Here is a 57,671-nt window from a genome sequence, read left to right on the forward strand (position 1 = left end):
AAAAAGAATAAAAATTTGACAAAAAAAGTAGCCGCAAGGCTTACTTTCAAAGGATCTTATGGATTCAACTTTTCGGTTTTGCTGTCAAACTCACGCGGCAGCTGGGCTGAAAAGGGCACTCAGCTCTCAACAATCTGCATTTCGGAAAATCAGGGAGATATTCTTGTCTGTTCTATATGCAAACGGATTGCATATGTAGTATAATGGGCAACAGAAAAGATTCATCTTCATCAATCAATCTCTTGCGTAAAGGATGATGCATATGACAACCAGCACCCTGGCTGGCCGCCGTGACAGTCGCAGCCTCATTATCACTCTGGCGATTCTGGCAATGGTATTACTGATTTGGGCAATGGTGCAGTCCGGGAGTGATTCTTTTCTGGTGCAGCGTTCAACCCTTGAAAACTTCAGCACGATTTTTATCAGTATTGTACTGGAAGCTTTCCCCTTTGTTCTTTTTGGGGTGTTTGTCTCCTCGCTGATTCAAATCTTTGTCACCGAAGACATGCTGATCCGCTGGATTCCACCTCAAAAGCTGCCTGCGCTACTGGCAGCCTCCCTAATGGGCATTTTCTTCCCTATTTGCGAATGTGCCAATGTTCCTTTGACCCGCCGTCTCATTGCCAAGGGTGTCCCCCTTCATGTGGGAATCACTTTTCTCATGTCAGTGGCCATCATGAATCCGGTGGTCATGCTGTCCACTTACTATGCCTTCAACGGCCAGTGGCACATTGCCCTGTTAAGAGGTTTTCTGGGAATGCTGGGAGCCATCATCATCGGCTATGTGGTTAGCCTGATGAAACACCCTGAAAAAATGCTGCGTTTAGGCGGAGAGACCGCCTCATGTGACTGCGGCCATGATCATGGCCACCTGCATGGTCATGACACTCATGTTCACAGTGATGCCTGTACCCATATACAGAGTACAGAACACGACTGTGGTCGTACACACCACTTCGAACACGACTGTGATCATACAGATGACTCATGTTCCGGAAATCACGGTCACACCATCCCGGCCCATGCTTCTCATGACAATATTACGCTCCACGAGCATGAGCAAACCCATGAGAATCATCATACCCACGAACCGTCTCACACCCATACCTCTCACAGTGAACCCCTCTGTGGATGTGATCATTCCCACGAGGCATCTGCTGTCGGCGGCTTCTTTAAAGATCCGACACTGAACCGCTTTTTCGGACATGTGACCAACATTATTCACCACACCAGCCTGGAACTCTATGCCGTGGGACGTTTTCTCATCATGGGCGCTTTTATTTCATCTTTTGTGCAGACCTTCCTGCCACGTAATCTGCTGATGTCCATCGGAGAACGCCCGGTGGTTTCCATCCTGATTCTCATGGCCCTGGCTTATGGTCTTTCTCTCTGTTCAGAGGCGGATGCCTTTATCGCCAGAACCTTCGTGGGGCAGTTTACCTCCGGCGCGGTGGTGGCCTTTATGATCTACGGCCCCATGATTGATGTGAAGAACACGTTAATGCTGCTGGATGGTTTTCAAACCCGATTTGTGGTGCGCCTCATCGCCGTCACCACTGTTGTCTGTTTCTCGTTTGCGCTCCTCATTAACCTTGTGGGATGGTAGGTGAAAATATGAAAAAAATCAATTGGAACGAATGCTGCTGGTTTTTAATCTTGCTTGGTTTCAGTGTGTATCTGTATCATTTGCTGTATTCCGGCGAAATTCTGTACTTTGTGCACCCCAGAAGTGTTAAGTTCACCACCTTGACCATGCTGGCTTTCTTTGTCCTCACCATCTTTCAGGTGAAGCGGCTGTCAGACACTTCCCGTCGCCCTGTTAAATGGGGCTACTTGCTGTTCCTGCTGCCTCTCCTGACAGGCGCACTGGTGGCTCCCAAAGGAATCACCGAAGAAATTGCCGTGACAAGAGGCATTACCGTCGCCGCCCAGGACCGATCAGGGTTTTCGCTTTTTTCACCCGACACCAACCGACGTATCGACTATACACGGTACGAGGTGCTGGAAATCGACGATGTGTTCTTTGATGATGCCCTCAACGAAATCCGCAATGATATTCCCCGTTATATTGGTCAGAAAGTGTCCCTTTATGGGTTTGTTTTCCGCCAGGATCATTTTGATGAACAGACTCTCTTCATTTCCCGCCTCTTAATTGTCTGTTGTGCCGCCGACTCCCTCATAACAGGTATTTTGGCCGATTATGAAGGTGCAGATGCCTTTGAAGACTATACGTGGGTCCAGGTCACCGGCGTCATTGATCAAACCACGTATTATGACCCCTGGGTGGATAAAACCTACGAAGCTCCTGTGGTTCGGGTGGAAACCATTGAGCTTCGCGAAAAACCCGATGTTCCTTACGTCTATCCCCGGAACTATGCAGGCCCGGAACATTAGCGTCACAAAAAACCATCAAACAGTGAAGGGAGGGCTTAACGCCCTCCCTTCACTGTTTTTCCAACCTCAAGACCATGATGAATCGGGCTGATCTCTTCTTTTCCCATAGTCATATTTGCTGATACAGCTCCTGCAGACCGGCCATGACAATGAGCCGGTTTCATTTCATCTATCCCTGAAGCAGGGTGCCGTCGGTGCCGATGGTGACCTCTCGATAAGGCACAATGACCTGAGCTGCCAGCATGGCCTGACGAACTGCGCTCACAATGCCCCCACAGCAAGGCACCTGCATACGCGTTACGGTAATGCTTTTCGGGTTATTGAGCCGAAATATTTCCGTTAATTTTTCCTGATAATGCTGGTTATCATCCAGTTTGGGGCATCCGATGAGCGTGATCTTTCCTTTAATGAAATCCCGGTGGAAATCTCCGTAGGCGTAGGCAGTGCAGTCAGCAGCAATGAGAATATCTGCCCCCTGAAGATATGGCGCCTGGGGGTGCACCAAGTTCAACTGCACCGGCCACTGGGATAGTTCAGAGGGTGCCTGATGGTGATCAGCATGCACTTGTTCATAGCTCTCATGGGAAGATGATGCTGTTGATGTGGTATGATCTCGTTGGATAGCTTTTGCTGCCATTCCGGGACATCCACAGGGAGATCCCGCTGGTGCCGTCTCTTTCACAACAGCTGCCTCACGGGCTTCACGTTCGCTGATGCGCTGCATCACCAGTGCTTCATCATAGGGTGCCGCTTCCCTTTCGATCATCTTGATGGCACCTGTGGGGCATTCGGGCAAACAGTCGCCCAGTCCGTCACAGTACACATCACTAATCAGGCGGGCTTTTCCGTCCACCATTTCGATGGCACCTTCATGACAGGCAGTGACACACAGTTCGCAGCCATTACACAGTGCCTCATTGATCTCAATAATTTTTCGGTTCATTGGATAACCTCCGTGTTCAACGTTTTCTTTTATTGTAGTATTTCAATACCTATTTGTCAATATTAATTTGTTTTATTTTTTTGTCCTTCTGGTAAGGACGTTTGAATTATTTTATGAGACGGTTCCCTGTCTTGAGTTCTTGTATTCGTTGATATTGCTTTATCGAATAGACTTATTGCTATTTTTTATGCTGTTTGGGTGCTTTGACAAGTGGACGCAAGCTGATTATACTCAAAGTAAATCAACTTGCTAATCATAGGTTTTTCAAAACCGTCATGTAAACGTTTCCTCAATGACCTGGTGTTACTTTCAAATGATGGTGCCTGTCAAGGTATGAGCTTCATGATTTCAGTCAGGAATGAAAAACGAATGACCCCTGTGGGGGAGAAGGAAAAAGAAGGGATGATGCTATGATGAAAGCATTGGTAAAAAAACACCGGGAGCCGGGTCTCTGGCTTGAGGATGTTCCAAAACCCGAAGTTGGCAAAAATGACGTTTTGATCAAGATCAAGCGCACTTCTGTGTGCGGTACTGATGTGCATATTTACCAATGGGATGACTGGTCACAAAAAACCATTCCTGTTCCCATGACCATAGGTCATGAGTTTGTGGGAGAAGTGGTGGCCATTGGTGAAAATGTCCACGATGTTCACATAGGCGAAATGGTCTCCGGTGAAGGTCATGTTGTCTGCGGCCGCTGCCGTAACTGCCTGGCAGGCAGACGCCACCTGTGCAACAGCACCAGTGGTGTGGGGGTGAACCGTCCGGGTGCTTTTGCCGAGTACCTGGCTATTCCCGTTACCAACGTGTGGCACTGCGACCCTACCATTGACATGGATATTCTCAGCTGCTTTGACCCACTGGGAAATGCGGTGCATACTGCTCTCAGCTTTGATTTGCTGGGCGAGGATGTCCTCATCACAGGTGCCGGCCCCATTGGCATCATGGCCGCCGCTGTGGCCCGCCATGCCGGTGCCCGCCATGTGGTGATCACCGATGTGAATGATTACCGGCTTGAGCTGGCTCAAAAAATGGGAGTCAGCCGGGCAGTCAATGTGCGTACCACCCGGCTGAAGGATGTGATGGATTCTTTGGGCATGAAAGAAGGTTTTGATGTGGGCCTCGAAATGTCAGGTAACGCTTCGGCTTTTCAGGATATGATTCAAAACATGTGCCATGGCGGTAAAATCGCAGTGCTGGGAATTCAGCAGCCGGAAACTTGCATTGACTGGAACACCATTGTTTTCAACGGTCTCACACTGAAGGGCATCTATGGCCGTGAAATGTATGAAACCTGGTATAAAATGACAGCCATGATTCAGTCCGGGTTGGATATTTCTCAAGTCATCACCCATAAATTTCATTATACTGAATACGAGAAGGCTTTTGAACTGATGGCATCCGGCCATTCAGGAAAAATCGTACTCAACTGGGAAGATTAACCGGCATGGGTGCTTCTTCCCCACAGAAAGGATGAGTCTTATGTTCACACCAGCTACGCAAGAGCACTACTCCCAGCTTCTTGACGGCATTCGTCACCAGGGGCTCTGGAAAACTGAACGGGTACTTTCAGGGGCACAAAGTTCACGAATCAACACCACTTCAGAAACTGATGTGATCAATCTCTGTGCCAATAACTACCTGGGCCTCTCCAGCCATCCACGAGTGGTGGCCGCTGCCAGAGCGAGCTATGACCAGTGGGGCTACGGGCTGTCATCAGTGCGGTTTATCTGCGGTACCCAGTCGGTTCATAAAGAGCTGGAGGCGGAACTGTCCCAGTTTCTGGGAACAGATGACACCATTCTCTACTCTTCCTGCTTTGATGCCAACGGCGGCCTTTTTGAAACCCTGCTTTCCGAAAAAGATACCATCATCAGTGATGAACTGAATCATGCCAGTATCATTGATGGTATGCGGCTGTGCAAAGCCAAAAAACTCATTTACAAGAACAACAACCTTGAAGACCTTGAAAACAAGCTGAAGGAGCGACAGCCGGGAGGCATTACCCTCATCGCCACCGACGGTGTTTTTTCCATGGATGGCATCATTGCCAACCTCAAGGGAATCTGTGATTTGGCAGATGCCTATGGTGCTCTGGTGATGGTGGATGACAGCCATGCCGTCGGTTTTATGGGAAAAACCGGCAGGGGAACCCATGAGCACTGCGGTGTCATGGACCGGGTGGATCTCATTACCGGCACCCTGGGCAAGGCTCTGGGAGGTGCCAGTGGCGGCTACACCAGTGGACGCAAGGCCTTGATTGAGCTTCTGCGGCAGAGGAGCCGCCCCTATCTTTTTTCCAACACGCTGGCCCCGGCCATTGCCGCTGCATCACTGGAGGTTCTGAAAATGCTTTCAGAGTCCACCGAGTACCGGGACCGGGTGCATGAAAATACTGTCTACTTTCGTAAACAACTCACCGATATAGGTTATACCATTATTCCCGGAGAGCACCCCATTGTTCCCGTTATGCTGGGGGATGCGGTGCTGGCACAAACCATGGCTGAAGATCTTTTAAAGCGCGGCCTCTATGTGGTTGGTTTCTTTTACCCGGTGGTGCCCGAGGGGAAAGCCCGGATTCGCACCCAGGTGTCAGCAGCTCACAGCCGGGAAGATCTTGACCAGGCACTGGATGCTTTCCGCGGTGCCTATGCTCATTTTGAAGCATTAAAGCAGTGATAACACCGGTTTTACCGGTGATTAAAACAATATATCTAACATCAGAGAGGAGTTTTTTGTATCATGAAAAACATGGGTTTGATTCCCAAACTGCTGCTGGGGATTGTGGCAGGGATTATCATCGGTCTGACCATGCCTGGCCATGTGGGGCGTGTGCTCTACACCTTCACACAGATTTTTGGTCAGTTGCTGGGTTACATTGTTCCCCTCATTATCATTGGCTTTATTATTCCCGGTATTGCTGAACTGGGGGAAAAAGCCGGCAAACTGCTGGGAGCCACCGCTGGTATTGCTTATCTTTCCACCCTGGCAGCGGGGATTGTTGCTTTCTTTATTTCCAGCCTGATTATTCCCGCTATCATCACCGAAGGGGTTGCCGCCACCGATTCTGTTGGTCTGACGCCCATCATCGAGCTGAGTATCCCACCGATCATGGGTGTGATGACAGCCCTGGTGACAGCCTTTATTTTCGGTCTTGGCATCAACTTTCTTCGCCACGAAGAATCAAAAACAGCCCTTTTTAATTTTATGGAGGAATTTAGAACCATCATTGTACGGGTCATCACCAAGGTCATTATTCCCCTGCTGCCTTTTTACATTGCCGGTATATTTGCCGACATGGCTGCTGCCGGTGATGCTTTTACCACGCTGCGTGTATTTGGACAAGTCTTTGTGCTGATTATTCTGATGCATGTGGGTTACCTGCTGGTGCTTTACACCATCGCCGGCTCCCGGGCAGGTAAAAATCCCCTGGTGGCACTGAAAAATATGCTGCCTGCCTACGCCACTGCGCTGGGCACCATGTCCAGCGCCGCCACCATTCCCGTCACGCTGCGCAGCGCCAAAAGCAACCAGGTTTCTGAACAGGTGGCCGACTTCGTGATCCCCCTTTCTGCCACGATTCATCTGGCAGGCAGTACCATTACCCTGGTGGCCTGCTCCATCGCTGTGCTGGCCATGAATGGTATGGCACCTGTTTTTGGCGATTACCTGCCCTTCATCGTGTTGTTGGGCGTTACCATGGTGGCTGCTCCCGGAGTTCCCGGCGGTGCTGTTATGGCTGCCCTGGGATTACTCTCTTCCATTCTTGGTTTTTCGGAAGCCAACCTGGGACTGATGATTGCCCTTTATATGGCACAGGACAGTTTTGGAACCGCCTGCAACGTCACCGGAGACGGCGCCATTGCCCTGATCATCGATTCCTTTTACCAAAAGAAAACCGCTTAAGGCAGCCTAAGAAGCACTTTCAACATTCCATACAATCACCAACAACCCCGTTCCAGAACTTCCTGGAACGGGGTTGTTTATTTTCTTCACTTGATATGATTTAGCGCTTCCAGCACTTGTCAGGCGTCGCATCTGCCAGGGAATGGCAGCCGGTCATGATCATGGCTTCTTTCAGTTCCTGGCCTATTTTTTCGGCATAAACACGCACACCCTCCGTACCGCCGCCATAGGCGGCAACCGCAAAAGGTCTGCCAATGAGAACGGCATCTGCTCCCAGCGCCAGGGCTTTCAGGATATCTTCTCCGCTTCTGAAGCCACCGTCGATGAAGATGGTCAGCTTTCCCTTGACCGCTTCGGCAATGGCAGGCAGTACTTCAATGGTGGATGGGGCGTCATCCATGACCCTGCCGCCATGGTTGGAGACCACGATGCCTGCTGCTCCTGCTTCCAGCGCTTTCAGTGCACCTGCAGGAGTCATGATACCTTTTAGAATCATGGGGAGTGCAGTGCTGTCACACAGTTCTTTCAGTTCTTCCACCGATTTGTTGTACACCGGGGTGCCGGCCATGGCCAGCAGCACCAGACCGGCGGCATCCACATCCATGGCCAGGGCTGTGACCCCATGGGCTTCTGCCATGCGGATTTTCTGCAATGCCATGGCGTTATCCCAGGGCTTGATGGTGGGCGCTCCCACACCTTCATTATCCTGAATGATTTTCAGCGGCCCTTCATAGTACTCCATTTTGGCACCGTCTCCGGTGAAGGCCATGATCCCGGCCTCACGACATCCGGCCACCATATGCTCATTGTAGGTTAAATCATTGAGGGATGGGTGGTAGTTGATTTCCAGTGCACCAATGGGTGCAGCAAAGAATGGAAATCGAAACTTCTTGCCAAAAAGAGTCACACTGGTGTCAGTTTCTGTCGCCGGTACCAGGGTGTCCAGATTCAGACTTGTTTCACGCACCATCACCCGGTTGCGGATAAAAGAACTGCCCAGCCCCTTGCCACCCACTCCCGGCACCTGCCCCCGGCAGGCAATTCCATTGCAGTCTTCACATACTTTACATTTTTCTTTTAAAATACTGCGGGCCTGGCTTCTGATTTCCTGATACTTCATAGTTGCTTCCTCCTGTTTCATTAAATGACAGTCTGAGGCAGCCTGGCAACAGGCTGCCTCAGACTGTAGACAAAATACAATGAATATAAGGGATTTGGTAAAGGACAGCCTTGGAAATCTTGTTTTGAAATCAGCTGGCCTGGCCAAAGCCCTTTGTCTTCAACCTCAGGCAGCCTTGAAACAGGCCGCCTTCTCTGCAGTTTATATTTTAAACTGATTCACCAGATTTTCAAGGGTTTCGGTGATATGCGCCATTTCACGGGCTGCCTGGCTGGTTTCTGAAGCACCGCCTGCTGTATCTGCTGACACGCTGTTGATATCCACCACATTTTCAGCAATTTCATTGGAACCCTGGGCGATTTCTTCTGATGAACGGGCCACGTCTTCCACTTTTCGGGAAACCTGTTCCACGTTACTGGCCACCTCGTTGGAAGCAACTGCAATCTCACCGGCGGAACGTGCCAGCTCATTGACGCCCTCGGCAATTTCTGCCACACTTCGGGAAACATCTTCCGCATTACCGGCTACCTGTGTCATTTCCCGGTTCACTGCCTCCACCTCCTGGGAAGCATTGATGGCTGCCTCTGATATGTCACCGGTGGTTGCTGACTGTTGTGTCACTGCGGCGGCAATGGAATTGGTGATTTCAGTGATTTCTGTAATGACATCACCGATTTCTTTCACCGAGCCAACGGCATGGCTGGTACTCGCCTGCATGGTCTCAATTTGATTGCGAATCTCTTCAGTGGCTTCACTTGTTTGTCGGGCCAATTCTTTCACTTCATTGGCCACCACTGCAAAACCCTTGCCTGCTTCGCCGGCACCTGCAGCTTCGATGGCAGCGTTCAGCGCCAGCATGTTGGTCTGATCAGCTATATCATTGATCACATTAACAATTTTTCCCACTTCATTGGAGAGCCGGTTTAACTGGATAATGGTCTCATTGGTCTCATGGGCTTTTTCTTCAGCATTGGCAGTAATTTGAATGGAACGTTCACAGCTGCGGCTCACTTCATTCAAAGAGAGATTAATTTCTTTAATGGCAGTCACCACACTGGTCACCGCACTGGAAACATGATCGGTTGATTGGGAAGTGCTTTGAATTTTGGCTGAGATGTCATTGACCAATGCTGCCACATCTTTGACACCCACCGAACTTTGCTCGGAGGCAGAGGCCATGTTTCTCAGCGTGGCATTCATTTCTTCAATGGCTGCACTGACAACTCCCAGACTACTTTTCACTTCGTCGGAAGCCTGGGCCGTGCCTGCAATGCTGGCGGTGATTTCTTCCACCGCCGCACTGACCGTCTCCACCTTGGAGTTCAGTTCTTCACTGTTTGCGGCCATTACTTCTGCCACTTCGCCCAGATTGGCAGAAGACTTGCGCAGGGTATTGGTGGTAACCTGAATATCCTGCACTGTATGCTGGATTTTTTCCACAAACTGGTTGAAGTATCGTGCCATAAGCCCCACTTCGTCATTGGATTGAATCGCAAGACGCGTGGTCAAATCTCCTTCACCCTCGGAGATATCTTTCAGCATGGCCGTCATGCGCCCAATGGGACGTATGGCATTTCGGTTAAGAAAAACACCCACCACAAGGGCAATGACCACTGCTGCTGCGATCAGGAGCAGCGTCAGTGTCAGCAGGGTTTGCTGTGTCGTGGTGGATTGCTGCTGGAGATCACCGGAAAGCACTCCATAGGAATCGTTAATCCCTGTCATAATGGCCCTCACTTCCCCCAAATGCAGCTGCGTCACTGTGCCATAGGTATTCACAGCTGTTTCAACGTCTCCCCGGTTCATGGCAGCAATGATGGTTTCGGCACTTCTATGTAACTCAATATGAGGCTGCTCCAGATCGCGAAACTGCTGCTGAAGGTGTGAAGGCAACAACCTGAATGTTTCTGTTTCAATGAACTCGTAATACCATCGCCCAAGACCGCAGGCGGTATGGTCCAGGGAACCGTGAAAATCGTCTCCTTCAAAAACGGTGCGGCTTAAATCAGCACTCCAGTCCAAATGGTCAATTTCCCGTTCCCTGATAAAGCGGGTCATCAGCAGATTGTCTTCCACTTCACCGCCAAGGTGAGCCACATTCAGATTGCCAAAATAGGCGGTGGCACCCAGTATCACAGAGACCAGCCCCAGTATAAACAGGGATAAAATGATTTTTGCTTTAATGGAAACATTGTTCATGGCATCAAATCCTTTCTGTTGTCACGTCATTTTTGTGTTTTTTTATATTTTTCGTTCATACTGTTTTTCTATTTCAGCTCAAATCCCTGGTCTGTGAGATACCTACGCATATGGGGCCGCATTTCTCTGGTCACTTTTTCTGCCACAGTCTGAGTCCATGTTTGATTGCGTTGATTGCTGCCCCGGCTGTTTAGATACGCCTGAAAAGTGTGGTCATACTCCTTTAACAGTTCACCGTCTTCATGATAGGTTTCTTCCATTAATACCAGGGGCAATGGCAGCCTCGGCTTCACCTGAGGGTCCTGTGCCGGGTATCCAAGCGACATACCAAAGACGGGATAGACCTGCTTCGGAAGTTGGAGGAGATCCGATACTTCACGGGGGTGATTGCGGATGCCTCCCACATAGACACCTCCCAATCCCAGTGATTCTGCGGCCACCAGCACATTCTGACCGAAAATACCCGCATCCACACTGGCAATAATGAACTGTTCTGTCATGCCAGGCACCATTTTCACTCCCTGTACCTCACAGGCCATTTGCCAGCGATGCAGGTCAGCACAAAAGATCAGAAACAGAGGTGCTTCTTTCACATGCATCTGATCGCCGCACCAGGTTGCCAGTTGCTCTCGTTTTTCAGCGTCCCGCACCCGAATCACGCTGTAGGCTTGCAAAAAACTGGAAGTGGCAGCATGTTGCCCGCAACTTATGATCTTCTCCACCACGGCATCTTCCACCGGCTGATCCAGAAATTTTCGGATTGATCGGTGATTTTCCAGTAAATGGATCACTTCATTCATATCCTCAGCACCTCCATCAATTCATTCTGCCGATTCACGCTGTTCCTTCCACACCGTCTGCTTCTTTTATTTCCAACAACGGAGCCAACCAAACTGCCATTTTTTCCAGAGTTGTTTCATCGATTTCCATCTCCATAAGGGGGATATGAAGAATGCGCTGGGCAGGGAACTTCTGGCTGATTTGACTCAGGTAGCTGGATTCAATCACTTTGCGTTTCTGCCAAAATCCGGGCGGTTGATCATCAGGTAAGATGCGATTTACCACCAGGTCATTCACTGGAATTCCATGCTTTGCCAGCACACCAACCGCCTTGGCCGTTTCTTCCACTGGCAGACGTTCCGGATTCAGTACAAATACAAACCGAAGGCGCTGCCTGTCCAGCAGCACTTCCCGGGCCCTTTCCAGATTGGCTTTGCGGTTGCTGAGCAGCGTGAGCACCGGATCCTTTGCCATGATTTCTTCCGCTTCATGCCCTTTACGCATGGCCATTCCCGAAAGTTTCAGGGCATGTCGGCGTTTCTCCATCAGCCTGTCAAGCCATGCCCCCAGCAGTTCAGGGAGGGCCATCAGTCGCAGGGTGTGTCCCGTGGGAGCTGTGTCGAAAACCACCTGATCAAAATCGTTCCCGTTTTCATTGATAATTTCCACCATCTTATCAAAAAGAGCGGCTTCCTCTGACCCAGGCGATATGGAAGCTGCATCCAGCTGTTTTTCGATTTCTTCCAGGATCACCGGACTGACCACTTGAATCAGGTTGTTTTTCACCCGGTTAATGTACCGGGTGCTTTCCTCTGCCGGGTTGATTTCCATTCCAAAAAGGAAGGGTGCCAGTTCAGTCACCTCACAGCCAATACGGGCATGAAAAAGATCCGCCAGCGAATGGGCCGGATCAGTGGAAACTAATAAGGTTTTTTGCTGATTTTTGGCACACAGTAACGCGAAGGCAGCTGCGCAGCTGGTTTTTCCCACGCCGCCCTTACCACCAAAGAAGACAAATCGGGCCATTCCCATCACCTCCTTAACAACACCAGTCGTAAGTGCTCCAACGTTCTGAGAGAATACTTTTTCTTTCCATAATGCGCCGCTCCCAGCCCTCCAGGTCTTCTGCCATGTAGGGCAGCAGCTCAATGGTGTAGTAGGACAGGGGCAGGGGAATGCCCAAAAGATCAGCATAGCAGAGCAACATGAAATTATCCATTTCATCCAGGGCTTCTTTTTTCAGAAAAGCCGTTGATTTACCCTCCATATCAAATGCACTGCCGAAAAATTCTTTCAGCGCCTTTTCCAGTGACAGCCATTTTTCTTTGTCCATTGAAATCGCTTCTTTCCATTGGATTAATGAAGCCTTGTTCATCGTAACCGAAGACTGATTAATAAATGATCATCAGAGCCTGGTGCTGGTTTTTTTCCAGAAGCGTGCCAGTTGGTGATTGAAGGCAGTTTCCCGTTGCTGCTGCCATCCTTCATATCGCCCGGCCTGGCGCATCAGCTCAACATCAGCCGGATGATCCGATACCCAGCGTTTCATATGTTTCATCTCACAGTGAACATCGTGCAGATCACCCATCAGCGTCTGCAGCTTTTTCATGGTCTTGACTGTCTTTCTGGGGATGTCTGGCAATGCCGGTGAGAGGCTTTCCATCACATACCGGATTTTTTTGCCCTGTATTCGCAGGCGATGGAGCTGTTGAATATCTTCCAGCCCGGTGCAGCGCCCCTTGGTCTCAAAACGTTTCACCCAGCGGCGAAGCCTCTTTTCTCCAAAGTCGGCCAGTAGACGGTCACCCATGTCATCATCCACCGACAGTTCTTTCGTCTGGCGCCAACAGGCCAGCAGCCGGGTTGTCATTTCTCCCTTCCCGAGGGAATCATACAAAGGCCGACGTGCCAGTGCCACCTGCTGATCCACGAGCGTCTGCATCAACGGGGCCGCTTTCGGCTCATCTGCAGATTCAAACGCATGGATAAACTCCTGAAAATGAACTGCCAGCACATCAATCTCTCTCAGTGGAGACCATTGATTGCTCCACCTCTGAAGGCTTGTCTGGAGTGCTTCTGCCTGGGTCTTGTTCAATGCGGGTCGCAGAAAAGAAATAAGTGAACGAAGACGCCGCAAGCTGACCCGCAACTGATGGAGGTGTTCCGGCATTTCAGGTTCATGGTGCAGGTTCTGAAAACTGCTGATCACATCGGCAAAACCTTCTTTAAGCACTCTGGGTACGGCCTGGGCCAATGTTGATGTCTTGGCCTGCTCTTTTGTCAGCAGTGCTTTTTTTTGATAACGGGCTTCTTTTGACTGGCTGCCCGGGACCAGTTCCAGCATTTGAAGCCCCCTGTGAAACTTACTGTCATCACCGGGGGCCACCGCCATGTACTTGGATATATGTTCCCCCAGCTCCAGCAACACCAGTGATGACCCTTCTTTTAGTTCCAGCTCCAGTTCATTGATTGGCATTTTTTTGGTTTCGGTCTCAATGACCCCTTCATCCAGTGCCAGTTCAATCCGTGTACCCGACGAATGCTGCCAAAGTGCCTGAGTGCGTTGAAATCGGGTGGTCATAAGAGGCACAAGGGGTTGATCATCTGTCAGCTTCATAAGAACAGATCTAATTTTTTCGTCTTCAAGGAGTGTCAGATCCGGCTGCCCTTCCGGCAGCGGGGAGTTCCACTCCTCACGCCGATGAAGGCCCCCTTCAACGGTTCCCATCCCCTTGACGGTTGCCATCCACCCCGTTGCCTCCCTCCGAACCCGATAGGTATATCCCTTCTGCAGCAAGTCATGATCAGGGGTATCGTAATAGGTGCTCACCAACATATCGGTAACCGGTTTTGATTGGAGCCCCTGGCGAAGATGGGGAATACGCCAGAAAACAGAGTGGTCCGGTGATTGCAGCAATAACAGCTTAAGTTCAATTTCCTGTGTCTCCCGGTAGTCACCGGATTCTCTGGTCTCACTCATTCCGTTACCTCCTGTTTTGCTTTTTTCATCACTTATTCTGCAAGCCGTCCCACCACCGGCGCCCGGCTCAGTACCCGGTCTCCGTGTGGTGATGTATTGTGAAGCGCTTCAGTGAGATCCTGACCGGCTTCAAAGCTGTTGTGAGTGCCGCCCTGCCATCCGCCAAGTTCTGTAAAGTCATACACCAGGCCATCCACTGCAACGTAAGCGGGATTGCCATCCTGGCCGTTGAAGGCAGCCAGTTCTTCGAGTGTGTATACCGGCAAGTCCTCCTCTGATTCAGATTCATCAGGTGCCTCTGCCGCTGTCTCTGGAGCTTCTGTTTCTTCAGGTGCCGCCGGCGGTGCTGTCTCTGACGATTGTGAGTTGCAAGCTGTCAGGACCAGTATTGTCAGCAGCAGGATCAGCACTAATTTGCCTGACCAATGATGCTTATGCACTGTCATGATGATTCCTCCTTTTGTGGTTCGGTTCCCATACTTCTACGCTGTCTACTTGTATTCATACCTCAATTTTTCATAAATAATCCTCTGGCGGAGGAAAAGCCTGCAAAAAACCGGCTTCCATTTGAAAGCCGGTTTCAGACAATGGCGTTAGCCGTGTTTCATTGACAACAGACCGTTAACAGCGCTCAGCAATTACCCGGAGAAGGTGATCCACCGATACCGGCTTTGAGAGGTAATCATCCATGCCTGCGTTAAGACACTTTTCCCGGTCTTCTTCCAGGGCGTAGGCGGTGATGGCAATAATGGGAGTGTGGACATTCGTCAGTTGCTCCTGCTCCCGGATCAGTTTCGTGGTTTCGTATCCATTCATCACCGGCATTTGAATATCCATGAAAATCAAGTCGTATGTGTTGCGGTTATAGAGTCGCATGGCTTCTAATCCGTCGATGGCAAAATCTGCTTCGACTCCCAGGCGTCCCATGATTTTTTGCATAAACGTGCGACTCATGGGGTCATCTTCCACCACCAGTACCGCCAGTGATTGTTCCTGGATTTTTTCCCGCATTTCATCCAGCCGCAGGGCTCCTGAATCCGCTTTCACTGCCCTTAAGTTTGTTTGTGCCATGAACTTCAATCCTTTCCAGGAATAAGTCAACAGAACCTACAGCAATTGTCTTCTCTAACTTTCCGCCTTTTGAATTTTCGCCCAGGTGTCGCGGAGGGAGACAATTCGGTTAAATACAATATGTCCCTCCCGGCTGTCTGGGTCTGCGCTGAAGTAGCCATGACGCAAAAACTGGAAATGTTCGCCAGTGACTGTTTTCTGCAGGCAGGGTTCCACCATGGCCGCCAGTTTGATACGGGAATCCGGGTTCAACACTGGTTCGGCACCTTCGGTTTCCGATTCATCCAGATACAAATGGTCATACAGTCGTACTTCTGCTGGAATGCCATGTTCGGCCGACACCCAGTGAAGCGTTCCCTTCACTTTCTTACCGCTTTTATCTTCACCACTGCGGGTGTTTGGGTCATATGTGCAGTGAAGCTCCACGATTTCACCGGTGGCTTCATCCCGAATCACTGCTTCACATTTAATGATATAGGCATATTTCAGGCGCACTTCTCTTCCCGGGGCCAATCTGAAGAATTTTTTTGGCGGATCTTCCATAAAGTCTTCCCGTTCAATATAAATCTCCCGGCTGAACTGGAGGGGTCGATGGCCCATCTCCGGATTTTCCGGATTATTCTCAGCACGCAGTTCCTCAACGCCTGCTTCAGGATAGTTGGTGATGATCACCTTCAGTGGATTCAGCACCCCCATCACCCTTGGCACTTTCAGCTTTAGGTCTTCCCGAATGCAATATTCCAACAGGGCGATATCCACCACGCTGTTGCTTTTGGCCACCCCAATGCGGTCACAGAAATCCCTGATGGCTTCAGGGGTATACCCCCGCCGTCGCAGGCCGGAAATGGTAGGCATGCGGGGATCATCCCAGCCGTCAACGGCACCGGTTTCCACCAGAGCGCGCAACAGGCGCTTACTCATCACCGTACGGGTCAGGTTCAGCCGTGCAAATTCAATTTGCTGAGGATGCGGCTTATAGTCCAGCGCGTTCAGTGTCCAGTCATAGAGGGGACGATGGTCTTCAAACTCCAGGGTGCAGATGGAGTGGGTGATGCTTTCATAGGCATCTGACAGGGGATGGGCGTAATCATACATGGGATAAATGCACCACTGGGTTCCGGTGCGATGATGAGCTGCGAAACTGATGCGGTACAGCACCGGGTCGCGCATATTCATATTGGGTGATGCCATGTCGATCTTGGCCCGCAGCACCCGGCTGCCTTCTTCAAATTCACCGGCTTTCATCCGCCTGAACAAGTCCAGATTTTCTTCTGCGGAACGGTTGCGAAAAGGGCTTCCAGTACCAGGCTCTGTGAGGGTTCCCCGGGTTCGGCGAATTTCTTCGGCACTGAGATCGCAGACATAGGCTTTGCCTGCCTCAATAAGCCCTTCGGCGTAATCATACATTTGCTGGAAATAGTCGGAAGCATAAAAGAGCCGGTCTTCCCAGTCAAAACCCAGCCAGCGCACATCCTCCTGAATGGATTCCACATACTCCACATCTTCCTTAATGGGATTGGTATCATCAAACCGCAGGTTGCACAGGCCGTTGTATTCCGACGCCAGGCCAAAGTTCAGGCAGATGGACTTGGCATGACCGATGTGAAGATACCCATTGGGCTCGGGCGGGAAACGCGTATGGACACGGCTGTCATTTTTTCCGTTTTTCAGGTCTTCATTAATGATATTTTTGATGAAGTGAGATGGTACTGGTTGCATTTCGTTGGACATCTTGTCTTTCCCCCCGGCGTTTTTCATCGTATGGCCCGTGTAGGGCACTAATAGGGACATTATATCATATGTTGCTTCAGGATGCATCGACTGTCAGCGGGTGTTTCTGAGTTTTTTCCGAGTGCCGCATCAGGGCCAGCAACAACCCTGCTGCCATGAATAAAAGGGGTCCTGTCATCAACAATGCTTTTCGATGGCCAGGCATGGCTCGCCAAAAGCCATCCCGAAAATTTTCGTAGATTTGTCGCCGTTCTTCCCGGGGCACCTGCACCCGCAGGGCACCATCATCTTCACGTACCAAAAAAGCGTTTTGTTCCATTTCCCAGGAGTTTTCTTCTTTTCCTTCATAATGTACCCAAAAATGACTCAATGAAAAGCTCTGCTGATAGGGAATTTCCAACGCTTCAAAAAGACTGGCCAATACGATGAACCTTGTTTTGCAGTCACCGGTTTCCTGAGCCAGTGCCTGGTCAAGGGTTGGAAAATACCAGGGCATGCCATAGGTCACCCAGTCATACTGGTAAGGAAACTTTTCAAGCACGAAACGTTCCAGTGCTTCTGGTTCGCTGGGGGCCTCCGCCAGCAGGCGGGCCACCTTTGCCGGCTCCACCGGTGGTGCAATGATTCGGTGGATGCTGCGCGCCAGGTTCAGGGGGTTTGGGTAGAGTACCAGCAAAACCCAGATCCCGGTGAGCAACAGCAGATGACGGTATTTCACCTGCTTCATCAGAAAACAGGTTATCCGGTTTGCCGCACCAGGTGTCGGTACCCTTGCTGAGCTGGTAGTTGATGCTTCTTTTTTGTGAGTCGCTTTCATGGAACATCAGCCATCCTTCTTGACATTACTTTTACCACACGGCCACCATGCCGTCGGTACGGGGTTCAGTGGCTCCGCAAAGGGTGCCGGCTTCATTTCTAAGAATGATCTGTCCTCTGCCAAAGCTTCCGGCGTCAGACTGGTAGACGATTTGATGGCCCTTCTTCCGAAGGGCTTCCACCAACAGTTCTGAAATGCTGGGTTCCATTTCGAAACGTTTTTCTCCCAGCCATTGCCAGCGGGGAGCATCCAGCGCTGCCTGAGGATTCAGCCCGTAGTCCACCAGGCGGGACACCACCTGCAGATGCCCCTGGGGCTGCATGAATCCGCCCATCACGCCAAAGGGCCCCAGGGGGCTCCCATCGCGGGTAAGAAAACCGGGAATAATCGTGTGATAGGGACGCTTTCCCGGCGCCACACAGTTGGGATGGGACGGGTCCATGGAAAAGTTGTGGCCCCGGTTGTGAAGCGCAATTCCCGTTCCCGGCACCACCAGCCCTGATCCAAATCCCATGTAGTTGCTTTGAATGTAAGAAACCATGTTGCCTTCTCCATCAGCGGCGGCCAGATAGACCGTGCCGGAAGCGGGCGGGGTTCCCGGTGCAGGTAACAGGGCCTCACTGCCAATGAGGCGGCTTCGTTCTTTGGCATAGCCAAATGATAAAAGATCTTCCACGGTCACCTTCATGTGAGCAGGGTCGGCGATATGGGCCTTGCCATCGCTATAGGCCAGTTTCATGGCTTCCATTGACAAATGAAGGGATTCGCAGGTTTCTGTGGGATCCAGTTCAAACTGCCCGAGAATATTTAAGGCCATGAGCGCTACGATGCCGTGTCCGTTGGGTGGCAGCTCCCATACATCGACTCCCCGGTAATTGATGGAGAGGGGTTTTTCCCACTTGACTTCATAACGGGCCAGGTCATCTTTGGTGAGAAAACCGGTGATTTCTTTCATGAAATCGTGAATTTGACACGCCAGATCACCTTCGTAGAAGTCCCGGGCATTGCTTTGAGCGATTTTTTCCAGCGTACGGGCATGATCTTCAGATCTCCATATTTCGCCGGCTTTTGGTGCCCGCCCCGATGGGGCAAAGGTTTTGAACCAGGCCTGATGTGCCGCTCCCTGATAATGTGCCGCTGCTTTTGTCACACCCCGTTCCCAGTTGCGGGCGGCCACAGGAGAAACCGGGTAGCCATGGCGTGCGAGATCAATGGCCGGCTTGAGCGTTGAGGTCAGGGGCAGTCTGCCAAAGGCTTCAGCCAGTGCTGCCCAGGCGGCGGGGGCTCCGGGAACAGTCACGGGAACAGGCCCGTGGGCTGGCATTTCGTGGAGGCCTCGCTGTTGCAAAGCTTCCAGCGACAATGCTGCCGGTGCGGGGCCACTTGCATTGAGCCCATGAAGGCCATCCTTCAACCATACAATGGCAAAAGCGTCGCCGCCAATACCATTGGAGGTGGGCTCGGTAACAGTGAGGCAGGCTGCCGTGGCGATGGCTGCATCAACGGCATTTCCACCGGCTTTGAGGATGTCAAGCCCCGCCTGGGCCGCCAGTGGTTGTGAGGTGGCCACCATTCCCCGCTGTCCATAAACCAGTGTACGGCGGGAGGTGTAGGGGTAATGCTGGGCAGAAAAGTTCATGATGCCACTCCTTCCAGATGATGATATCACGGATTTTCACTTCGTCGGGCTTCTTCCAGGGATTCTTCCAGCATGTCCCAAACAGCGGGAAGTTCAAAGTCCTTTCGCCAGCCGGCAAATCCACCAAGTTCGTACTGTTGGATCAGGCCGGCTTTCAGCCCCAGCGAACGCTCATCCTCCAGCCAAACACGGTAACGCTTGCCTTCTGCTTCATATTCGGCATAATACTGGCCAATGTCTTCCAGCCACTCCCAGTCTTCTTCCGTCACACCGTTTTCTTCCAGCGTGCGGCGGATAAACTGCATCCCCATGGCCCGGGAGCTGACACTGACGCCTCCTCCTGCCCGGGGAGTTTCTTCCCATAAGCGGGTGTAGAGAGGCAGTCCCAATAATACTTTTGAAGCCGGCACTTCTTCCAGGGTGGCGGCAATACCCCGTTCCACCCAATCCAGAGAAGCAACAGATCCGGCCACAGGGCTTGAACCCCAGTGTTCATCATAGGTCATCACTGCAAAATAATCCACATGGGGTTCCAAAGCGCTGCGGTCATAGACCTGCGACCAGTTGAGACTGCCTCCGGGAATGGTCACATCGATGGAGACGATGAGCCCCTGCTCCCGCATGGTTTCGGAGAGTTCACCGACAAAATCGGTAAAGAGATCCTGATTGCGGTAATGGATGTTTTCAAAATCAATATTGATGCCATCCAGTTCATAGAGAGCCGCATAGACCATCAACTGATTGATGAACCGTCGCCGGCCTTCGGGATTCAGCATGAAGTTTTCTGTCAGATCAGGATCAAAGGCATTGGTCACCAGTCCCCAGAGCTGGTACCCCTGGTTTTTCATGGTTTGCGCATAGCGAAACTGCCCACGGTTTTCCAGGTCGCCGGCTTCATTTTTCAGTTCGAACCAGGTGGGAGAAAAGACATGAAGGGCATCGATGGGAAATTCTTCACTTCGATCCGGGTGATTGGCACTGACATAGTCCCACACCAGCCCAAAGGGATGCGGCAGCGGATGAGGGTCAGCAGACTTCAGCTGCAGTTCTCTTGAATCAGTTTCACGGCGTTTCAACCCGCCTACGGCTGCCTGAGGCACAAATCCTGTCTGGCCTGATTCACTGAGTACCTGGTAATGGTTTTCGTAGATGGCCAGTACCTGAAGGGTTTCTCCGGCTTCAAGGGTGGCTGTTCCCGGATCGAGGCGGCGGGTGCCTGTTCGCAGGGTTGTTTTTTTAAGGATTTCTCCCTGTTGCCATGAACGATGAGCGTCGTTGACCACCAGCAACCGATACTCCGGGCGCCACTCCACCGTAACGCCCAGCAGAGGAGCCACACCACTGATGGGAAAATACAGGACACCGCCCTCTTCCATCAGATTGATTTCAATGGGAAAAGTAACTTGGTGCAGAAGATCTGTCAAATCTCTGCGATCAAGCTGGAGATGGTTTTTATGGGGAATCCAGCGAGCTTTGGCGCTTTGCTCCAAAATCTCCAGTTCCGGCAGCAGGTGCGATTTTACCCAATCCACGGGCAGAAAAGCCACACCCTGTCGGGTAAAAGTGGTTGTCTGACCCGGTTCGCCGTTATAGATCAGGGTATGGGCCGGCGGCGGTGTTTCACGGTGAAACAGGCGGCTCATCATCTCCGGTCCAAAAAAATAGAAAAGGAGGGTTGATGTTACAAAAGCGAGCACCAGTATCAGTTTAATTCGAATTTTTTTTTGATTGGCCTGTATCTCTTTTCTGCGGTCCATGCGGGTCAATGTCATCAGCTCCTGTTTGTCAGTTCCCGTGACGGATGGCTCTATGTCATACCGGTCATGGCTGCCGGTTGAATCAGTTCATCGTAAGTGGACTCGTCCATGAGGTGCAGATTCATGACGGCTTCTTTGAGGGTCAGGTTTTCCTGATGGGCTTTCAGTGCTGCCTGGGCTGCGGTTTCGTAGCCAATCACCGGCACTAGTGCTGTCACCAGCATCAGTGAGCGTTCCACAACTTCCTGAATGCGGGTTTCGTTGGCAGTTAGTCCCGCAGCGCAGCGAAGGGTAAAGGAACGCACGCCATCGCTGAGCAGTCTCACTGACTGAAGAAAATTGTGGATCATCACCGGCATGTACACGTTCAGCTGAAAGTTTCCCTGACTGGCAGCAAGGCCGATCACAGTATCATTTCCCATGACCTGGCAGGCAATCATGCTCAGTGCCTCACATTGGGTGGGATTCACCTTTCCCGGCATGATGGAGCTCCCTGGTTCGTTGGCGGGCAGAATCAGCTCACCGATCCCGCAGCGGGGACCACTGGCCAGCCATCGGATATCGTTGGCTATTTTCATGAGATTGGCCGCCAGCGCTTTCAGGGCGCCATGGGAGAAAACCAGGCGGTCGTGACTGGTGAGGGCATGAAACTTATTGGTATCTTCCACAAATGTTTTTCCTGTTGCTTCACTGATGCCCACAGTCACCGCTGCCCCAAATCCCTCAGGTGCATTTAATCCCGTTCCCACTGCTGTTCCACCAATGGCCAGCGCTTTCATTTCATCGGCACCGCACCTGATCATCCGCAGGTTGTTTTCCAGCATGGCTTCCCAACCACTGATTTCCTGTCCCAGAGTGAGTGGGGTGGCATCCTGCAGGTGGGTTCGTCCAATTTTCACCAGGTGCCGATAATGCAGGGATTTTTCAGCCATAACTCTCCGCAGTCCCTCAATGGCAGGAATCAGTTCTTCTTCCAGCGCGAGAACCGAGGCGATGGCCATGGCTGTGGGAAAGACATCATTGGAACTCTGGCTGCAGTTCACATGGTCATTGGGGTGCACCAGTCCAGGCTCGCTCAGTTCGTTGCACCGATGGGCAATGACTTCGTTCACATTCATATTTGTCTGAGTACCACTGCCTGTCTGCCAGACCGACAATGGAAATTCATCATCATACAACCCTGTTCTCACTTCTTCCGCCACCTGGATGATCAGCCGGCTTCTTTTTTCATCCAGCACTCCCAGGCGGTGATTCACTTCCGCTGCCGTCTTTTTCACGAGGGCCAGGGCATGAATCAGCGCCAAGGGCATTTTTTCTTCTCCGATGGGAAAATTTTCTAGACTGCGCTGTGTCTGGGCGGCCCATCGCCGATGGGCCGGAACGGCAATGCGCCCCAAAGCATCGTGTTCCATGCGAGTTTTCATCCCGTCACATCCTTGTTCTGTTTTCATTTAAGATCACCGTGCTCAGGCAGTTTGCAAAAAGGCCGGGCACACCTGATGGACAGGGGCCTGGCCTTTGCATGCTCAGCCTTCCGTGACTGATTTCATTATACCATTATCTTCGTTGCTGAGCCACTGCCTTATAAAGGATATCCGCGGTTTCTGCCATGGTGGCTTCATCTTGGGGACGAAACTGCCCCGTGCCGTTGATGATCCCTAATCCGTAATTGATGGCCACTGCTCCCAGCGCCTTCTGGGAAATGGTGTCAGCGTCGGCATAGGGCACCTGGAAAATATGGGTGGCATCTGCCAGCTGCCGGTACCCCATGAAACGAGTCATCCACAGAGCCAAATCTTCACGGGTGATGGTGGCTTCCCGCTGGAACTCCTGAGGTTGGTTATCAATATAGCCATAACGAATGGCCCACTGCAGGTAACGATAATCTTCATCTGCTTCCGACACATCCACAAACTGTACTTTTTCATCACCACCGGCTTCCATCATGGGGCCGTAGTAATCCATCCCCCGGGCCTTCACCATCATTTTGACCGCATCCATGCGGGTAACGGGCTCGTCGGGATCAAAACTGGTGGTGTCCAAAATCCCCTGCTGGGCCAGCAGGCGGGCAGTCCGTTCAACCCAGTGGCCGCTGATGCGGGCATCAAACCCCTGGGAATCCTGCTGGGGCAGAGCACGACCATTGTAATCCAGCTGCGTGCCGTCCTGTGCATCTACGTAGGGATAGTTACTGGTGGCTTCGTTGAACATCCACCGGTATACCAGTTTGGTTTCATATTCAGGATACATGCTGTCGTAGTTGGTGTTATAACGCAGGTAAGCCAGTTCAAGGCGGTAATTTTTCAGCAGTGCTTCCATTCCTTGCCGGGCAGTCATCAGGTTTTCGGCTCTTGGAAGTGTCAGTGTGTCACTCCATCTGTCGGTGTAATTGGTGACGGTACCGGTGGTGGCGTTGATGCCCACACTCAGATTGTTTTCATCGAATACGATGCCTTCGATGATTCTGGGGAAATAATAGTAGTATTCTGTGGGCTGCATTACCTGACCATCCATGATTTCACGTTGCTGCAGACTGCGCTGCCAGGTGCGAATTTCATTGATTCTGCCGGGGTGATAGGCGGCGATCATCTCGATGGCCATATCGTATCCCTCTTCCCAGCTCAGGGCAGGCTTTTCTGTGTTGCCATAGGGGCCTTCCATATACTGCCACCAATTGAAAGCAATCAGTTCACCGGTACGTGCATTCACCATTACCCGCCCATTGGTATAACCAGGCATCATCATGCGTTCATCGTCATTGCTGTCACTGGGTTCTTCCGATTCTGTCAGTGTAAAGTCCAGGTTCCATGCACTGCGTCCCACGGTCTCCCAGTAATGGTCCCCTTCCATGTAGTTGGCTGCCTGGATGACCGCCTCTTTTCCTGCCAGTTCCCGAATATAGCTCAGCGCAATTTCTTCAGCCTGTTGCTGATTCAAGGGCTGGGGCAAAGAAGAAACCGGTACGGCCTGAGCTGCAATGGCTTCTTTATCGGCAGGTGTCAGATCTTTTTCCAGCATGTCAAGGATATCATCCTGTCCGCTCCAGTCAACCGGCTGACCGGTCTTGGCATTGATCATGCTCACCATGGAGGCGTCCATTCTGTATGCCAGCCGGAACTGGCTGGGAATCGACTCATAGGTAAATTCATTTCGCAGGGGTAGGTAAAAAAGCTCCGACTGCATGAGGCCGGTTAAACGGCTTCGCGCCTGGGACTCACTGATGATTCCCTGGGCATCGGGCAACTCGGGGTCAGTTTCCCATCGCTGACCGAACCACTTGATTTCACCGGTACTGCCATCAATACTAATGTTCACAAAATTGGCATCATAGATAATCCCGTCGATCTGACGCACATAGTTAAACGAATACTGGTACGTTCCCATGGCAGCCATTCCCATGTAGTTTTCAGGGTTTTCCCGAAGCTGCATGTCTGCCAGGCGCCCTGGAAAGAGCTGTTGAATGAAACTTTCTGCTTTTTGCCGGGCTTCGTGGCGTGTCAATTGAAGCAGCGGTCTTTGAACTTCACCGTAACTCCCTCTGTCCTGGCTCAGATCCATAATCTCTCCGGTGCCGGCATCCAATGTGACGTTGGCGCTGGCATAGTTCATGGGATCACTTAGATACCAGTAGAGGTTCCACACATACCGGTCTGTTAACTGCCAGTCTCGCCGGTATTCGGTGTTCAGTTGAAAGTTGCCGGTGGTGACATCCATGCCGGCATGTTTTCTCAATGCTTCTGTCGCAATCTCAACGGCATGTTCCCTGCTCATTTCCGGTGTCACGCCGGGTTCGATGAAATCCTGACCGCCATTTAACGGCATATCCATCGTTGCTTCCGGTGTTGTCACCGGCATCTCTGCCGCCTCTGTCGCAATTACCGGCTCTGTCGCAGTCAGCGCAAAGACACTGTTGAGACTACCGGCAACCAGTGCTGCCACCAGGAGCAACACCAGCCATTTGGGTTGTTTTTGACTCATTTCCCATTCCTCCCTGTGATCAATGACGGTTGTTCTGCTGTTGCATTGATACCCATTATGACGTTCATATATAAAAGAAGTTGCAGTCACCGAAAAATATATTTCGAAGTCACTGATGGCTGGGCACATTGATTAGCCGCGGGTTGCAGGGGTATATGTTAGATGGTAAAATGTCTGAAACAACAAATTGAAAGACAGGTGACATGATGGATGCTACTCAGCTGGGTCAATGGCTTCAAAACAGTGCATTGTCTGAACTTCTGGGAAATCTGGTTTTAGGGGCTCTCTTTATATTGCTGGCCCTTGGCGCTTATTATCTGATTCACATTGGAAATTCGAAAGTGCCAGAGCCCAGGCAGCTGAAGTTCGATACGGGCCAGTTCAAACTGATTTTTTTCATGGTACTGGGTACACTGGTTGTTTTGTGGATTTTTGCACGTCGCGCGCTCATTTTGTCGTTACTGACGCCTTTTTTCATCTCCGGCGTGCTGGCTTATGCCCTGAATCCCGTGGTTGCTTACCTGGTGAGGCGAAAGCTCAGCCGTCTTCAGGCGGTGGCGGCTCTTTTTGTCACTTTAATCGTCCTTCTGGTGGTATTGTCAATGACACTGCTGCCGAGTCTGGGAAGTGAAATCAGGCATCTGGGAGAACAACTGCCCCAGTACAGCCTCCAGTGGTATAAGCAGGCGGAAAGCTGGTACAACCAACACCTTGCTGCTTATGCATTTCTTCCAGACAACCTTGATCAGGTAACCGATTTCTTTGGCCTTGATTTTCAGACAGTCAGCAACTGGCTGCTTCAATCTTTGGGTTCTCTCATGAAGGGTGTCAGTTCACTGGTATCCAGCCTGGTGACCCTGGTGACCGTTCCGGTGCTCACCTTCTATTTTATGAAAGACGGTGATAAGATTGCCGGCAGTGTGAAACGCTCAGTGCCTCCCGGAAGCAGGCAGTGGATGCTTCCACTGGCCCGTCAGATTGATGATGTGCTGGGCGGCTTTATCCGGGGACAGTTGATTGTGGCCCTTTTTGTTGGGATACTCAGTGGCATGGCCCTGTTGCTGTTGGGCATTGATTTTGCCCTGATTCTGGGAATCGTCGCCGGTATCACCAATATTATTCCCTATCTGGGACCTTTCATTGGCGCAGTACCGGCTGTGTTAATGGCTCTGCTCACCAGCCCGCTGCAAACTCTCTGGGTGATTCTTGCCTTTACTGTGATTCAGCAGGTGGAGAGCAGTGTCATATCGCCCCGAATTGTTGGAAAACGGGTGGGTCTTCATCCCACGCTGGTGATTTTGGCCCTCCTCACGGGAGGCGCGCTTTGGGGTTTGGTGGGACTGCTTATTGCCGTGCCGGCGGCCGCAGTAGTCCGCGTACTTATTCTGGCCATCATTGGCTGGTTTCGCGAAAGATATCCCTCGTTCTTCGAACAGTAAATGACTCCGCTCCATTGTTTTCCCTGTGATTTCCAGTGCCACAAGAAAAACCCTGCGGCTCACACATGCGATGTGAGCCACAGGGTTTTTGATTCGTGAGGTTACACGAAGTCGCGGATCTGGAGGTGGCGGTATTCATTCTGGTTCAGATCCACCACTTCTTCAGAGTCATCCATGCGCACCATGGGACGGTGAATGTTCTGCCGGGGAACAAAGATAATCTCTCCGGTGCGACCGTCCTGCAGGATAATCCGCTGACCTGTAAACAGGGTTCCGATTCGATTAAGGAACAGGTAGAGCACTTTGGGATCCAGCAATTCGTTGAATTCTGTTTCCATAATGCGAATGGCTTCAAAGGGAGTCATTTTATCCCGGTGGGGACGCTTTGATGTCAGGGCGTTATATACATCTGCCACGGCAACAATTCGTGCGTAAAAGGGAATATCCTCTCCTTTCAGGCCCATGGGATATCCACTGCCATCCATCCGTTCATGATGATGCAACACACCCATGGCCACCTGATGTGACAGAAAGTGGTAATCTTTAATGGCTTCGTAACTGTATTGGGCATGTTTACGGGCTTCAGCAAATTCCAGTTCAGAGAACACCCCTTTTTTTTGCATGATTTCAGAATCAACTTTCATCTTGCCTATGTCAATAAAGAGAGCTGTCTGCGTCAGTTCCTTCAGCTGATCGTCGGGAAGTTCCATCCAGCGTCCAATGAGGTGGCTGGTGAGGGCCACGTTGTGAGAATGGACATACGTGCTGTCATCCAGATCTCGTACTTTCTGCATCAACTGCATCACATTAATGTCCGCATCAAAAGCGGTAAGGGTTTCATCCAGCCGTTCTCCCAGTGTTTCTTTGTTGACTTCGCCGTCCATCATCATTCGCTGAAACTCCATTTTCAACCGGTCGCATTTTTCATCAATGGTCTCCAGAAACACCTTCGCCTGGCGTTCCTGAAGGGTTTCCTGCTTTGGGGGGCGGTGTGTCTCGACTTCAGTCCCGGCTATCTCTTCAGGGATCCGAACTTTCAGCATCATGATACCGTGAGTCGTCAGTACATGCTTGACTCTGTCAATCTCGTCCAAAATGTGCCCCCGCGGAAGCAGCACCATTCCCTGTGCCGAGTATACATCCTGGTCTATCATCATCCCCTGCTTCAACTCTTCCAAAAATATGTTTTTTGATGTCACATAGACAATTTCCGACATATCCGACCTCCAGCAATCATTGATTGGTACCGCCTTTATGGAACAATTACTTCTTCCAACGAACGTTTAGGCACATGGTGTACCTGATTATCATCCCGGTAGTACTTGATGTCACCATCTGGCTTCAATGGTTCCAATATCACTTTTTCCACAGGCTTTCCGAGAGCAATGACCAGCAGAATCTCAAACCGCGGGTCCAGATTCAGTGCTTCCCTCAGGCCGTCACGATCAATGGAGCCGAACATACAACCGCCAAAGCCTTCTTCAACGGCAGCCAGGAGAATTGACTGACTGGCCAGTCCATGATCCCACCAGTAGTTTTTGCTGACAAGAGTGTCGCCCAGTACCACAATGTACGCTGTGGGTCTTTCGCCAGAAACGGGTCCTTCCCAGTCTTTCAGGTATCCTGCCCAGCGCAGGTGCGGAAAAATGCGCTCATTTTTTTCCGACTGCCATGAGAGATGGTATTTCAAGGGTTGTAAGTTTGCGCCGCTGCTGGTGATCCGGGCAAGATCCACCCACTCCCGCAGTTGTTCTTCTGATATCTCCCTGGTTTCATCAAACCGCCGGTAGGTCCTGTTTTTTTCCACCAGTTCTCTGATCATGTTGATTCCTCCCTGCTTTATAATATGTTGAAAGGCTTTATCCAGATCCGGCACTGCGTAACGCTTGCGCAACTGCTGCCGGGTACTTTGACTGCTATTGACTTTCTTTTTGTACATCTCCAGCTCTGCTTTTCGAATCAGCGCTTCCAGCGAAGGCGATGCACTGTCTTTTGTCGCACTTCCCCAGGAAAGACTGGGTTTCACCGGCAGATCCTCATAGAGGCTGCACAGTCTGGTAATCCGCTCGCCAATTTTTCGGCCGCCTTCTTCCCCTGTGCCGGGCAGCAGAATGGCAAATTCATCACCACCCCATCGGGCGATAACATCGTCTGCCCTGCAGGCACTGGTCAGAATTTCTGCAATGCGCGTCAGCAATCGATCACCCACATGATGCCCATGAAAATCATTGGCCATTTTCAACCCGTCAACATCGCCGATGATAATGGTGAGGGGCCAGTTGCGGGGTGTGTCCATTCGATACATTTCTTCTTCAAAGAATGCGCGGTTGTACAACCCCGTCAGTTTATCATGATAACTGAGAAAACGTATTTTTTCCTCAGCCAGCTTCCGTTCAGTAATGTCGTTAATTGTCCCTGTCATCCGCAAAGGGGTGCCATTTTGATCCCGCTGCATCACTTTTCCCTTGGATAATACCCATTTCCAGCGACCATCCTGACAATGCATCCGGTATTCCATGGCAACCACCGGTATTTCGCCTGCAACATGCTGTTCATGATCTGAAATCAGTTTTTCCCAGTCTTCCGGATGTACCAACCGCTGAAAGGTGGCGTAGCTGCCTTCCAAATCACCGGGCTGGTAGCCGAGGATGCGCAGATACTGAGATGAGTAGAATACTTCACCACTTTCCATATTCCAGTCCCAGACACCTTGATCGCTGCCTTCCAGGGCAAACTGCCACCGTTCTTCGCTTAAGGCCAGCGCCTCCTGCACCTGTTTTTCTCTTGTGATATCAGTGTAAATGCCATACCCCCCGGTTATTTCACCTTCCACCTTCACCACCAGTCCCCTGATATCAACGGTTAATGGAAAGCCATCACGGTGGTAACGCACTGCCTGAGTGTTCACCAGCTCGCCGCTCATAAGGCGGCTTGTCAGTTCTTCTGCTTCCTGATGGTTATGGGAGCGGGTGATGAGATCATCCACACATTTCCCCCGAACATCCTCAGGGGAATAACCAAAAATTTCCTGGAATCGCTGGTTAATATTGACTATACGGTGGTCCCGGTCAAAGAATACGATCCCGTCGGATGAGTTGGTGAAAAGCGCTTCCAGATTTTTATTCTGCTCTTTCAACTGCTGTTCAATGCGTTTCTGGTCAGTGATATCCCGGGTGGAACCGAGTATCTGCCTTACTTCTCCTGTTTCATCCATCACCGGCGAAAGTTGTACCAGTGCTGAACGCAGCTGCCCGGCCAGCATCAGGGTTTCTTCATATTGAATGGGCTGACAGGCGTCAACGCAATTGATTAAGTTTTTGATGATATGTCTGCCTGTTTTTTCGCCGTGTACCTCTCCGGGAGTTTTTCCCAGCAGTTCTTCCAGTGAAAGTCCCGTTACCTCCAGGTAGCGACGATTTGCCGCCTGGTAGAAGAAATCTCCGCCTGGCGTCACTGCAAGCAATACGACTGCGTCATGAGTGCCTTCGAGAAAAACATTCGGTTGAATAACTGCCGTACCGATACTTGTGGAGGTTGAGATATTGTCGTTCAGTTTGTCTTGTTCCATGACACTCATCGTCCCCCTTCGTCAACTTCCGGCATTTATTATCCATTATACCGCAAAACCAAAAATCATTCACTGTTTTTTCTGAATCCACGCCATTTTCCTGCTTTTATGTATTTTGCTGTGAGACTGTAATTGTATGTACAAGCTTCCGTCGGTTTTGATGAAGGATGGCCTCTCACATGCAAATAGCTTCTTATGGTCAATTGTTTTCACTTTCTTTTTCCGACAGGCAGGAACTGAGGTGCTCAGTGTCGAATACTCTTCTGTGTGAACAGTGTGAACGAATCGCAAACCAAGCCACTTAACGCATTGAAATCAGGGAGGTATGAACCATGTTAACAACGACAAAGCCTTTTACCTTTACGTTGCCCACTGACATTCATTTTGGTCCCGGTGTCGTGAAAGAACTGCCTGGACTTCTCAAATCCGAAGGCATCCGCCAGGTGTTGGTGGTCACCGACCCTGGCATCATCAAAGCCAGCCTTCTGGACGTGCTGGATCTGCTGCTGACGGAAGCCGCTGTCAACTATGCCGTTTATGAGCAGGTGTCTCCCAATCCCCGGGATACAGAGGTGGAGACCGCTGCCCGGATGGGTCGGGAAACCGGTGCCCAGGCAGTGATTGCCCTTGGCGGCGGCAGTCCCATTGATTGTGCCAAGGCAGTCAATGTTCTTTTAAGCCTCGGCGAAGAGCGAATCAAGCCCTTTGAAGGGAAAGGAAAAGTTCCCCGCCCCCTGTTGCCCCTCTACACCATCCCCACAACATCAGGCACCGGCAGTGAAGTTACCTTTTCTTCAGTGATCAATGACACTTTGAATCAGTATAAAATGACTGTCAAGAGTCCCTATATGGCACCCCGGGCAGCCCTGGTGGACCCCGAGATGACTCTGGATCTTCCGGGCCCTGTCACAGCCGCCACCGGCATGGATGCTCTCACCCATGCCATCGAAGCCTATACGGTGAATGTGGCTAATCCCATCAGTGATGCCCTGGCCCTTCAAGCCACTGAACTGATCAGCGCTTCACTGGTGAAAGCATATCAACAGGGAGATCATTTGGAGGCCCGCAGCGCCATGATGTTGGGCAGTCTGTTGGCCGGTTTGGCCTTCAGCCACTCAGATGTGGGTGCCGTCCATTGCATGGCCGAGTCTCTCGGAGGACGGCTGGACCTGCCCCACGGTCTCTGTAATGCCATTCTCCTGCCTTATGTAATGGCCTTCAACCAGCCTGCCTGCACAGCGCGTTATGCCCGGCTGGCACAGGCCATGGGCTGCCGCTTCAGCTCTGATGAAGCCGGAGCCGCCGCAGCTATCTCACGGGTGAAGGAATTGTCACAATTGGTGGAGCTCCCGCCCTTCAGCCATTTGCGGATCAGCCCTGATGACTTTGAAGAAATGGCCGCCCTGTCTGCCAACAATATCTCCACCGAAAGCAACCCCCGCCCCATGACCAAAGAAGACTATCTGGCAGTTTTTCAACATGCTTATGCCGGCAACGGAACCGATTGATACAACCAGTGCAGCAACCCCGCCGCGGTTAGAGAGGCATCAACACAGGTTAGGAGGAGGATCCCATGATGTATGGAAGCAATGGGTGTTTTTTGCGGGTGAATCTCACCACAGGAAGCATCACCCGAGAAGCGGTAAGCCCTGCATTTTACAGAAAGTATTATGGCGGCCGGGGCATGATTTCTGCCCTGCTGCTGAAAGAACTGGCACCCGGCATCGATGCCCTGGGGCCGGACAATAAGGTTATTTTTGCCACCGGCATTCTCACCGGGAATCCCATTCCCGGCAGCGGCCGCCACAGCGTGGGTGCTAAATCACCGGTTACCGGTGGTTATGGCGACGGTGAGGCGGGCGGATTCTGGGGAGCCGAACTGAAGCGAGCCGGTTATGATGCCCTGATCGTGGAAGGCCGGGCAGCGCACCCCGTTTACCTGGCCATCCATAACGACACCGTCACCATCAAGGATGCCCGTCATCTCTGGGGCCAATCCACCGCAGATGTACAGGAACTGCTGACCCAGGCAGAAGGAAAAGTACGTATTGCTCAAATTGGCCAAGCCGGCGAGAATCTGGTGAAGTACGCCTGTGTGGTCCATGATCTGGAACACTTTGTGGGACGCTGTGGCATCGGTGCCGTGATGGGCTCCAAGAACCTGCGGGCAGTGACCGTTTCAGGCTCCAGCACACCCCCAGTTCATGACCCGGATACCATGAAGTCTCTCACCCGCTTTATGGCACAGCACTATCAGACGCTGGCCTCCAACATCTACGAAAACGGTACCCTGATGGTACTGCCGCCCCTGAATGCCGCCGGAGGATTACCCACCAGAAACTTCACCCAGGGCCAGTTTGAGGAAGCCGAAAAGTTTTTTCCTCAGACAGTTCGGGATGCTTATATGACAGAACGATCCGGTTGTTATGCCTGCCCTGTACGCTGTGGCATCAAAGTGCGTGGCGGCGGCCCTTATGAAGTGGATGCCCGCTACAAAGGTCCTGAATACGAGACAGTTGCCGCTTTCGGTTCAAATCTGGGCATCAGTGATTTTGAAGTGATTCAGAAAGCCAACGAGCTTTGTAACGCCTACGGTCTGGACAGCATTGCCACAGGCATGTGCATCAGCTTTGCCACCGAAGCCTTTGAAAAAGGACTCATCAGCACAGTGGAAACCCATGGTCGACAACTGGCTTTTGGAGATGCCATTTGCCTGGATGTGATCCATGACATTGCCCTGCGCCAGGGTGTGGGAGAAGTACTGGCTGAAGGCACCCGAAGTGCTGCTGCGCAATGGGGCGAGGCTACCCTGCCTCTGGCTGTTCAGATCAAGGGGCAGGAAATGCCCCTGCACGAAGCCAGGCTGAAGCAGGGACTCGGCCTGGGCTATGCCCTGTCTCCCACAGGCGCCGACCATACCCACAACCTCCACGACACGCTGTATGTGAAAGAGACGCCCGCTTTCGACGAACTTCGGGCCCTGGGGTATACTGCAACCCCCTTGCCCGCATCCACTCTCAACGCTAAAAAAGCCCGCCTGTTCCACTATGCATCTTTTTCCCGTTATTTAGCAGATTGTCTGGTTACCTGCTTTTTCATTCCCTGGACAACAAACCAGCTTCAACAACTGATTCAGGCAGTGACTGGCTGGAACACCACCACCGCAGAAATGATGGCGGTTTCTGAACGAAGTATTGTGAATGCCCGCCTTTTCAACCTTCGAGAAGGCTTTAGCGCCAAAGATGATGCGTTATGCCCCCGATTTTTGGAACCTTTTGAAGAAGGCCCGCTGAAAGGTGTGGCGATTCTTCAGGAAGATTTTCTGGAAGCCCGCAGTGCCTATTATCAGCTGATGGGCTGGGATGAGGCAGGCGTTCCCACCCCGGGGTCACTGGCAAAGCTGGGTCTTCTGGAAGAAGAAGCCTGCGATTACCAGCATAACGAGGCAGATGCCTGATGAACATATTGCTTTCTGTTTTTTTACCTCTCCCAGATGAAAAACCCCTTCGCAATACCCCCCTGAATCTGCCCGACGGCACCACCGTCGGGCAGGTCATGGATCAGTTTGGCGTGTCAGACCATCGCGTCTGGCTGTATGTGGTGAACCACAGGGAAATCCGAAAACGGGAGGATACGCTTGATGAAGGTGATCATCTGATGGTGTTTCCACCCATGGAGGGTGGTTGAAGGGTTGTTTTGAACCGACAGTTTAGCTGTATGGTTTATAGGGTAAGTACTCACCAAGAATACGGTTTCACAGCCGGCCGGTTTGCCGACATGTGCGGCAGGCAGGAAGATTTTTGGTAAAGGAGGAGCCCTATGAAACCATTCACCAAAGAAGAATTGCGGGAACTGATGGAAATGGGCGAGGAGCCCAGTGTATCGTTTTTCCTCCCCACAAATCCGGTAAGCACCGAATCGCAGCAAAACCGGATCAAACTGAAAAACCTCCTTCGTCAGGCAGAAGATCAGCTGAAAGAGAACGGGTATCGTCCGTCGGATATTGAAAAATTGTTACAGCCGGTGGATACCCTGCTGAATGAAAGCCTTTTCTGGAGTCATCAGCAGGAGGGACTGGCAGCCTTTGTCAATCGCAGGCTTTTCCGGTATTATCGCCTTCCCCATGCCTTTGAAGAGCTGGCGGAAGCCGGGCGTCAGTTTCATTTAAAACCCCTGCTGCCTTTGCTGACACAGGATTTTCAATTTTACCTTCTCACATTAAGCCAGAATCAAATCGGCCTGTTCCAGTGTTCCAGCACCCATATTTATCCCCTTGATCTGGACGGGATTCCTGAAAGTCTGGATGAAGCCATGCGATATGATCAGGCGGAAAAACAGCTTCAGTTCAGCACCCGAACTCCTCAGTCCGGCGGCGGCGAAATGCGGGCTGCTGCTTTCCATGGGCAGGGAATCGGTATGGAGAATACAAAAAAAGACCTGTTGCAGTTTTTCCATAAGGTGGATGCCGGTATTCAGCAAAAAATGAACACCCCCGGTGCCCCCTTGATGTTGGCTGGTGTGGATTATCTTTTTCCCATTTATCGGGAAGCCAACACCTATCCCCATCTGATGGAGAACGGCATCGCCGGCAATCCGGAAGAGCTGACGCCGCAACAGCTCCACCAACAAGCCCTTGAACTGGTGGCACCTCTGCTGAAAGAAGCCCAGTTGAAGGGGCTGGCCCAGTATGCTGAACTGGATGGCACAGGCCGCACCGCCCGTGAAACCGGTGATATCGTGGCCGCTGCACAACATGGCCGCGTTGAAACCCTTTTTGTGGCCAAAGGTGCCCAGCAGTGGGGAGCCTATTCACCTGAAACCCAAGAAGTTGTTTTGGTGGATGCGCCCAGCCCTGATCACGAAGATCTGCTAAACACGGCAGCCCTTCAGGCTTATCTCAACGGCGGCACCGTTTTTCTGCTGTCTCCGGATGAGATGCCTTCAGACAGCCATTTAGCGGCCATTTACCGCTACTGATACCACTCCCGTCAATGCAACGGGAGTTCCTGTCATTGATGAACATCCTCATAAGAAGCGCCCGGGAAATTTCCCGGGCGCTTCAAGTTATTTTGCTTACCTCCGCTATTTGCGTTTCATCAATAGCTTATAAAGAACAAATCCTGCCAGTAACAGCTGAAGCACCGTAATGACAAATATCACATTGATGTTCCTCTGGGACTGAGCGGCCTTCTCCACATCGTCAATGTAAAGACCTGTTCCAATAATCCACTCCCATGGCTCAAAATACTTAATATAAGAAATTTTCGATTCCATTCTGTCAGCTTCATCATAGTACTGCCACTGATAACGGGTAAAGCCTTCCTGTCTGCTCTCTGCAATGGTAACAAAATTTTCAAAAAGATCCAGAAACTCACCGGTTGCTTCACCCTCCAGATCCACTCTTTCAAGATCCGGGCGAAAAGGATGCACCACCAACGTGGGTGTTTTGTCATTGATCCAGTAATAGTCTTTTCCCTCCGGACCAAACCGCAGGTCGCGAATCAGCGAGGTAGCCTGCCCCTGGGCCTGACTTCGGGTTAATTTACCGTCCATTTCCATAGAATGAAAATGAGAAAGAATGGAAATTCCCAAATTGGTCAGATCTTCAATCTGGCTTTCTTTTTCACTGATCATGCTGCGTTTAAGCAATGGGGCTGAGTAAAAAGTGTTAAACAGAATAAACAGTATCAACGGTATCACTATTGGGTATAGCCAGGTGGTGAGCTTCAATCGTTCTGTCATCGCCATTCCTCCCGTGGGTCAGGCAAAACCTGTGACCGGTTTTCGTTATCAATACCCGACACCATGGGATTTAATCGACTTCTTTTCAGTTGTCACTTAACATTTTTCGCCACTTATCAGTTGTTACTGTTGTTACTGTTGTTACTGTTGTTACTGTTGCTACTGTTGTTACTGTTGCTACTGTTGTTACTGTTGCTACTGTTGTTACTGTTGCTGCTGTTGCTGCTGTTGTTACTGTTGCTATTGCTGTCTGATCCCTGGCTACCGCTGGTGTTCTCCTGGTTATTGGGCACACCTTGGGAGTTTCCCGGATTCTCGTCAAAAACCGGATGGGTTTGATCCGGTTTTTCTTCGGTTTTATTGCCTTTGCCCGGATTTTCATCAAACACTGGATGTTCCTTCTCTGGCTGTGGATCATTTACCGTACCCCGGCCGGGATGTTCATCAAAAACCGGATGATTTTGATTTCCATCAGTCTGCGGTTCTTCCTCTTCAACCGGCGGCTTACCTACTTGGGGCGTCTCTGGTTTTTCAGTTTGTCCATTGCCCTGCCCCGGGTGTTCTTCAAAGACAGGATGTTCTTTTTCTGCTGATATGTCGTCGTCTGCCTGATCCTCTTTTTTCGGTTTCGCAGGTTCAGCCGGTTCTGCTGGTCGTTTTGCAGGCTGATTGCCCTGACCCGGGTGTTCTTCAAAGACCGGATGGATATCACCCTTGTTTTCCTGCTGTGTTGTTCCCGGATGGGTGTCAAACACAGGATGTTCCTTTTCTCCTGCTCCACCGTTATTCTCAGTTTTCTCCTGCTGACCGCCTGGGTGCGACTCAAAAACAGGATGCTGTCTTTCTGTGGAAGCAGGTGACAGCATCTCTTCCGGACGCTTATGGCGAAGCAGTTCCTTCACCATTTCGGGTACAGGAGGTTCGCCATGACCATATTTGACGTTGTTGTCACTGTTTTCAATTTGATGCATTTCCCAATAGGCTTCCCGCAGGACAACTTGATTCAGAGAAATTCCCTCCTGTTTTGCCAGTGCCACCTGCTGGGGAGTGCCTTTAAATGCCAAGAGTTCCAACGTCAGTTGCCGACTTTCAATTTGTTCAGTCAGGCGGTTTTCCATCAGCATCAGCAGCCGGTCCACAGCTTCTGCCGCTTCGTCTCCAGAGCTCATAGTTGCCAGGGAAAGCACCAGATAATGCATTTCATCCCCGTTCAAATAGCCCTGGTCTTCCAATCGTTCCAGGAGAAAGGTCATCGCATCTTCCGCCGGCTGGTTTTTCATAGATTTCAACTGCAGGGTAGCTGCATCATCATTAAGCGCTGTTGCTGCAATAACTTTTCCATCTGCCGCTAATGTGATCTCGAGGCTGGGGTTCACGTCAATGGATACCAGATATGCCACTGGCTCCGGTCGAACCCACCAGAGAAAGCTGCTCATACCGATCAGCATGAAGATGGCCGCAGCAATGGCTGCAGGCACGAACGCCGAAAAACGTTTCTTTCGCCGGCTGGTTTTTTCTGCAGCCGGCATTCTGGTAAACTCAATTTCAGTTCCGGCAAAAACCGAATCCGTCGTATGGGGGATTTCAATGAAGTCGCAGGAACTGGTCATCACAACTAACGTGTGCTGACGCACTTCGATGACACACCCTTTTTCTTTCATTTTGATCCCTCCTCCACCGATCGAATGTACGTTTTCATTGTTTCCAGGTCGCTGTCAAGAATCATCATGACCGCGAGAATAAACTGCTTGCTCCGGTCCACCGTTTTTTTAGTCACACCGTACTCTTGCTGCAAACGTTTAAGCGGCATGCGTCCACTTTTCAGAGCTGCTTCCCTTAGATCTTGCTGTTCATATAGGAAACGGGCGATTCGAATGGCATTCCGTCTTGTATCTTCATGTTTTGGGGCGTTTTCCACCAAATTATCCAGTGTCAATCCCACCTGAGCCAGTCGTTTAACCAACTGTTGCATCTCTTCCTGAATGGAAAGCGTTTCTTCTGGAGGCGGACGCCACAGGACACGCACCTGCCCGGCAGCAGCTCCCTCAATGCCTTCATCTCCAAGCGCCGTAAAGGGCATCTCATTCACAGCACCTTTGTTTTTTCTGAGGTGATCAATGGCGCGGTTACGAATCACCGTTGCCGCAAAGGGCAAAAAACTGCCCCGTTCCAGCTGGTAGTGGTCGATGGCTTCATTAAAAGCCATTAAGCCAATTGAAAAGACATCATCGTTTTCTTCTTCGATGTAACGCCCCAATTGTTGGCTTAGATTTTTTTTGATGAAAGGAGCATATTCCCGAATCAGCATATTCCGCTCAGATTCACTGCCGGACTGAGCGGATATCACCCGCTTTTCCAGTTTTTTGCCAAATGGAATGTGCTTCAGAAGCGATGGCACGCTGCCACCTCCTCGCAAATTAAATACGAAACTGGGTTTCATTTTAGGGTACTAAATTGCTGACTGATGATGATTGTTATATTCTATCATACCCATCTATCTTTTCCATTCATTCTTAAACCTTTTTTAATTGCACTTATTCTCTGTTCACAACATCATATCATGACATCGCATGCCTTCTCTGTTAAGCAGCGTTAAACAACTTTAAGAACACTTTTCACACAGGGAATGGGTAAAGGTTTATTTTCCAACGCTGCATATGTTTTGCCGAATGGTTTCGGGGTAACATATTATTAGTTTCCAACCCTGTCCATTCCAAGGTTTGAGGAGATGTCTTGATGGTTCACCAGGAAAACAGATTAACCTCCCGCTCAGATTCAGTGCTTATCATCAGGACACTGGGTCGGTTTAGTGTTCAAAAAAACGGATGCACACTCACTGCAGAGTCTCGCAGTTCAAAAAAAATCTGGACACTTTTTAAATACCTGCTCACTTTTCGGAACAAAAGCCTATTGCCCGAAACCATCGCTGATCACCTGTGGCCCGACCAGAACTACAGCAATCCCCGCAACCTGCTGCGCACCCAGTCTCACCGGCTTCGCAAAATGCTGGGAGAGCACAACGACAGTTCCGGCCCCATTGCATATCAAAATGGCTGCTATTTCTGGAATGAAACACCGTCTTGCCTGATAGATATCCTGCAGTTTGAATCATTGTCCAAAGAAGCCCGTTCCATCAGTAACACAGCTCCCCGCGAAGCAGTTGAATGCTTCCGCGAAGCTTTGGATTATTATCTTGGAGATTATTTGCCTGAATGTGCTGAGGAGGAGTGGGTGATTCCTCCCCGCATTCATTATCGGCGGTTATTTATCGAGAATGTGTTGAGTCTGTGTCACCTCCTCACCCAATACCAGCAATATACACAGGTGCTGGAAACCGCTGAGAAAGCCATTTCTTTAGAGCCCTGTGAAGAATCATTTCACCTGGTGCTGCTGAACACTTTACTGCGTCTGAACCACCGGCGAGAAGCGCTGGCACATTATCAGTATGTGACCACCTATCTGTATCGGGAGTTGGGAGTGTCTCCCAGCAATGCCCTGAAGCAAATATACCGTCAGCTGCACAACAGCGATTCCTCATTCGAAATACCAATAGCCATTGATTCCTCCGACAATCTTCACCACCCCTCTGATCAGGCTTATTTATGTGCTCCTGATGTTTTTCGTTCACTGGCAGAAATTGAAGCACGCCGTAACCAGCGGGATAACCGGCCTTTTTACATCTGCTTTTTTTCATTAGCGTATGACGATTCCACCAGGCATGATCGGCTCGATCTCCCTCATCGAGGCCATGAGCGGTTGCAGTTGTTTCTGATGTCCAATCTGCGTCAGGGCGATGTCCTCACCCGATGGTCAGAGGCTTCCTATGCAGTGCTTTTCAACTGCCTGGCAGAAACCGGTTTGCCCCAGGTGATTGAACGCCTCTTGCTTCGCTACAACGACGCGCCTTTAATACCTCGTTCACGTTTGTCCGCTTCCATCACCGAATCATTGGATGCGTTGCCACGATAAAATAAATATTCCTTCATATCCTTCGCAATATCCTTCACACTTTTCCCACTTAGCCAGGCACTGTCGATGACAGCGCCTGGCATTTTTACGCGTTCTCTTGAATCCAGTGACGCATGAATCTCATGAAACAGCCATGAAATGCCCACGAAGCAACTATGAAACCACTCTGATGCATTGGTGAAAAATTCCTGTATGTTCCATGAACGGTGTTGCAGGTTATGATGTAAATGGAATCATCATGTGCGGTCATCAACTGCCAGAGAGGGAGGAACAGCCGATGCATCCGCCAATACGTCCCGAAGATGGTCAATCCATTCCCGGTGGAACACACTTTTTAATCCGTATTCAGTATCAGCAGAATAACAGTTGGCAGGGGACGATTCAATGGCTGGACAACAGAAAAATCATCCCTTTTCGTAGTACCCTTGAAATGATCCTCCTGATGGAAGAAGCTTTGGTGTTACATGCCGGCAAAGATCAGCAACAATCGCAGTTTCGACACTGGAACAGAGAGACGGAAATCGGCTGACCCCCATTCCATCCATGAGTTTGAGCGCCTCGTTATTTTTCGAAAGGAGCCATTACCATGACCATGAAGCGGCGACCAAAAAAAACATTAAGCCTGTTGCTCGTTTTCTGGTTGGTGTCATTACTGACCGTTGGGTCACTGTTGACCACCTTTGCCACTGAAAATACCTTTGAAGCTGATGCCACACATGCGGCTCAGATTCCAGCCACAACACCGGCAGTCATCTCCTCCGTAACTGTCGACGAAACAGCTGCCGGAGCGTTGCAGCCAGAATTATTGATGGCGGCCTCCAGTTCAGGAATTCTCCCCTTACTGCCCCAAACCGGAAATCTTCCTCCTGCTGTTTTCTACCTGCTTGGATTGGGGCTGGCCGGCATTGGAATGGCCGCCCGAAAAAGCAAAACACAAAAGAAAACCCATCAAACATAATGAAGTACCCCTAAATACAAGCACCACCCATACGTAAGCACTTTTCGTTCACATGATCGTCAGCGTCATGCGGTCTGTCACATTGCCTCTAATCACTGTATTTATTTGAGAACAGCAAAGAAGCCTGCCCCGGGAGAGTTGGGACAGGCTTCTTTTTATGGAAAGAAAATCGGAAAGGCTATGTGATTATTGACATTCAATTGAAATGCGTCCATGCAATCCTACACTTCACTGGTTTTAGTAAAAGCCGTGCTATCCTTGAACATCTTTACAGGTGTCTTGCTCTGTCGGTAGGCAGCATCCATGGTGGTATCCATCGTCTGCCATTCGCCTTCCACCAGTATTTCGTTCCATGCATGATACACATCAATTCCCGGGGCGTACCCCTTTGCCATTCTGGCAGGCACACCCACACTCCGCATCATGGCTGCAAAGAGAGAGGCATAATCGTAGCAGATGCCGCTGCCTGCTGATAAAGTAGCGTCGATATCTGGTTGATAGCCACTGGTGACCGTAGCTGCCTTGGCGTCATCATATCGGATATTTTCAACAATATAATCGTAGATGGCTGTCACTTTTTCCATGTCTGTGGTTAATCCGGCAGTCAAGACTGCTGCTTTCTGAATGGCTTGCATGTTTTGATCCCATCGAATTTCCTGAACAGAACTGAGGAAACGGGCTGTCGGATCAACAATGGCCACTTCAATGGTTTCGGTTTTGATGGGGCGGTACTGGTTACCACTCACATGTTCAAGGATGGAAACTTTGTACTGTCCGTCACCTAAAAGCAGCGGTATGGTTTCTTCTGTTCTTGTTGCCGAAAGATCAAAAACAGACCGCTCACCGCCTTTTTCAAGCATGATTTTGGTGGCAGTATGTCCTGGCACCTGGTATTGAACCGATAAAAGTCCGGTCTCCAGTGAACGGGTATCAAGTGAAGCCACTTCCATCGCACTGGCTGATCCCATACTGGCAATAACCAAAACCATCAATAACATCACCATAAACCGGCTTTTTTTCATAAAAAAGACTCCCTTTCGGTAGCTGGCTGCCATTTTACAGGCCCTTTAGCTTTGCGTCCTCCAGTTTCCTGAAGTTTGCCTTTATCGGTGGAAAGCGGTTTTGGGGTAAATAAAAAAACTTCTTCTTCGGTAGCTGGCTGCCATTTTACAGGCCCTTTAGCTTTGCGTCCTCCGGTTTCCCAAAGTTTGCCTTTATCGGTAAAAAGTTTCGCTTCCTACCTGCTCGTTCAAATGTACGAGCTGATACTGATATTATATCATCAAATATATTTTTGTAAACCTTTTTTCCTGAATTTAATGGTCTTTATTTCCCTTTTTTTCAGTTTTATGTAAACCATTCATTTCCAGTCCGTGCTGGCTGCCTTCTGCTTTGATTGATTCACATTCGTGACTCTGGGCCATGATTGAAAATTCCTGGCATTTCTAGTATGATAGGATCATCTGTTATATTTACGTACCTTTGAATGTCATTGGCGTCCATTCTGCCTGTTACATTCGTTTTGACATATCGGCAGCTTCTTTGCCTGTGACAAACACCTGATGTTAATCCTTCCCGATTTTTCATTTTTTTAGGTCTCAGGTCCTCTTTTTTGATTTTTTTTATCAACATTCGACATGAAATCCAAAATATCGGGTAATTTAGAGACAGAGAGGACAGAAAGAAGGTGGCACCCATGAATCATGCAGTAACTGACGAACCGACAGCGAAGGATCAGTCTGTGATCACCATAAAGACTCTGGGTTGTTTTGATGTGGAAAAAAACCGTCAGTCTCTGGTAGAAGCTTCCCCAGGGTCCAGGAAGCTGTGGGAACTTTTCAAGTTTATGCTGACCCACCGACAACGTTCCTTCACACCCGAGGCATTGCTGGATGGTTTGTGGGCATCAGAAGATTATAATGATCCCCGAAGCACCCTTCGCCGCCAGATGCATCGGCTTCGCCAAATTCTTGAAGAGAATGAAAACAGCCAGGCTTCCTATATGAGCATTGTCTACGTCAACGGCTACTATCGATGGAATCCGGAGGTTGATGCCCGGGTGGACGTGGATATTTTTGAATCTTCCGTTCAGCTGGGAGAAGCTTTGCAGCATGAACATCCAGAAAAAGCATTGTTGCATTATCAGAAGGCCCTTTCAATGTACCATGGTGATTACTTGCCGGAATGTACCGATCAACAATGGGTTTTTCCGGTACGCAGTCACTATCGCCGCCAATATTTGAAAGCTGTGTTGTCGTCCACAGGTTTGTTGATGGAACTTGGTCAGTTTGCCGAAGTACTTCGAATTTGCGAGAAGGCCATTGAGTTGGATGTCTACGAGGAAGAATTTCATCTTCGCCTGATGGAATCGTTGTTGCAACTGGGAGAACGCAAACAGGCACTTACTCATTATGAATACATCACCGGTTTCTATTATCAGGAACTTGGCCTCAAACCCACACCTGCTCTGAAGTCGCTGTATAAGCGCATGCTCTCAACACAGCCCACCCTTGATTCCATGGATGCCCTTCATGCTGATCTGGATGGGATTGATCCCCTTGAAAATGCCTATTTTTGTAATCCTGATGTGTTTAGATCCATCTACGAGCTGGAGCGCCGCCGCAGCGAACGCAGTGGTGCCCAGGCAATGGTGGGTATGGTTACCATGAGTCACCCCTCATCTGCTTCTCACGGCAAACAGCAACAGCGCATGCAGGCACTGCAGCAACACCTGCTGCACCAGCTTCGAAAAGGCGATACTATTACCCGTTGGAATGATTCTCAGTTTCTGGTGCTTCTTCCCGGTCTTAATACCGAAACCATGGAGGCGGTATTGCAACGCGTCATCCAAAAATTCCCCCGGGAAACTCCGGATGACTTGACCCGTATTAAGACTCACTGTCATCTGATTTTGCCGCCGGCGCAGCTACCCCCGGGTGGCTTTGCTGCTGCATCCCCTTCTTCCTTTGCCGATTAAACCTTCCTGTTTCCAGCCATAATATTCAGTCCTCAAACAGCAACAGCAGGCTTCAAAAGCCTGCTGTTGCTGTTGTTTGATCGTTTTCTTCCTCTTCAGACTCCACCATGACACCGTGTATGATCAGCCGATGGGATGCCACGTAGATGGGGTCGCAGGTAATCAGCGTGACCACTTTATCCCGGCTGTTCCGGTTTAACACCGATAAGTCAGTGGGTTCCACCACTTTTATTTCATAAACCCGGTACACATAGGTTTCTTCAGGCGTTGTTATATGAATGGTATCGCCCAGTTTCACCTCATTCAGCCGATTGAAAAAACGCCCGTAGGTATGACTTCGGTGAGCTGCAATGGCAGCATTGCCAATACTGCCAATGGGTGAAGTGCCGTCCAGCAATGCTGCTGCCGTTTTAAGATTATGATCACTGGCTCCCTGTACCACCGGCATCTTTGCATCAATTGCAGGGATTTCCAAACTTCCCAGCAGCGCGCCTTCTTCCGCCGGTCTTATTTCCTCCGGTGATGCCTCAAAGCCCTGTTCTTCCTCGTCATAGGCCGTGAACATCTCCTGCAGTTCCTGATATGCTTCCACCGTTTCCCGTTCCAGTTCCATCTGAGTCAGTTGCTCCTCCAGTTCAGCCATCAGTCTGGCTTCTTCCCGCTGTTCAATATAACGATTGACTGCCGGATAAAGCGCGATCACCAGCCCGGCAATGATCAAAATAGTGGAAAACTTGCGCATGGCCATCCCTCCCCGATTTGACAAATTCGATAAACGCAATGTGTGGCGTTAATGACTCTAAATGTGCTGCCAGATCAGTTTTTCCAACTTGCGACGAAAAAGGAGAGATCAGTTTCATCTCTCCTTTATTGTATACCCATTCTCCTTGTTGTCTATCTTTTCCGGCCATTCACTAATTATTTATATCCATTTTTTTGGAAACTGCAATGCTGCTACGCTTCGATATTCTTTCGGAAAAGAAAACCTGCTGCCGCCAGCAATATGCCTGCAATATAGTAGAAGACAGGATTCCCTTCGCCAGTCTGTGGAAGCACCGGAACTCCCAGGGGAATCATTTCATCCAGTACAATCACTTCATCTGGATCAGACTGGGGAACCACCGGGGCTGCCAAAGGAATCACAGGATCGTCAAGTGTCACAGTTTCTGTCAAAACAACCACTGGGTCGTCAGGATCATCTGCCGGTTCGTCAGGATCATCTGCCGGGTCATCAGGGTCATCAACGGGATCTTCGGGATCTTCGGGATCTTCGGGATCTTCAGGATCTTCAGGATCTTCAGGATCTTCAGGATCTTCAGGATCTTCAGGATCTTCAGGATCTTCAGGATCTTCAGGATCTTCAGGATCTTCGGGATCTTCGGGAATCAATCGATTGATGATAATAATCGTCATGTCTTCCATCCCTGGATTGATAAAGAAGATGATTCCCTCATCAACACCGTCATCTTCACCAAGCAACCAGATACTTTCACCAATCTGGTAACCCACAAGCTGGTAACCATCAGGCACATTTATTTCTTCAAGGATATATGCTCCGAAATCCAATCCTTCCACCGTGACATCATTGAGTTGGCTCAGGTCATCAAATAGTTTTGGAAACCCGTCTTCGTCTTCCAGTTCTTCTTCCACTTCTTCAAGAATGGATACCAGATCCATTTCTGTCAGCCTGACTTCAAATTCGAATACCTGTTCATCGCTTTCAACGACATTGTCATTTTCATCGATCACTCTTTTTTCAACAATCACTGTCGGCGGTTCCTCTTCGCAGGGTGTTTCAGGCAGCACCACCCGTGCACTGTGGAGACGCTGAGCACTTTCAAAGGCTTCACCATGATGTGGCGGTATTTCCACCAGACCCGGTTCCCATTCGCCTTCCACCAGTCGATAGGTGTACAGATCGATTTGAACAGGTTCGCAGTCACGAGGGGTCTGCACCTGTAGAACAATGGTTTCAGGTCCTTCAAAGAGATGATGATCGTCATCGAACCAGCTTTGCACCTCATAAGGTTCACCATTGGGTTGCACGTCGGTTCCCGGCGGGTACTGGTAACTGGTAAGATGGAATCCAATGCAGTAACCCTCATTGACGGTGATTTCCACACGATTGTTGTCCAGCCACGTCACTGTAAAATACTGGTTGCTGTAAGGCTGGTTAAGCTGTATGCTTTCAATGTAGATGACGGCATCCAGAGGAACCATGATGCAATCGGGTTCAACGTAATTTTCAAGGCATACATGGCTGAGTACCAGTTTGGCACCACCACTGCCCGCTGGAACAACCAAAAATGCGTCCACCAGCACGTCGTGATCCGGTGTGCCCACAAAGAAGTGTTGTACGTTACCGTTTCCCACGGGCTGTCCGGCAACCATTTTGGTGCCGGCATTCTGGAAAGTTGCTTCCAGCATCAGAGGTCCTTCATCCACCTGAAGCTGATTGGCCACGAAATGCCATACCACCGGATCTGTCAGTCCACCGCAATCAGACTCATTCTCAAATTCAGTGCTGGATGCATTTCTGTGAGGACTGTGGAGCTCAACGCGAATTTCTTCCAGAACCACTTGCTGAAAACCGCCCAGGGGAACAGGAACTTCGTCGATATTTTCAGTTTCTTCCTCTTCTTCCCCGGTATCACCAGTGGTTTCATCTGCGGTTTCTCCCCCAGTGTCATGATTGGCAGTTTCTTCTTCGTTTGCATCTTCGTTTACGCCATCATCAGCAGATTCTTCATCAGTGACCTCTTCTTCCTCATCCACTGATGATCCTTCCTGAATGGTGTCATCACCGACATCAGACTCATTTGCTTCTGTCGATTCGCCGGAGTTGTCCGGTTCTCCCACAGATGCTTCGCCATCTTCATTATCCGGCGCATTGCTCTCATCGTCAGCCATTTCATTTGATTCTTCAGCCGCGGTTTCCTCCGGCACCGAATCAGCAAATACCATGCCCACTCCCATACTGGGAATAAATCCATAAAAGGCTACCAGTATAACGACGATCCATACGAATAATTGCTTGGCGCCTTTTTTTCTGATATTTTCTCTGCTTCTCATCCGACTCACTCCTTTCGCAGGTCACAAGATGTGTTCACGCTTCTCCTAATGTTTTCAGTCACCAGAACCCCTGAATCACTTCTTCTATTTTTCACCTTTATATCGACCCCCTTGACGCCAGCCGTTTTTTGAAAATAAAAAAACTGCCGAAAATAATCTCGGCAGCCGGACGATCATGACACCTGAATATCGGTGTGTTAGACTCTTGACTTTGCGTCCCATTCTTTCGAATGGTTTGCCTTTTTCTGTGATAATAATTATCATTATCTTTAATTCAATAATACCTCCCTCCCATGAATCTAAACAGCATTTTGCATGAAATAGCTGATTTTTCCTTCTGTTTTCAATATTTAGGACGTTTGTCATTTTTTCGTCTGCAACCTCTATCTTTCATCTTTTTCTTGCACAACTTGCCTGATGGCTGGCGAATGTGCCGCATTAAGCGGTGATTCATGCTTCTTCAGATATATTTCCTTTCAGACATCGCATATTCCGCCAAATACAGCTGCTGCTAAGCAGCAATAAAAAAGCACGGGAATGCGCACACATGAAAAAGGGCTACTGGCGCTGTGCCCGTAACCCAATTGCTGCCTAAGCCCGCTCCTCTGAGAGACTTAAAAATGGAGTTCGGCTGGCCCATTAAAGGTCAGCCATCTACCCGATTGCTTACACGAACAATACTACTGCAATTTGTGCAGCAAACCACAATGGTGAATACCTGCGTATGTTTTGGTTATAGCTAAATGGGATATTGTTTTTTGCGTTTTGCCATTGTGACCCACTTTACTTCCGTGAGCTCTTGTATCGAGTGTGCACCGCCTTCTCTGCCCTGACCACTTTCTTTCGTTCCGCCAAATGGACATGCTGCATCTGCATCCACAGAGCTGCCATTTACATGAACCATACCTGCATCAATGTTTTCAGCAAGGAATAACGCTTTTTCATAATCATTGGTAATCAGGCCTGCGGAAAGCCCATATTGAGTATCATTTGCGACTTCCAAGGCTTCCTGTACATCATTGACAGGAATAATTGAAGCAACAGGACCAAATGTTTCGTCATAGTATATCTTCATATCCTTTGTTATATTTGCAAGAAGCGTAGGTTTAAACAGTCGCCCTTCATATGTGCCGCCTGTGAGAAGTTTTGCTCCTTTTGCCAAAGCATCCTGAACTTGATCATTAATTGCATTGACTTGTTTGTCACTAATGATTGGCCCAATAAAAGTTGATGGGATATTTGGATCGCCAACCGTTAATGAAGAAGCCAGCTCAACCAGTTTCTTGGTAAACTCTTCCACAATAGGCTTCTCCACAATGATCCGGTCTGCCGACATACAGATCTCTCCCTGGTGAAGATAGGCGCTGAATGCCGCAACTTTAACAGCATAATCAATATCTGCATCAGCAAGAACAACAAGCGGGTTCTTACCGCCCATTTCGAGATAGTATTCCTTCAAATTGGATGCAGCTCTTTGAGCCACATGCCTTCCTGTTTTGGTTTCACCGGTAATGGCAACAAAAGAACATCGCTTATCGTCAATAAGTGCATCCCCTAAAACGCTTCCCGGCCCTGTAATGACGTTGAGCACACCCGCAGGAATATCTGCTTTTTCGAAAACCTCTGCAATTTTCAAACCGATTACAGGAGTTTCACTAGCGGGCTTCAAGACAATCGTATTACCCGTTGCAAGACCGTATGCAACTTTATACATAGACAAAATCAGCGGGAAATTCCATGGTGAAATACATACAATGGTTCCTCTTGGCTTTCGAAAGCTCATGGACAGTGACGTTGGATCAGTATGGTATGTTTCACCTTTCACACTTTTAGCATCTCCGGCCGCTGTATTAAGCAAATCGACTGTTTGCGAAATCTCGAACATTGCTTTTCCAAAAGAACTCCCACCTTCATTAATCAAAACCTCTGCAATATCCATCTGGCTCTCTTCCATAATGCGTGCAGCTTTTAACAATATCTTAGCGCGTTCTGCAGCTGGTGTGGCTGCCCATGCTTTGCGAGCTTCGAAAGCTGCACCCATGACGACATCAACATCTTGAACTCCTGCTTTTGGAATTTTTGCATACACTTCATTGTTAAATGGGTTTAGATCATCAAATGTTTCTCCTGATATAGAGGGAACCCATTTACCGCCAATAAACATCTTGTACTCTTTCATCACATTCATCCCTTTCGTTTTATAATTTTATTAAAACAGTTCATTCATTTATAGATTAAAAAAATCCAAAAATAACTTTTCAACATCTTCGTAGGCTGCAGGTCTGGCATTGGTATTGATCACACCGTCACCAAGTGCTCTTTCAACAAGATCAGGTATCATCTCTTTCGTTACTTGAACATCATCCAGATGTTTTGGAACGCCAACATCCTCACATAACTTCTCAACCATCTCAAGGGCTTTTTGAGCTGCCTCTTCGACTGGCATGTTATTGATATCAGCTCCCATAGCTTGCGCAATATCAGCAAATTTCTGTAAACGTACAGGCATATTGAATTTCATTATTAGAGGCAACAGTACTGCATTAGCTAAACCGTGGGGCGTTCCAAAAAAAGCACTGAGCTGATGTGCCAAAGCATGGCATGCTCCTAAACCATTAAGACTAAATGATGTTCCAGCCATCATAGAAGCTGTCGCCATCTCTTCTCTGGCTTTTAAATTGTTCGGCTCATTAACTGCTGTTCTCAATGTCCTACTAATCATTCTCACTCCATGTAGCGCTAAAGCATCGGCCGGAGGGAATTCTACAATTGAAGTATACGCCTCAATGCAATGTGTCAATGCATCAATTCCTGTGAATGCTGTAAGATTTGCCGGCATTGAAACTGTTAACTCAGGGTCAATGATTGCCACATCCGGTATTAGCAAAGGACTTAACACGCCAAATTTCGTTTGTTTCTTGGTGTCTGTGATAACACCAACATATGTTACTTCCGTACCACTTCCTGATGTTGTGGGAATGGCAATTAATGGCAGCAACTTAGGCGTTATTTTCATTATTCCACCAATGGCTATATCGTAGTCATTCACTGTCCCGCCATGAGTGTAAACGACATTTGCTGTTTTACCTGTATCAATTGGGCTTCCTCCACCAATACACACGATCACTTCCGGAGTTTCTTCCTTCATAACAGCTACAGCATTATGAACCATTTCTTCGGTAGGATTAGGTCCAATTTCACAAAACAAACTAACAACCAAACCCTGTTTTTTTAAGTCGGTCATCGTATCCTTTACTACAGGAAAATCTTTCATGACAGTATCTGTAATGACAAGAACTCTGCTTTTCTTCATTTCTTTAATGATTTCACCCAGCTCTTGTAATGATCCTGCTCCAGTAACAACCCTTTTAGGCCAACAAACGAACGAATTAGCTGCCATTTAATTTTCCTCCTTTTTCTACACCCTGTTACTGTGGACATAAAAGATAAGCATTACTCAGCTGCTTCAATGCTCATTTCATCAGGCTTAGCAATTTTACTCATAACAAATACTGTTATAGGAACAAATATTGTGCCGTAAGCTGTGCCAATCAGAAAGAAAACAGCCCCGTACAACCAGTTATAATTAGTTGGGTCACCAGGATCTTTTAAAGCAAACCAGATGCCATAAGTTCCAAGTGTCATTGCTACTGCATTAAAGTAGGTTTTTTCTAAAACAACTACATGAAGGAGTGCAAGTAGGTATGTAACCGCTAATGCACATATTCCGAATGCAACCAACGCACTCACACCATTACTCATTAAAATATCAAGCAATCCAAAGAAAAGCATTCCATACAACGGCCCGACGGCTGCACTGCAAAGCATGTTGGGCAAAGTCTTAAAACTTCCTTGCTGAGCAACAACTAATCCAAGCCCTGCAAATGCACACCACAGCAAACTAAACAACGGAGACATGTTTTGAGGATTAGCGGGATCAAAACCGAATACTGCAGCCCAGATGATACAAAAGATCGAGATAAATACTGTGACGACTGTAGCTAAAACAAAAAGAAATTTTTTGTTCATTTTTTTCCTCCTCATCAATTTTTTGTCAATACTTGTCCTTTCCATTTCTAGTCCCGGAACAGATCTGCCAGCCTTATGGTCCTGCTAAACGACTCAAGCTGCCGGATGTCAATGAATGTATAGTGTCTATAATTATCATATAGTATTAAGTATCTTACGTCTTTGTATACCAACACGAAAAAACGGACTATTAATTGTATTTTCATACAATTCGCAATCCGCCGAAAATTAAACCTGTACATTGGTGGGTTGAGTCCGTATAATGGTGTCAAAAGACAATGAGCCAAAAACTCATATCCTCAGTTAGCGTATACGTGACAAGCAAATACCATACCGAGGAGGATGAATCATGGCTCAGTTCAAAACTACCTAACTTAAGGGCATTTGCACACACTTTTTACTGGTGATGGACGTTAACAGGAATTAGCCAAACTCTTGGAATCGTTTAACCACGGGCTGCTGGTCCGGTTCAAGGAGCAAATTGGCGCAGATTCCAGTCCTTAGAAAATAGAAGGTTGAAGGAAGTGCGCCTGGTCACCTCTGATAGCCATAAATGATTGGTACAAGCCCTCCATCAACACTTTCAAGATGCCGGATGACAACGTTGTCATACCCGCTTTTCCAGAAACATGCTGGATCATACCCCAAAAACCTTGCAATCAACAATGAAGGAAGACCTGCGGGAGCTTTACGAAACAGCTGACCTGGAAAGCACCATGAAAATCTGCCACCCGGTTCATGGTCACCCGCTTGATGTAAAAAGCGAAAAATGGGAAACCGGACTTTTTACTCCACGGTCCTTTCAGCAGGCTTTCGAAGGCATCAATCGCAGGCATGTATGCTGCTTCACATAGATTAGAGGCGCCGCCGGGGAAATGACACACGATGTTGAACTTGACAGTTAAAACGCCGGTATCGATATCATTAATGTCTTTGCATAACAATGAAGGGGGCAAAGCATGTGTCTGAAGAACATACTAACCCACTCGATAATCAAAATAATTTTTCAACAGAGGACGAACATTTGAGCTATTACTCCATCAAGCTTTTGGATTCCTTAGCTGAAAGAAAAGGTCTCCAACACATCGTTGATCTTGGATATGAAATGTTGGGTAATCCCTTTCATGTAGTGGACTTAAGCTGGAAGCGTCTTGCTTATACAAAAAACTGTATTGCTGATGATGATCGCTTATGGCAAGAGTTTGATGCCACAGGCTATTTGTCAGTTAAAAGCGTAACGCATTACTTAAGTGTGAGTTTTACTCAAAAGCTGATCAACAGTCCTACTCCATTTTTTTGGGATGACGGCTACACGAAATATGGTCGACTCATGAGCAGAATCTCAATTGGAAACAAAGCGATCGCTGCCATTGGAGTATTGGATAAAAACAGGCCTTTCAAAGAAAGCGATATCAAGATTGCATCGATCATTTCTGATGCATTATCTGCAGAAATGCAGAAAAATAAGTTTATCCATTTTACAAAAGGACTCTTGTATGAAGATTTCATTAAAGATTTGCTTGACAAAAAAATTGCCAATAGTAATGTCATGGAAGAAAGGAAAAATTATCTTCATCTTAACTTAAAGAAACACATTTATGTCCTTACTGCTGATGTAAGCGAGTTTGACAGCACACGTATTTCACTCTCATTTATTCAAGGTATGCTGGAGAGAATCATAGGCGAAAGCAAATCCATTATTTATAATGATCACATTGTCATTGTTGTAAGTTATAACCAGGAAAAAGATTTTCGAAAGTGCTATGAGGAGAAGACAAAAGAGTTATTAAAAGATAATAAAATCCGTATTGGAATAAGTCGTCCGTTCACCAACCTTGAACACATTCATCCTTTTTATTTGCAGTCCCTTGAAGCTTTATTTCTTGGTGTTCGCATGAAAAGCGACAATATTTATATACCATACGATGACTATGCCATTTATCACATCTTAAAAACGTGTTCAAAGCAAGATGATTTGCTGGAATTTTGCAATCCATCCTTACTTGCTCTTATTCGTTATGATCTTGAATATGATACAGATTACACCAAAAGCCTGTATGTTTATACTATAAGTTCAAAAAGCATTACTTCATCTGCTAATACTCTGAAAATGCATCGAAATACCATGATTTACCGCATTAGAAAAATTGCCGAAATAATGAAAATGGATCTATCGGACTACGAAACGTTTCTTCATATCCAATTATCATTTATGGTGTTAAAGTACGACAATAAATATGTGCATCTATTTACTTGACTTTTATTTGGTAACCCGAGAATACATTAAGCGGCAGTGAGAAATACAAAAAAGTAATTGACAGCCCAAACCTTAACAATGCCTATTAAGTGAGTGAATTGCATACTTCACCTTTTTGCCAAATCAAAAGAGAATAGAGTAGAAAACTGATTTCAATGGGTGGCCTTTACGTGTCGCCCATTTATTTTCAGCCTCCCCTCATCAAACCGTACGTGAGGTTTTCCCTCATACGGCTTTCCTATCCTCTTCGTCAAGTGCAATGACGGCTGTAAATGATACTCTGAAAGTGAGCCAGAAATAGCTGCACTGCTACCTCTAAATCGGACAGTAGAACTGAACCACATCAGTTATAGTGTCAGAAAGAGGTGAAATGGATGGGACCACACCCTACTCAGGCCGAAAGAGATGAAATCTTGAAACTCCATTTTGAAAAAGGATACTCTACCAGGTTATTAGCTCGCAAGACAGGATTTTCGAGATCAGAAATTCTTAATTGGATTCGAGACTACCATAAAAACAGTCAGGTCACTGATATTACAGCTAAGAAAAGTCAGCTCAAGAAGGCTTCTGAAGCAAAGAGGATCCTTCCGAAAACGCGAATACGTCTACGATGAGTACTATGACTGTTACCTGTGTCCACGAGATAAGATCCTCTCCTATCGCACCACCAACCGGGAAGGGTACAGGGAATACCATTCCAATCCAGCCAACTGTAGAACCTGCCCTCATCTGGACCAGTGTAACGAAAGCAGTGACGATACCAAACGGCTCATGCGTCATGTATGGCAAGATTACCTGGATGAAGCGGAACACCTGCGGCACATGACCCAGAACAAAACCATCTACGAAAGACGCAAGGAAACCATCGAACGAGTCTTTGCGGACATGAAAGAAAAGCATGGCATGCGGTGGACAACCCTTAGAGGCATGAAACGGGTAGCCACTGAAGAAATGCTTGTGGCGGCTGCCATGAACCTGAAAAAACTGGCACCTGGAAGTGGCGTAGGGAGTTGACGGGCCCTGGGCCGTCTTCTTTCAAACGCTTTGTGGCTTTCCTACGCAAAATGCTGGCTCCCATTCAGGGAAACCAGCATTTTGTCTTCGGTCTGAGCATTCAAAAGAATGCTAATCCTCATCTTTCTTGTTTTGAAATCTGTTTATTATAATCGTCGTTACTGCTATAACGATAGCAACACCGGCCGTTATAAATAACATTGGTGCTGCCATTTCATCAATCCGACTAGAATTACTGAAACTTGCATTTTTTACAAGAACCAAAATGGCTACAGAAACCATGACCGCAAGACCCATAGTAAGAAACACTTTTAAAAAAGGCTTTTCTTTTTCGGATGACGGTCCAACATAGGCGTTAGCTGATATTAGCCTTACAACATAGATTCCTGAGAAAATCGTTAAAACTATCATTACATTCGCTGGATAGCTCACCCATCTAAACCCAAACCCATGAAGACCTACATCAAGCATCAACATATATAAAAGCATAAGGAATGTCTGGTTTCCAATTTTATTCTTTCTTTGAACCTGCATTTCGTCTAATCCTTTTTTATTCATTTTGATCATCCTCCCAAAAAATATCATTTAGAGTCTTATCCAGTACTCTACAGATCGATACACATAAATTTATCGTTGGATTGTAATCACCGTTCTCAATAGCATTAATAGTTTGCCTTGTTACACCTACTGCATCAGCAACATCCTTTTGTGACATATCTTTTGCCGCTCGTGCAGACTTCAACCTTAAATTTTTACTCAATGTATCACCCCGAATCTTAGTACTAAAACCACAAGAGTTCTTCTACATGTAAAGTATCATTTATTTGATTATATGTCAAGTTTATTTTACTATATGTCTTTTATACTATATACCAATTCCTTTTCGTCTTCTTTGGCATTTCGCACCTTTTGGACATGGAAAAAGCCCTCGTGGTTTTCCTGAACTTCCGAGATAATTAACTCTCAAGGTACATTTCGAAGAAAGTAAAGCCTCAAAAAGGCGGCCATCAAGGAGAATCCCTTCAAGTCGGGTCCACTGATTTAAGCAGTAAGTGATGGCTTTTCCCAGAGGTGATTTGGGGAGGGCGGGCGTTTGTTTTCTTTCAGCCGCGCCAAGAAAGCCTCTGTCACAGGCCTTGACTGTTCCAGGTGGGCAGTGTAGCGTTCCTGAGGAGAAAGGTCTTTTAACTCACTTTCCAGCTCAAAGAGCCGGTTGCAGAAGGCCAGCCCTTCTGCAGACCTGGTGTGGGAGAGAGGTTCCTTCTCCTTGGTGAGTACCTTCAGGGCATTGGTGAACATACGCTGGGCATGGACCCAGCAGCCGATGACTCTCACCCCGGAAATCTGATTGTAGCCCTGATACCCATCGGTGTGCAGATACCCCTTGAAGCCTTTCAGGAAGGCTGCCGGGTGTTTGCTGGCCCGGGTGGTCTGGTGGAACATCTGTATGACCGGTGGCGTAATGCCAAATGTAGGACTTGTTGGCAGCGGCGCGGCCTTCTTCCCGTAGGACCTGGAGTTCTATCTCATCATTATAGAAACGTTTCTATAATGATGATTATCGAAACCACCGTTTTATCGAAACCAGCCCGCAGCAAACTATGTAAAATGAACTGCGAACCGTTAATTTGTTTCGATAATCATAATACCTTAGAATTGAGATAATCGAAAAATCTCAAATCTGGAGGTATTAAACATGGAACGACAAACGATCAATCAATTAGCACAAGGAGTCTTAGCTGAGTTAGTAAAAATGCACTACGCGGAGATTAGCATCACACATTTTAGACAGGCTTTTAACAGGATTGAAAGGTACGCCACAAAAAACGGCGAGACTTTCATCTCTGATAGTCTGACTAAAAGGTATCTGTTTGACAACCACGGATGGGACATTGATTACCAGAGCAAACCAACGGCGCATGTCACCAGTCAATTACGGGTGATTAGGGTATTACAGTTTTACGAGGAATTCGGTAGTATACCAAGCAGGATATGCGGTACCAAAGAAATACCGACTTGCTTTAAGCATTGTTATGACATGTACATTTCTGAATGCGTTGACCGAGGCTTATCAAACAAAACAATCACCACCAGATCCGATGACATTTATGATTTTCTTGTATTTGCCCATGACAAAGGCTTTTCAAGCATCACTGAAGTAGAAAAGGGATTCCTTGATAAGTACCTTCTGAAACGTAACGCTCAAGCCCCGGGAGCGATACCTCGGATTTTATCATCACTCCGCTGCTTTTTTCGCTGTATGTTTTCAAACGGTGTGATTGCAATTGATTTATCGTTCTTCATCCCATCTGGATCAAGGTATCCGACAAAAACTGTACAAAAACTATGGACTGGTGAAGAGGTCAAAGATCTTCTCGGGTTTGTTAACAGATCAGACTCCATTGGCAAACGCGATTATGCGCTCATGCTGCTTGTACTCAGATATGGAATGCGTACAGGAGACATCCTAAACCTTAGATTAACGGATATCAATTGGCAGAATATGATCATCCAATTTCGCCAAGAGAAAACATCAGTCCCGAATGCGCTGCCCATTTTGGATGATGTCGGTTGGGCATTAGCAGACTGGTTAACCAACGCAAGACCCAAGCAAGCAACCACAAATCACGTTTTCATACTCCTTACGGCTCCATATTGCGGCTTGAAGAATTTAAGGAATGTGTTTAATAGACACATGGCAGCTGCGGGTATATCAAACTCCGGATACGGAAAATCCGGACCGCACTCACTAAGACATGCCCTTGCTTCTAATATGCTAGCAGAGCGTGTGCCCCTTCCCGTGATTTCATCAGTTCTCGGCCATACTTCTTCGGCATCAACAATGGTGTACCTGCATAGTGACGTCGAGGGGCTGAGACAGTGCGCACTTGACATCGAGGAGGGCGAATCATGAATCGCTTTCCTGTTTTCAAAAGCCAGCTTGGATACTTGCTTGAACAATATGTCGAATACAGAAGGATGCGCGGGTACAAATCTCAAAGCGGCGAAGATGATATCTGCCAATTTGACTCTTATGCGGCAGCCTCACCGATAACGGCAAACATTCTCACAAAGGAATTGGTTGAAGCCTACATCGCCAGACGTCCCGGCGAGAAACGGACAACGCAAACCCACAGAATTTCTACCGTACGGTGTTTTGGTAAATATCTTGTTCGCTGCGGCATAGACGCATATATTCTCCCCAATGGTGTACTTCCCATTGCCAAGTATGACTTCATACCTCATGTGTTGAGTACGGGTGAAGTGGTGCGTCTAATAAATGTGGCTGATTCGTTACCCTATCGGGCAAACTATCCAAGACGTCACATCG

Annotated in this window: 48 protein-coding genes, 2 pseudogenes and 3 riboswitches (1 of these 53 running past the window's edge); of the genes and pseudogenes, 21 read left to right on the forward strand and 29 right to left on the reverse strand. The window is 48.8% G+C overall.

Features of this window, described 5'->3' with window-relative positions:
- The 3 genes from QOL74_RS15525 to QOL74_RS15535 all read left to right on the forward strand — a co-directional run.
- A partial coding sequence (locus QOL74_RS15525; protein ID WP_283410420.1) for a hypothetical protein occupies positions 1-204 on the forward strand: 204 nt, incomplete at its 5' end.
- 58 nt (positions 205-262) lie between these two features.
- Positions 263-1,606, forward strand: a complete 1,344-nt coding sequence (locus QOL74_RS15530) for a permease (RefSeq protein ID WP_283410421.1) — start codon at positions 263-265, stop codon at positions 1,604-1,606.
- An 8-nt stretch (positions 1,607-1,614) separates the two neighbouring features.
- A complete protein-coding gene (locus QOL74_RS15535; protein ID WP_283410422.1) occupies positions 1,615-2,394 on the forward strand; it encodes a TIGR03943 family putative permease subunit in 780 nt (259 codons plus the stop codon).
- Between the two features lie 169 nt (positions 2,395-2,563).
- On the opposite strand, the gene QOL74_RS15540 is transcribed toward QOL74_RS15535, so the two are convergent.
- Complete coding sequence (locus tag QOL74_RS15540) at positions 2,564-3,337, reverse strand: ATP-binding protein (RefSeq protein ID WP_283410423.1); 774 nt, start codon at positions 3,335-3,337, stop codon at positions 2,564-2,566.
- Between the two features lie 413 nt (positions 3,338-3,750).
- Here QOL74_RS15540 and tdh point away from each other — a divergent pair, with 413 nt between their 5' ends.
- From tdh to QOL74_RS15555, 3 genes are all read left to right on the forward strand, one after another.
- The gene (gene tdh, locus QOL74_RS15545) at positions 3,751-4,779 is read left to right on the forward strand and encodes an L-threonine 3-dehydrogenase (RefSeq protein WP_283410424.1); all 1,029 of its coding nucleotides are present in this window, start codon (positions 3,751-3,753) and stop codon (positions 4,777-4,779) included.
- A 40-nt stretch (positions 4,780-4,819) separates the two neighbouring features.
- Positions 4,820-6,016 carry a glycine C-acetyltransferase gene (locus QOL74_RS15550; RefSeq protein ID WP_283410425.1) on the forward strand — a complete coding sequence of 399 codons (1,197 nt, stop codon included), beginning with the start codon at positions 4,820-4,822 and terminating at the stop codon, positions 6,014-6,016.
- Between the two features lie 63 nt (positions 6,017-6,079).
- Positions 6,080-7,243, forward strand: a complete 1,164-nt coding sequence (locus tag QOL74_RS15555; protein ID WP_283410426.1) for a dicarboxylate/amino acid:cation symporter — start codon at positions 6,080-6,082, stop codon at positions 7,241-7,243.
- A 100-nt stretch (positions 7,244-7,343) separates the two neighbouring features.
- Here the strand turns inward: QOL74_RS15555 and QOL74_RS15560 are convergent, their stop codons facing one another.
- From QOL74_RS15560 to QOL74_RS15625, 14 genes are all read right to left on the reverse strand, one after another.
- Positions 7,344-8,363: an alpha-hydroxy-acid oxidizing protein gene (locus tag QOL74_RS15560; protein WP_283410427.1), complete on the reverse strand. Its 1,020-nt coding sequence runs from the start codon at positions 8,361-8,363 to the stop codon at positions 7,344-7,346.
- Between the two features lie 201 nt (positions 8,364-8,564).
- Positions 8,565-10,562, reverse strand: coding sequence for a methyl-accepting chemotaxis protein (locus QOL74_RS15565; protein WP_283410428.1), 1,998 nt, complete (start codon positions 10,560-10,562; stop codon positions 8,565-8,567).
- Positions 10,563-10,630: 68 nt separating this feature from the next.
- A complete protein-coding gene (nfsA, locus tag QOL74_RS15570; protein ID WP_283410429.1) occupies positions 10,631-11,362 on the reverse strand; it encodes an oxygen-insensitive NADPH nitroreductase in 732 nt (243 codons plus the stop codon).
- Positions 11,363-11,396: 34 nt separating this feature from the next.
- Positions 11,397-12,368, reverse strand: coding sequence for an ArsA family ATPase (locus tag QOL74_RS15575; protein ID WP_283410430.1), 972 nt, complete (start codon positions 12,366-12,368; stop codon positions 11,397-11,399).
- Positions 12,369-12,381: 13 nt separating this feature from the next.
- On the reverse strand, positions 12,382-12,675 hold the full coding sequence (locus QOL74_RS15580; RefSeq protein WP_283410431.1) for a DUF7990 family protein: 294 nt from the start codon (positions 12,673-12,675) through the stop codon (positions 12,382-12,384).
- A gap of 72 nt (positions 12,676-12,747) precedes the next feature.
- Positions 12,748-14,322, reverse strand: coding sequence for a CYTH and CHAD domain-containing protein (locus QOL74_RS15585; RefSeq protein ID WP_283410432.1), 1,575 nt, complete (start codon positions 14,320-14,322; stop codon positions 12,748-12,750).
- Between the two features lie 32 nt (positions 14,323-14,354).
- Positions 14,355-14,768, reverse strand: coding sequence for a cytochrome b5 domain-containing protein (locus QOL74_RS15590; RefSeq protein WP_283410433.1), 414 nt, complete (start codon positions 14,766-14,768; stop codon positions 14,355-14,357).
- 175 nt (positions 14,769-14,943) lie between these two features.
- Complete coding sequence (locus QOL74_RS15595) at positions 14,944-15,393, reverse strand: response regulator (RefSeq protein ID WP_283410434.1); 450 nt, start codon at positions 15,391-15,393, stop codon at positions 14,944-14,946.
- 54 nt (positions 15,394-15,447) lie between these two features.
- On the reverse strand, positions 15,448-17,124 hold the full coding sequence (locus QOL74_RS15600; protein WP_283410435.1) for a glutamine--tRNA ligase/YqeY domain fusion protein: 1,677 nt from the start codon (positions 17,122-17,124) through the stop codon (positions 15,448-15,450).
- A gap of 76 nt (positions 17,125-17,200) precedes the next feature.
- Positions 17,201-17,941 (reverse strand): hypothetical protein, encoded by a 741-nt coding sequence (locus QOL74_RS15605; RefSeq protein WP_283410436.1) that lies wholly within the window; start codon positions 17,939-17,941, stop codon positions 17,201-17,203.
- Between the two features lie 31 nt (positions 17,942-17,972).
- Positions 17,973-19,580, reverse strand: a complete 1,608-nt coding sequence (locus QOL74_RS15610) for a gamma-glutamyltransferase family protein (protein WP_283410437.1) — start codon at positions 19,578-19,580, stop codon at positions 17,973-17,975.
- Positions 19,581-19,606: 26 nt separating this feature from the next.
- Positions 19,607-21,337 carry a glycosyl hydrolase family 18 protein gene (locus QOL74_RS15615; protein WP_283410494.1) on the reverse strand — a complete coding sequence of 577 codons (1,731 nt, stop codon included), beginning with the start codon at positions 21,335-21,337 and terminating at the stop codon, positions 19,607-19,609.
- A gap of 50 nt (positions 21,338-21,387) precedes the next feature.
- The gene (gene fumC, locus QOL74_RS15620; protein ID WP_283410438.1) at positions 21,388-22,761 is read right to left on the reverse strand and encodes a class II fumarate hydratase; all 1,374 of its coding nucleotides are present in this window, start codon (positions 22,759-22,761) and stop codon (positions 21,388-21,390) included.
- A 133-nt stretch (positions 22,762-22,894) separates the two neighbouring features.
- Positions 22,895-25,315, reverse strand: coding sequence for a YcdB/YcdC domain-containing protein (locus QOL74_RS15625; RefSeq protein WP_283410439.1), 2,421 nt, complete (start codon positions 25,313-25,315; stop codon positions 22,895-22,897).
- A 206-nt stretch (positions 25,316-25,521) separates the two neighbouring features.
- Here QOL74_RS15625 and QOL74_RS15630 point away from each other — a divergent pair, with 206 nt between their 5' ends.
- The gene (locus QOL74_RS15630; protein WP_283410440.1) at positions 25,522-26,754 is read left to right on the forward strand and encodes an AI-2E family transporter; all 1,233 of its coding nucleotides are present in this window, start codon (positions 25,522-25,524) and stop codon (positions 26,752-26,754) included.
- A gap of 101 nt (positions 26,755-26,855) precedes the next feature.
- On the opposite strand, the gene QOL74_RS15635 is transcribed toward QOL74_RS15630, so the two are convergent.
- Positions 26,856-27,971, reverse strand: coding sequence for an HD-GYP domain-containing protein (locus QOL74_RS15635; protein WP_283410441.1), 1,116 nt, complete (start codon positions 27,969-27,971; stop codon positions 26,856-26,858).
- Between the two features lie 35 nt (positions 27,972-28,006).
- A complete protein-coding gene (locus tag QOL74_RS15645; RefSeq protein ID WP_346771759.1) occupies positions 28,007-30,322 on the reverse strand; it encodes a PAS domain S-box protein in 2,316 nt (771 codons plus the stop codon).
- A 332-nt stretch (positions 30,323-30,654) separates the two neighbouring features.
- Between QOL74_RS15645 and QOL74_RS15650 the strand changes: the two genes are divergently transcribed.
- The 4 genes from QOL74_RS15650 to QOL74_RS15665 all read left to right on the forward strand — a co-directional run bounded on the left by QOL74_RS15650 (position 30,655) and on the right by QOL74_RS15665 (position 35,299).
- Positions 30,655-31,830 (forward strand): iron-containing alcohol dehydrogenase, encoded by a 1,176-nt coding sequence (locus QOL74_RS15650; RefSeq protein WP_283410442.1) that lies wholly within the window; start codon positions 30,655-30,657, stop codon positions 31,828-31,830.
- Between the two features lie 65 nt (positions 31,831-31,895).
- Positions 31,896-33,779 (forward strand): aldehyde ferredoxin oxidoreductase family protein, encoded by a 1,884-nt coding sequence (locus QOL74_RS15655; protein WP_283410443.1) that lies wholly within the window; start codon positions 31,896-31,898, stop codon positions 33,777-33,779.
- Entirely contained in the window at positions 33,779-34,009 is a 231-nt protein-coding gene (locus tag QOL74_RS15660) for a MoaD/ThiS family protein (RefSeq protein ID WP_283410444.1), read from the forward strand. Before QOL74_RS15655 ends, QOL74_RS15660 begins: the two co-directional genes overlap by 1 nt.
- A gap of 132 nt (positions 34,010-34,141) precedes the next feature.
- The gene (locus tag QOL74_RS15665; protein ID WP_283410445.1) at positions 34,142-35,299 is read left to right on the forward strand and encodes a baeRF7 domain-containing protein; all 1,158 of its coding nucleotides are present in this window, start codon (positions 34,142-34,144) and stop codon (positions 35,297-35,299) included.
- 105 nt (positions 35,300-35,404) lie between these two features.
- On the opposite strand, the gene QOL74_RS15670 is transcribed toward QOL74_RS15665, so the two are convergent.
- The 3 genes from QOL74_RS15670 to QOL74_RS15680 all read right to left on the reverse strand — a co-directional run bounded on the left by QOL74_RS15670 (position 35,405) and on the right by QOL74_RS15680 (position 38,462).
- Positions 35,405-36,064 carry a cache domain-containing protein gene (locus tag QOL74_RS15670; RefSeq protein WP_283410446.1) on the reverse strand — a complete coding sequence of 220 codons (660 nt, stop codon included), beginning with the start codon at positions 36,062-36,064 and terminating at the stop codon, positions 35,405-35,407.
- 116 nt (positions 36,065-36,180) lie between these two features.
- Entirely contained in the window at positions 36,181-37,725 is a 1,545-nt protein-coding gene (locus tag QOL74_RS15675) for an anti-sigma factor domain-containing protein (protein ID WP_283410447.1), read from the reverse strand.
- Positions 37,722-38,462, reverse strand: a complete 741-nt coding sequence (locus QOL74_RS15680) for a sigma-70 family RNA polymerase sigma factor (RefSeq protein WP_283410448.1) — start codon at positions 38,460-38,462, stop codon at positions 37,722-37,724. The genes QOL74_RS15675 and QOL74_RS15680 overlap by 4 nt, the downstream gene beginning before the upstream one ends.
- A gap of 338 nt (positions 38,463-38,800) precedes the next feature.
- Here QOL74_RS15680 and QOL74_RS15685 point away from each other — a divergent pair, with 338 nt between their 5' ends.
- From QOL74_RS15685 to QOL74_RS15695, 3 genes are all read left to right on the forward strand, one after another.
- The gene (locus QOL74_RS15685; protein ID WP_283410449.1) at positions 38,801-40,033 is read left to right on the forward strand and encodes an AfsR/SARP family transcriptional regulator; all 1,233 of its coding nucleotides are present in this window, start codon (positions 38,801-38,803) and stop codon (positions 40,031-40,033) included.
- 277 nt (positions 40,034-40,310) lie between these two features.
- Positions 40,311-40,562, forward strand: a complete 252-nt coding sequence (locus QOL74_RS15690) for a hypothetical protein (protein ID WP_283410450.1) — start codon at positions 40,311-40,313, stop codon at positions 40,560-40,562.
- Between the two features lie 57 nt (positions 40,563-40,619).
- Positions 40,620-40,991, forward strand: a complete 372-nt coding sequence (locus tag QOL74_RS15695; RefSeq protein ID WP_283410451.1) for a hypothetical protein — start codon at positions 40,620-40,622, stop codon at positions 40,989-40,991.
- A gap of 221 nt (positions 40,992-41,212) precedes the next feature.
- On the opposite strand, the gene QOL74_RS15700 is transcribed toward QOL74_RS15695, so the two are convergent.
- Positions 41,213-42,013 carry a transglutaminase-like domain-containing protein gene (locus QOL74_RS15700; protein ID WP_283410452.1) on the reverse strand — a complete coding sequence of 267 codons (801 nt, stop codon included), beginning with the start codon at positions 42,011-42,013 and terminating at the stop codon, positions 41,213-41,215.
- A 14-nt stretch (positions 42,014-42,027) separates the two neighbouring features.
- Positions 42,028-42,103: riboswitch (cyclic di-GMP riboswitch) on the reverse strand.
- 35 nt (positions 42,104-42,138) lie between these two features.
- Positions 42,139-42,214, reverse strand: a riboswitch (cyclic di-GMP riboswitch).
- A 473-nt stretch (positions 42,215-42,687) separates the two neighbouring features.
- Here QOL74_RS15700 and QOL74_RS15705 point away from each other — a divergent pair.
- Positions 42,688-43,968 (forward strand): AfsR/SARP family transcriptional regulator, encoded by a 1,281-nt coding sequence (locus QOL74_RS15705; protein WP_283410453.1) that lies wholly within the window; start codon positions 42,688-42,690, stop codon positions 43,966-43,968.
- A gap of 52 nt (positions 43,969-44,020) precedes the next feature.
- Here QOL74_RS15705 and QOL74_RS15710 read toward each other — a convergent pair whose 3' ends face one another.
- The 5 genes from QOL74_RS15710 to QOL74_RS15730 all read right to left on the reverse strand — a co-directional run bounded on the left by QOL74_RS15710 (position 44,021) and on the right by QOL74_RS15730 (position 51,069).
- Positions 44,021-44,710, reverse strand: a complete 690-nt coding sequence (locus QOL74_RS15710) for a class D sortase (protein ID WP_283410454.1) — start codon at positions 44,708-44,710, stop codon at positions 44,021-44,023.
- A gap of 212 nt (positions 44,711-44,922) precedes the next feature.
- Positions 44,923-47,040, reverse strand: a complete 2,118-nt coding sequence (locus tag QOL74_RS15715) for an LPXTG cell wall anchor domain-containing protein (RefSeq protein ID WP_283410455.1) — start codon at positions 47,038-47,040, stop codon at positions 44,923-44,925.
- A gap of 157 nt (positions 47,041-47,197) precedes the next feature.
- A riboswitch (cyclic di-GMP riboswitch) is annotated at positions 47,198-47,290 on the reverse strand.
- Positions 47,291-47,779: 489 nt separating this feature from the next.
- Positions 47,780-49,219: an aldehyde dehydrogenase family protein gene (locus QOL74_RS15720; RefSeq protein ID WP_283410456.1), complete on the reverse strand. Its 1,440-nt coding sequence runs from the start codon at positions 49,217-49,219 to the stop codon at positions 47,780-47,782.
- A gap of 48 nt (positions 49,220-49,267) precedes the next feature.
- Positions 49,268-50,440 (reverse strand): iron-containing alcohol dehydrogenase, encoded by a 1,173-nt coding sequence (locus QOL74_RS15725; RefSeq protein ID WP_283410457.1) that lies wholly within the window; start codon positions 50,438-50,440, stop codon positions 49,268-49,270.
- 53 nt (positions 50,441-50,493) lie between these two features.
- Positions 50,494-51,069, reverse strand: a complete 576-nt coding sequence (locus tag QOL74_RS15730) for a hypothetical protein (protein WP_283410458.1) — start codon at positions 51,067-51,069, stop codon at positions 50,494-50,496.
- 611 nt (positions 51,070-51,680) lie between these two features.
- On the opposite strand from QOL74_RS15730, the pseudogene QOL74_RS18495 reads away from it, so the two are divergent.
- From QOL74_RS18495 to QOL74_RS15740, 4 genes and pseudogenes are all read left to right on the forward strand, one after another.
- Positions 51,681-51,923: pseudogene (locus QOL74_RS18495) on the forward strand (hypothetical protein); the annotation flags it as partial.
- Between the two features lie 107 nt (positions 51,924-52,030).
- Complete coding sequence (locus QOL74_RS15735; protein WP_283410459.1) at positions 52,031-53,326, forward strand: PucR family transcriptional regulator; 1,296 nt, start codon at positions 52,031-52,033, stop codon at positions 53,324-53,326.
- 374 nt (positions 53,327-53,700) lie between these two features.
- Positions 53,701-53,940 carry a transposase gene (locus tag QOL74_RS18500; protein ID WP_430383880.1) on the forward strand — a complete coding sequence of 80 codons (240 nt, stop codon included), beginning with the start codon at positions 53,701-53,703 and terminating at the stop codon, positions 53,938-53,940.
- Positions 53,906-54,316 (forward strand): annotated as a pseudogene (locus tag QOL74_RS15740) (transposase); the annotation flags it as partial. The gene QOL74_RS18500 and the pseudogene QOL74_RS15740, both read left to right, overlap by 35 nt.
- A 135-nt stretch (positions 54,317-54,451) precedes the next feature.
- Here the strand turns inward: QOL74_RS15740 and QOL74_RS15745 are convergent.
- From QOL74_RS15745 to QOL74_RS15755, 3 genes are all read right to left on the reverse strand, one after another.
- Positions 54,452-54,898 (reverse strand): DUF6773 family protein, encoded by a 447-nt coding sequence (locus QOL74_RS15745; RefSeq protein ID WP_283410460.1) that lies wholly within the window; start codon positions 54,896-54,898, stop codon positions 54,452-54,454.
- Complete coding sequence (locus QOL74_RS15750) at positions 54,891-55,100, reverse strand: helix-turn-helix transcriptional regulator (RefSeq protein WP_283410461.1); 210 nt, start codon at positions 55,098-55,100, stop codon at positions 54,891-54,893. Before QOL74_RS15750 ends, QOL74_RS15745 begins: the two co-directional genes overlap by 8 nt.
- 281 nt (positions 55,101-55,381) lie before the next feature.
- Positions 55,382-55,828 (reverse strand): IS66 family transposase, encoded by a 447-nt coding sequence (locus tag QOL74_RS15755; RefSeq protein ID WP_346771760.1) that lies wholly within the window; start codon positions 55,826-55,828, stop codon positions 55,382-55,384.
- Between the two features lie 208 nt (positions 55,829-56,036).
- Between QOL74_RS15755 and QOL74_RS15760 the strand changes: the two genes are divergently transcribed.
- Together QOL74_RS15760 and QOL74_RS15765 are read left to right on the forward strand one after the other, a co-directional pair.
- Complete coding sequence (locus QOL74_RS15760) at positions 56,037-57,254, forward strand: site-specific integrase (RefSeq protein ID WP_283410463.1); 1,218 nt, start codon at positions 56,037-56,039, stop codon at positions 57,252-57,254.
- Positions 57,251-57,671, forward strand: partial view of a tyrosine-type recombinase/integrase gene (locus QOL74_RS15765; RefSeq protein ID WP_283410464.1) — the 5' end (the start) only. Its footprint extends 557 nt past the window's final position; the window shows 421 of its 978 coding nt (coding positions 1-421); it begins with the start codon at positions 57,251-57,253; its stop codon lies beyond the right edge, outside the window. The genes QOL74_RS15760 and QOL74_RS15765 overlap by 4 nt, the downstream gene beginning before the upstream one ends.

Origin of the sequence: Anoxynatronum buryatiense (assembly GCF_900182905.1) — a bacterium.
GTDB lineage: Bacteria > Bacillota > Clostridia > Peptostreptococcales > Tindalliaceae > Anoxynatronum > Anoxynatronum buryatiense.

Coding starts and splice junctions, on each gene's coding strand:
- QOL74_RS15745 (WP_283410460.1), bottom strand. CDS start 54,898: ATGAATAAAAAAGGATTAGACGAAATGCAGGTTCAAAGAAAGAATAAA.
- QOL74_RS15695 (WP_283410451.1), top strand. CDS start 40,620: ATGACCATGAAGCGGCGACCAAAAAAAACATTAAGCCTGTTGCTCGTT.
- tdh (WP_283410424.1), top strand. CDS start 3,751: ATGAAAGCATTGGTAAAAAAACACCGGGAGCCGGGTCTCTGGCTTGAG.
- fumC (WP_283410438.1), bottom strand. CDS start 22,761: ATGAAAACTCGCATGGAACACGATGCTTTGGGGCGCATTGCCGTTCCG.
- QOL74_RS15630 (WP_283410440.1), top strand. CDS start 25,522: ATGGATGCTACTCAGCTGGGTCAATGGCTTCAAAACAGTGCATTGTCT.
- QOL74_RS15660 (WP_283410444.1), top strand. CDS start 33,779: ATGAACATATTGCTTTCTGTTTTTTTACCTCTCCCAGATGAAAAACCC.
- QOL74_RS15580 (WP_283410431.1), bottom strand. CDS start 12,675: ATGGACAAAGAAAAATGGCTGTCACTGGAAAAGGCGCTGAAAGAATTT.
- QOL74_RS15705 (WP_283410453.1), top strand. CDS start 42,688: ATGAATCATGCAGTAACTGACGAACCGACAGCGAAGGATCAGTCTGTG.
- QOL74_RS15595 (WP_283410434.1), bottom strand. CDS start 15,393: ATGGCACAAACAAACTTAAGGGCAGTGAAAGCGGATTCAGGAGCCCTG.
- QOL74_RS15710 (WP_283410454.1), bottom strand. CDS start 44,710: ATGCGCAAGTTTTCCACTATTTTGATCATTGCCGGGCTGGTGATCGCG.
- QOL74_RS15700 (WP_283410452.1), bottom strand. CDS start 42,013: ATGAAAAAAAGCCGGTTTATGGTGATGTTATTGATGGTTTTGGTTATT.
- QOL74_RS15690 (WP_283410450.1), top strand. CDS start 40,311: ATGCATCCGCCAATACGTCCCGAAGATGGTCAATCCATTCCCGGTGGA.
- QOL74_RS15590 (WP_283410433.1), bottom strand. CDS start 14,768: ATGACAGTGCATAAGCATCATTGGTCAGGCAAATTAGTGCTGATCCTG.
- QOL74_RS15575 (WP_283410430.1), bottom strand. CDS start 12,368: ATGGCCCGATTTGTCTTCTTTGGTGGTAAGGGCGGCGTGGGAAAAACC.
- QOL74_RS15665 (WP_283410445.1), top strand. CDS start 34,142: ATGAAACCATTCACCAAAGAAGAATTGCGGGAACTGATGGAAATGGGC.
- QOL74_RS15715 (WP_283410455.1), bottom strand. CDS start 47,040: ATGAGAAGCAGAGAAAATATCAGAAAAAAAGGCGCCAAGCAATTATTC.
- QOL74_RS15635 (WP_283410441.1), bottom strand. CDS start 27,971: ATGTCGGAAATTGTCTATGTGACATCAAAAAACATATTTTTGGAAGAG.
- QOL74_RS15720 (WP_283410456.1), bottom strand. CDS start 49,219: ATGAAAGAGTACAAGATGTTTATTGGCGGTAAATGGGTTCCCTCTATA.
- QOL74_RS15730 (WP_283410458.1), bottom strand. CDS start 51,069: ATGAACAAAAAATTTCTTTTTGTTTTAGCTACAGTCGTCACAGTATTT.
- QOL74_RS18500 (WP_430383880.1), top strand. CDS start 53,701: ATGGGACCACACCCTACTCAGGCCGAAAGAGATGAAATCTTGAAACTC.
- QOL74_RS15685 (WP_283410449.1), top strand. CDS start 38,801: ATGGTTCACCAGGAAAACAGATTAACCTCCCGCTCAGATTCAGTGCTT.
- QOL74_RS15605 (WP_283410436.1), bottom strand. CDS start 17,941: ATGAAAGCGACTCACAAAAAAGAAGCATCAACTACCAGCTCAGCAAGG.
- QOL74_RS15555 (WP_283410426.1), top strand. CDS start 6,080: ATGAAAAACATGGGTTTGATTCCCAAACTGCTGCTGGGGATTGTGGCA.
- QOL74_RS15670 (WP_283410446.1), bottom strand. CDS start 36,064: ATGACAGAACGATTGAAGCTCACCACCTGGCTATACCCAATAGTGATA.
- QOL74_RS15550 (WP_283410425.1), top strand. CDS start 4,820: ATGTTCACACCAGCTACGCAAGAGCACTACTCCCAGCTTCTTGACGGC.
- QOL74_RS15535 (WP_283410422.1), top strand. CDS start 1,615: ATGAAAAAAATCAATTGGAACGAATGCTGCTGGTTTTTAATCTTGCTT.
- QOL74_RS15625 (WP_283410439.1), bottom strand. CDS start 25,315: ATGAGTCAAAAACAACCCAAATGGCTGGTGTTGCTCCTGGTGGCAGCA.
- QOL74_RS15615 (WP_283410494.1), bottom strand. CDS start 21,337: ATGGACCGCAGAAAAGAGATACAGGCCAATCAAAAAAAAATTCGAATT.
- QOL74_RS15760 (WP_283410463.1), top strand. CDS start 56,037: ATGGAACGACAAACGATCAATCAATTAGCACAAGGAGTCTTAGCTGAG.
- QOL74_RS15560 (WP_283410427.1), bottom strand. CDS start 8,363: ATGAAGTATCAGGAAATCAGAAGCCAGGCCCGCAGTATTTTAAAAGAA.
- QOL74_RS15600 (WP_283410435.1), bottom strand. CDS start 17,124: ATGTCCAACGAAATGCAACCAGTACCATCTCACTTCATCAAAAATATC.
- QOL74_RS15565 (WP_283410428.1), bottom strand. CDS start 10,562: ATGAACAATGTTTCCATTAAAGCAAAAATCATTTTATCCCTGTTTATA.
- QOL74_RS15540 (WP_283410423.1), bottom strand. CDS start 3,337: ATGAACCGAAAAATTATTGAGATCAATGAGGCACTGTGTAATGGCTGC.
- QOL74_RS15585 (WP_283410432.1), bottom strand. CDS start 14,322: ATGAGTGAGACCAGAGAATCCGGTGACTACCGGGAGACACAGGAAATT.
- QOL74_RS15610 (WP_283410437.1), bottom strand. CDS start 19,580: ATGAACTTTTCTGCCCAGCATTACCCCTACACCTCCCGCCGTACACTG.
- nfsA (WP_283410429.1), bottom strand. CDS start 11,362: ATGAATGAAGTGATCCATTTACTGGAAAATCACCGATCAATCCGAAAA.
- QOL74_RS15655 (WP_283410443.1), top strand. CDS start 31,896: ATGATGTATGGAAGCAATGGGTGTTTTTTGCGGGTGAATCTCACCACA.
- QOL74_RS15645 (WP_346771759.1), bottom strand. CDS start 30,322: ATGGAACAAGACAAACTGAACGACAATATCTCAACCTCCACAAGTATC.
- QOL74_RS15675 (WP_283410447.1), bottom strand. CDS start 37,725: ATGAAAGAAAAAGGGTGTGTCATCGAAGTGCGTCAGCACACGTTAGTT.
- QOL74_RS15650 (WP_283410442.1), top strand. CDS start 30,655: ATGTTAACAACGACAAAGCCTTTTACCTTTACGTTGCCCACTGACATT.
- QOL74_RS15725 (WP_283410457.1), bottom strand. CDS start 50,440: ATGGCAGCTAATTCGTTCGTTTGTTGGCCTAAAAGGGTTGTTACTGGA.
- QOL74_RS15530 (WP_283410421.1), top strand. CDS start 263: ATGACAACCAGCACCCTGGCTGGCCGCCGTGACAGTCGCAGCCTCATT.